Annotated in this window: 51 protein-coding genes (1 of these 51 cut by a window edge); 27 read left to right on the top strand and 24 right to left on the bottom strand. The window is 64.2% G+C overall.

Translation table 11 applies throughout. From position 1 onward, the window contains the following. Together ACYVHT_RS17690 and ACYVHT_RS17685 are read right to left on the bottom strand one after the other, a co-directional pair. On the bottom strand, nt 1-1,170 hold the 5' portion of the coding sequence (locus tag ACYVHT_RS17690) for a beta-L-arabinofuranosidase domain-containing protein (protein WP_460554921.1). The gene continues 864 nt to the left of window position 1, outside the view; only the first 1,170 of its 2,034 coding nucleotides appear in the window; it begins with the start codon at nt 1,168-1,170; the stop codon falls past the left edge of the window. Nucleotides 1,171-1,293: 123 nt separating this feature from the next. After that, entirely contained in the window at nt 1,294-2,319 is a 1,026-nt protein-coding gene (locus tag ACYVHT_RS17685) for a LacI family DNA-binding transcriptional regulator (protein WP_460554918.1), read from the bottom strand. 207 nt (nt 2,320-2,526) lie between these two features. Here ACYVHT_RS17685 and ACYVHT_RS17680 point away from each other — a divergent pair, with 207 nt between their 5' ends. From ACYVHT_RS17680 to ACYVHT_RS17670, 3 genes are all read left to right on the top strand, one after another. Further along, nucleotides 2,527-3,738, top strand: a complete 1,212-nt coding sequence (locus tag ACYVHT_RS17680; RefSeq protein WP_460554915.1) for an aldose epimerase family protein — start codon at nt 2,527-2,529, stop codon at nt 3,736-3,738. A gap of 97 nt (nt 3,739-3,835) precedes the next feature. After that, nucleotides 3,836-6,304, top strand: coding sequence for a glutaminase family protein (locus ACYVHT_RS17675; protein ID WP_460554912.1), 2,469 nt, complete (start codon nt 3,836-3,838; stop codon nt 6,302-6,304). Nucleotides 6,305-6,343: 39 nt separating this feature from the next. Then, a complete protein-coding gene (locus tag ACYVHT_RS17670; RefSeq protein ID WP_460554909.1) occupies nt 6,344-8,341 on the top strand; it encodes a sialate O-acetylesterase in 1,998 nt (665 codons plus the stop codon). A gap of 278 nt (nt 8,342-8,619) precedes the next feature. Here the strand turns inward: ACYVHT_RS17670 and ACYVHT_RS17665 are convergent, their stop codons facing one another. The 5 genes from ACYVHT_RS17665 to ACYVHT_RS17645 form a co-directional block, all read right to left on the bottom strand. Further along, a complete protein-coding gene (locus ACYVHT_RS17665) occupies nt 8,620-9,786 on the bottom strand; it encodes a sialidase family protein (RefSeq protein ID WP_460554905.1) in 1,167 nt (388 codons plus the stop codon). A gap of 30 nt (nt 9,787-9,816) precedes the next feature. Further along, nucleotides 9,817-10,866 (bottom strand): glycoside hydrolase family 43 protein, encoded by a 1,050-nt coding sequence (locus tag ACYVHT_RS17660; RefSeq protein ID WP_460554902.1) that lies wholly within the window; start codon nt 10,864-10,866, stop codon nt 9,817-9,819. 42 nt (nt 10,867-10,908) lie between these two features. Then, nucleotides 10,909-12,108: a right-handed parallel beta-helix repeat-containing protein gene (locus ACYVHT_RS17655; RefSeq protein WP_460554899.1), complete on the bottom strand. Its 1,200-nt coding sequence runs from the start codon at nt 12,106-12,108 to the stop codon at nt 10,909-10,911. A 119-nt stretch (nt 12,109-12,227) separates the two neighbouring features. Beyond that, nucleotides 12,228-13,751 (bottom strand): RagB/SusD family nutrient uptake outer membrane protein, encoded by a 1,524-nt coding sequence (locus tag ACYVHT_RS17650; RefSeq protein ID WP_460554896.1) that lies wholly within the window; start codon nt 13,749-13,751, stop codon nt 12,228-12,230. 39 nt (nt 13,752-13,790) lie between these two features. Continuing rightward, the gene (locus tag ACYVHT_RS17645) at nt 13,791-16,907 is read right to left on the bottom strand and encodes a SusC/RagA family TonB-linked outer membrane protein (protein ID WP_460554893.1); all 3,117 of its coding nucleotides are present in this window, start codon (nt 16,905-16,907) and stop codon (nt 13,791-13,793) included. Between the two features lie 207 nt (nt 16,908-17,114). Here ACYVHT_RS17645 and ACYVHT_RS17640 point away from each other — a divergent pair, with 207 nt between their 5' ends. Continuing rightward, a complete protein-coding gene (locus tag ACYVHT_RS17640) occupies nt 17,115-17,408 on the top strand; it encodes a hypothetical protein (protein ID WP_460554890.1) in 294 nt (97 codons plus the stop codon). Between the two features lie 220 nt (nt 17,409-17,628). Continuing rightward, the gene (locus ACYVHT_RS17635; RefSeq protein WP_460554887.1) at nt 17,629-18,693 is read left to right on the top strand and encodes a glycoside hydrolase family 43 protein; all 1,065 of its coding nucleotides are present in this window, start codon (nt 17,629-17,631) and stop codon (nt 18,691-18,693) included. 27 nt (nt 18,694-18,720) lie between these two features. On the opposite strand, the gene ACYVHT_RS17630 is transcribed toward ACYVHT_RS17635, so the two are convergent. Further along, nucleotides 18,721-19,497, bottom strand: a complete 777-nt coding sequence (locus ACYVHT_RS17630) for an acyl-CoA desaturase (protein WP_460554884.1) — start codon at nt 19,495-19,497, stop codon at nt 18,721-18,723. A gap of 211 nt (nt 19,498-19,708) precedes the next feature. Next, nucleotides 19,709-22,306: a hypothetical protein gene (locus tag ACYVHT_RS17625; protein WP_460554881.1), complete on the bottom strand. Its 2,598-nt coding sequence runs from the start codon at nt 22,304-22,306 to the stop codon at nt 19,709-19,711. A gap of 251 nt (nt 22,307-22,557) precedes the next feature. Between ACYVHT_RS17625 and ACYVHT_RS17620 the strand changes: the two genes are divergently transcribed. After that, nucleotides 22,558-23,115: a DinB family protein gene (locus ACYVHT_RS17620; RefSeq protein WP_460554878.1), complete on the top strand. Its 558-nt coding sequence runs from the start codon at nt 22,558-22,560 to the stop codon at nt 23,113-23,115. Nucleotides 23,116-23,210: 95 nt separating this feature from the next. Further along, a complete protein-coding gene (locus tag ACYVHT_RS17615; RefSeq protein WP_460554875.1) occupies nt 23,211-23,837 on the top strand; it encodes a 2'-5' RNA ligase family protein in 627 nt (208 codons plus the stop codon). Between the two features lie 52 nt (nt 23,838-23,889). On the opposite strand, the gene ACYVHT_RS17610 is transcribed toward ACYVHT_RS17615, so the two are convergent. The 3 genes from ACYVHT_RS17610 to ACYVHT_RS17600 form a co-directional block, all read right to left on the bottom strand. Beyond that, nucleotides 23,890-24,522 carry a DNA-3-methyladenine glycosylase family protein gene (locus ACYVHT_RS17610; RefSeq protein WP_460554872.1) on the bottom strand — a complete coding sequence of 211 codons (633 nt, stop codon included), beginning with the start codon at nt 24,520-24,522 and terminating at the stop codon, nt 23,890-23,892. Continuing rightward, the gene (locus ACYVHT_RS17605; protein ID WP_460554869.1) at nt 24,522-25,205 is read right to left on the bottom strand and encodes a metallophosphoesterase family protein; all 684 of its coding nucleotides are present in this window, start codon (nt 25,203-25,205) and stop codon (nt 24,522-24,524) included. Before ACYVHT_RS17605 ends, ACYVHT_RS17610 begins: the two co-directional genes overlap by 1 nt. Nucleotides 25,206-25,276: 71 nt before the next feature. Continuing rightward, nucleotides 25,277-26,314 carry a threonine aldolase family protein gene (locus tag ACYVHT_RS17600; protein WP_460554866.1) on the bottom strand — a complete coding sequence of 346 codons (1,038 nt, stop codon included), beginning with the start codon at nt 26,312-26,314 and terminating at the stop codon, nt 25,277-25,279. Nucleotides 26,315-26,459: 145 nt separating this feature from the next. Here ACYVHT_RS17600 and ACYVHT_RS17595 point away from each other — a divergent pair, with 145 nt between their 5' ends. Both ACYVHT_RS17595 and ACYVHT_RS17590 read left to right on the top strand, forming a co-directional pair. After that, nucleotides 26,460-26,627, top strand: a complete 168-nt coding sequence (locus tag ACYVHT_RS17595) for a hypothetical protein (RefSeq protein ID WP_460554863.1) — start codon at nt 26,460-26,462, stop codon at nt 26,625-26,627. 15 nt (nt 26,628-26,642) lie between these two features. Continuing rightward, nucleotides 26,643-26,978, top strand: coding sequence for a hypothetical protein (locus ACYVHT_RS17590; RefSeq protein ID WP_460554860.1), 336 nt, complete (start codon nt 26,643-26,645; stop codon nt 26,976-26,978). Between the two features lie 144 nt (nt 26,979-27,122). Here the strand turns inward: ACYVHT_RS17590 and ACYVHT_RS17585 are convergent, their stop codons facing one another. Further along, the gene (locus ACYVHT_RS17585) at nt 27,123-27,626 is read right to left on the bottom strand and encodes a metallophosphoesterase family protein (protein ID WP_460554857.1); all 504 of its coding nucleotides are present in this window, start codon (nt 27,624-27,626) and stop codon (nt 27,123-27,125) included. A gap of 136 nt (nt 27,627-27,762) precedes the next feature. Here ACYVHT_RS17585 and ACYVHT_RS17580 point away from each other — a divergent pair, with 136 nt between their 5' ends. Both ACYVHT_RS17580 and ACYVHT_RS17575 read left to right on the top strand, forming a co-directional pair. Then, on the top strand, nt 27,763-28,464 hold the full coding sequence (locus tag ACYVHT_RS17580; protein WP_460554854.1) for an NUDIX hydrolase: 702 nt from the start codon (nt 27,763-27,765) through the stop codon (nt 28,462-28,464). Nucleotides 28,465-28,567: 103 nt separating this feature from the next. Continuing rightward, nucleotides 28,568-28,957 (top strand): hypothetical protein, encoded by a 390-nt coding sequence (locus ACYVHT_RS17575; RefSeq protein WP_460554851.1) that lies wholly within the window; start codon nt 28,568-28,570, stop codon nt 28,955-28,957. Nucleotides 28,958-28,984: 27 nt separating this feature from the next. On the opposite strand, the gene coaD is transcribed toward ACYVHT_RS17575, so the two are convergent. The 3 genes from coaD to ACYVHT_RS17560 all read right to left on the bottom strand — a co-directional run bounded on the left by coaD (nt 28,985) and on the right by ACYVHT_RS17560 (nt 30,991). Beyond that, nucleotides 28,985-29,452, bottom strand: a complete 468-nt coding sequence (gene coaD, locus ACYVHT_RS17570; protein WP_460554848.1) for a pantetheine-phosphate adenylyltransferase — start codon at nt 29,450-29,452, stop codon at nt 28,985-28,987. Between the two features lie 100 nt (nt 29,453-29,552). Next, on the bottom strand, nt 29,553-30,383 hold the full coding sequence (locus ACYVHT_RS17565) for a DUF3822 family protein (protein ID WP_460554845.1): 831 nt from the start codon (nt 30,381-30,383) through the stop codon (nt 29,553-29,555). A gap of 104 nt (nt 30,384-30,487) precedes the next feature. Next, on the bottom strand, nt 30,488-30,991 hold the full coding sequence (locus ACYVHT_RS17560) for an NUDIX hydrolase (protein WP_460554842.1): 504 nt from the start codon (nt 30,989-30,991) through the stop codon (nt 30,488-30,490). A gap of 301 nt (nt 30,992-31,292) precedes the next feature. On the opposite strand from ACYVHT_RS17560, the gene ACYVHT_RS17555 reads away from it, so the two are divergent. The 4 genes from ACYVHT_RS17555 to ACYVHT_RS17540 all read left to right on the top strand — a co-directional run bounded on the left by ACYVHT_RS17555 (nt 31,293) and on the right by ACYVHT_RS17540 (nt 34,271). Beyond that, entirely contained in the window at nt 31,293-31,736 is a 444-nt protein-coding gene (locus tag ACYVHT_RS17555; protein WP_460554839.1) for a PaaI family thioesterase, read from the top strand. Between the two features lie 25 nt (nt 31,737-31,761). Further along, on the top strand, nt 31,762-32,142 hold the full coding sequence (locus tag ACYVHT_RS17550; RefSeq protein ID WP_460554836.1) for a hypothetical protein: 381 nt from the start codon (nt 31,762-31,764) through the stop codon (nt 32,140-32,142). Next, complete coding sequence (locus ACYVHT_RS17545) at nt 32,142-33,572, top strand: ATP-dependent DNA helicase (RefSeq protein WP_460554833.1); 1,431 nt, start codon at nt 32,142-32,144, stop codon at nt 33,570-33,572. Before ACYVHT_RS17550 ends, ACYVHT_RS17545 begins: the two co-directional genes overlap by 1 nt. A 168-nt stretch (nt 33,573-33,740) precedes the next feature. Further along, a complete protein-coding gene (locus ACYVHT_RS17540) occupies nt 33,741-34,271 on the top strand; it encodes a DUF1573 domain-containing protein (protein ID WP_460554830.1) in 531 nt (176 codons plus the stop codon). A 76-nt stretch (nt 34,272-34,347) separates the two neighbouring features. Here ACYVHT_RS17540 and ACYVHT_RS17535 read toward each other — a convergent pair whose 3' ends face one another. From ACYVHT_RS17535 to ACYVHT_RS17520, 4 genes are all read right to left on the bottom strand, one after another. After that, nucleotides 34,348-34,728 carry a DUF423 domain-containing protein gene (locus ACYVHT_RS17535; protein WP_460554827.1) on the bottom strand — a complete coding sequence of 127 codons (381 nt, stop codon included), beginning with the start codon at nt 34,726-34,728 and terminating at the stop codon, nt 34,348-34,350. A 79-nt stretch (nt 34,729-34,807) separates the two neighbouring features. After that, complete coding sequence (locus ACYVHT_RS17530; protein WP_460554824.1) at nt 34,808-36,019, bottom strand: aspartyl protease family protein; 1,212 nt, start codon at nt 36,017-36,019, stop codon at nt 34,808-34,810. Nucleotides 36,020-36,138: 119 nt separating this feature from the next. Next, nucleotides 36,139-37,209 carry an o-succinylbenzoate synthase gene (locus ACYVHT_RS17525; RefSeq protein ID WP_460554821.1) on the bottom strand — a complete coding sequence of 357 codons (1,071 nt, stop codon included), beginning with the start codon at nt 37,207-37,209 and terminating at the stop codon, nt 36,139-36,141. Between the two features lie 39 nt (nt 37,210-37,248). Further along, the gene (locus ACYVHT_RS17520; protein ID WP_460554818.1) at nt 37,249-37,521 is read right to left on the bottom strand and encodes a KGG domain-containing protein; all 273 of its coding nucleotides are present in this window, start codon (nt 37,519-37,521) and stop codon (nt 37,249-37,251) included. A gap of 280 nt (nt 37,522-37,801) precedes the next feature. Here ACYVHT_RS17520 and egtB point away from each other — a divergent pair, with 280 nt between their 5' ends. The 8 genes from egtB to ACYVHT_RS17480 all read left to right on the top strand — a co-directional run bounded on the left by egtB (nt 37,802) and on the right by ACYVHT_RS17480 (nt 45,364). Then, nucleotides 37,802-39,112 carry an ergothioneine biosynthesis protein EgtB gene (gene egtB, locus ACYVHT_RS17515; RefSeq protein ID WP_460554815.1) on the top strand — a complete coding sequence of 437 codons (1,311 nt, stop codon included), beginning with the start codon at nt 37,802-37,804 and terminating at the stop codon, nt 39,110-39,112. A 102-nt stretch (nt 39,113-39,214) separates the two neighbouring features. Then, the gene (gene egtD / locus ACYVHT_RS17510) at nt 39,215-40,168 is read left to right on the top strand and encodes an L-histidine N(alpha)-methyltransferase (RefSeq protein ID WP_460554812.1); all 954 of its coding nucleotides are present in this window, start codon (nt 39,215-39,217) and stop codon (nt 40,166-40,168) included. A gap of 165 nt (nt 40,169-40,333) precedes the next feature. Further along, nucleotides 40,334-41,434, top strand: a complete 1,101-nt coding sequence (locus ACYVHT_RS17505) for a pyridoxal phosphate-dependent aminotransferase (RefSeq protein ID WP_460554809.1) — start codon at nt 40,334-40,336, stop codon at nt 41,432-41,434. Between the two features lie 77 nt (nt 41,435-41,511). Further along, the gene (locus ACYVHT_RS17500; protein WP_460554806.1) at nt 41,512-42,879 is read left to right on the top strand and encodes an MATE family efflux transporter; all 1,368 of its coding nucleotides are present in this window, start codon (nt 41,512-41,514) and stop codon (nt 42,877-42,879) included. Nucleotides 42,880-42,996: 117 nt separating this feature from the next. Next, entirely contained in the window at nt 42,997-43,590 is a 594-nt protein-coding gene (locus tag ACYVHT_RS17495; RefSeq protein WP_460554803.1) for a DUF922 domain-containing protein, read from the top strand. Continuing rightward, nucleotides 43,590-43,946 (top strand): tRNA-binding protein, encoded by a 357-nt coding sequence (locus ACYVHT_RS17490; RefSeq protein ID WP_460554800.1) that lies wholly within the window; start codon nt 43,590-43,592, stop codon nt 43,944-43,946. Before ACYVHT_RS17495 ends, ACYVHT_RS17490 begins: the two co-directional genes overlap by 1 nt. 71 nt (nt 43,947-44,017) lie before the next feature. Further along, complete coding sequence (locus ACYVHT_RS17485; RefSeq protein WP_460554797.1) at nt 44,018-44,461, top strand: hypothetical protein; 444 nt, start codon at nt 44,018-44,020, stop codon at nt 44,459-44,461. A 108-nt stretch (nt 44,462-44,569) separates the two neighbouring features. After that, nucleotides 44,570-45,364, top strand: a complete 795-nt coding sequence (locus ACYVHT_RS17480; protein ID WP_460554794.1) for a hypothetical protein — start codon at nt 44,570-44,572, stop codon at nt 45,362-45,364. On the opposite strand, the gene ACYVHT_RS17475 is transcribed toward ACYVHT_RS17480, so the two are convergent. Next, nucleotides 45,306-47,810 (bottom strand): ABC transporter permease, encoded by a 2,505-nt coding sequence (locus ACYVHT_RS17475; RefSeq protein ID WP_460554998.1) that lies wholly within the window; start codon nt 47,808-47,810, stop codon nt 45,306-45,308. The genes ACYVHT_RS17480 and ACYVHT_RS17475 overlap by 59 nt on opposite strands. 210 nt (nt 47,811-48,020) lie before the next feature. Between ACYVHT_RS17475 and ACYVHT_RS17470 the strand changes: the two genes are divergently transcribed. Then, complete coding sequence (locus tag ACYVHT_RS17470) at nt 48,021-48,968, top strand: OmpA family protein (protein WP_460554791.1); 948 nt, start codon at nt 48,021-48,023, stop codon at nt 48,966-48,968. Between the two features lie 52 nt (nt 48,969-49,020). Here the strand turns inward: ACYVHT_RS17470 and ACYVHT_RS17465 are convergent, their stop codons facing one another. After that, the gene (locus tag ACYVHT_RS17465) at nt 49,021-49,722 is read right to left on the bottom strand and encodes an ABC transporter ATP-binding protein (protein ID WP_460554785.1); all 702 of its coding nucleotides are present in this window, start codon (nt 49,720-49,722) and stop codon (nt 49,021-49,023) included. A gap of 201 nt (nt 49,723-49,923) precedes the next feature. Between ACYVHT_RS17465 and ACYVHT_RS17460 the strand changes: the two genes are divergently transcribed. Then, nucleotides 49,924-50,619, top strand: a complete 696-nt coding sequence (locus tag ACYVHT_RS17460) for an arylesterase (RefSeq protein WP_460554995.1) — start codon at nt 49,924-49,926, stop codon at nt 50,617-50,619. 127 nt (nt 50,620-50,746) lie between these two features. On the opposite strand, the gene ACYVHT_RS17455 is transcribed toward ACYVHT_RS17460, so the two are convergent. Further along, nucleotides 50,747-50,974: a hypothetical protein gene (locus ACYVHT_RS17455; RefSeq protein WP_460554782.1), complete on the bottom strand. Its 228-nt coding sequence runs from the start codon at nt 50,972-50,974 to the stop codon at nt 50,747-50,749. A 152-nt stretch (nt 50,975-51,126) separates the two neighbouring features. Between ACYVHT_RS17455 and murI the strand changes: the two genes are divergently transcribed. Both murI and ACYVHT_RS17445 read left to right on the top strand, forming a co-directional pair. Then, nucleotides 51,127-51,975, top strand: a complete 849-nt coding sequence (gene murI, locus ACYVHT_RS17450) for a glutamate racemase (RefSeq protein ID WP_460554779.1) — start codon at nt 51,127-51,129, stop codon at nt 51,973-51,975. 149 nt (nt 51,976-52,124) lie between these two features. Then, on the top strand, nt 52,125-54,725 hold the full coding sequence (locus ACYVHT_RS17445) for an IPT/TIG domain-containing protein (RefSeq protein ID WP_460554776.1): 2,601 nt from the start codon (nt 52,125-52,127) through the stop codon (nt 54,723-54,725). Nucleotides 54,726-54,846: 121 nt separating this feature from the next. Here ACYVHT_RS17445 and ACYVHT_RS17440 read toward each other — a convergent pair. Next, a partial coding sequence (locus ACYVHT_RS17440) for a hypothetical protein (protein WP_460554773.1) occupies nt 54,847-55,552 on the bottom strand: 706 nt, incomplete at its 5' end.

Below are 55,552 nucleotides of genomic sequence, written 5' to 3'. Positions count from 1 at the left end.
CGAAAAGTTGAACACGCCGCGCTGCACCTGCACCTGGTTGGCCACCTGGAAATACTGGCGGTTTTCGAAATCGTCGGAGGTCTGGGTGGGCAGCGCGTTGTAGGCAATGCGCTCCAGCGCGTCGAGGTAGCCCGGCTCGCCCGTGATGGCGGCGGCCTGCTCCAGCGAAAACATGGTTTCGACCACCGCACACAGCTCGCTGCCTTGGGTGGGCAGGTTGCCGTGCAGGTCCTCATCGGCCGAAAACATGCCGTTGGGCAGGCCGTGCAGGGTCATAATATCCTTCCAGCCCGTGCGCAAGGCCCGGGGCAGCGCCGGCTGGTCGGGGTGGGCCTGGGCGTACACCACGGGCAGTTTCAGGCCCAGGCCCACGTTCACGCCGTGGCGGTCCATCCAGTGGGCGTCGGTTTGGTTGGCGGCGGCCTCCATCACCCAGTCGCGGTTGCCGAGCAGGGTGGTCCAGGGCGTGGTTTGCTGGTACAGCAGCTCGCCCAATTCACGCAAAAAGGGCTCGCCGGTCTGGCGATACAACCAATACACGACCAGGAGATTATCGCCGCCCCGCACGGTGCTCCACTCCGTCCACCGGCCCAGCGGGGCAGCTTTCAGATTAGCCAGCTGGTAGCGGAAATACCTGGTCAGGAAAGGGATAACACGGGCATCGCGCGTGGCCTGGTAGTGCTGCTGCATCACTTTGAGCATCACCATGCGCGGCCACCAGTCCTGGCCCTGCGCGCCCTGGATATCCAGCAAATGCCCCGCCTGCTGCTCCTCTTTGGTAAGCGGCCCGAAATAACCCGAGGGCCGCTGGTTGGTAATCGACCAGTCGATGTAGCGCCGCACCTTGGCTAGCAGCGGTTTATCGGCCAGCGCATACGCCAGTGGCACAGCGCCATCGAGCCAGTAGGGCGTGGCCTCCCAGTTGTCGCCGGTGCCGCCCAGCCAGCCGTTGCGTTCGCGCAGCTTGGGGAAGGTTTCGTCGAGGTGGCCGGTGGTGTGGTCGCGCATAATGCCCAGGTGCGTGCGCAGCCAGCCGGCCGGCCGGATGGCTCCCGGCGCCAGCTCCTCGTAGGCCAGCGGGGCCAGCGGCGCGGCCGACTGTGCCAGCACAGGGCTGCCGCCAGGCAGCAACGCAGCCAGCGACCAGCAGGCACGGGGCAACAGATTCATGGGCAAAAGCGCGGTGGGTGGGAATGGATGCCGCGAAGGTAGCAAATACATGCAAACGTTTGCGTGTATTGCCAAAAAAAAGACGCCAATCTATTTCCTTGCCTTCCCTGCTCCGGCCTCGGCCTACCCGATGCGCAGCGACGACGCGCGCACAAACAAATCGGGCTGCAGCACCATGTGCCGCGGCGCAAACTGCTGGTTCTGCTCCTGCATTATCTGCAGCAAAAGGTGCGTAGCCGACCGTCCCATCAGCTCGCAGTGCTGGTCGATGGAGGTGATTTTGGGCACCGTGAGGCGGGAGAATACCTCGTTGCTAAAGCCCACGAGGCCAATGTCTTCGGGTACGCGCAGGCCACGCTCCTGGAGCAGCTCCAGCGCGCCGGCGGCCGAAAAGTCGCTGCCCGAAAACACGGCATCGGGCGGCTGGGGCAGGGCCAGCAGCTTGCTCATTCCGGCGGTGCCGTCCTGCATTTTCATGTCGCCCACCACAATGAGCTGCTCCTCTACGGGCAGGCCGAACTCGCGCAGGGCATCCTCGTAGCCCTGGCGGCGCTGCTTGTAAATGTTCAGATGCTGGGGGCCGCTAAAGTGGGCAATGCGCCGGTAGCCTTGTTCCAGCAGGTGTTTGGTGGCGCGGTAGCCGCCGGCCCGGTCATCGAGCACCACGGCATTCACGTTGTAGCCTTCCAGAATGCGGTCGAAAAACACCAGCGGAATGTCGCGCTTACGTACTTTCTCGAAGTGCTTGAACTCGGTGGTGGTGCGCGACACCGACACCAGAATGCCTTCTACCTGGGCGTTCATCAGGGTTTCCAGGTTTTCGCGCTCGTGCGCAATGTCTTCGTTTGACTGGCAGATAAGCACGTGATAACCAGCTTTGCTGGCTGCGGCTTCAATACCCTTGACTACCTGCGAGAAGAAGTTGCCGTCGATGTGCGGCACCACCACGCCCAGCATGTTGCTGCGGCCCCGGCGCAGGCCCGAGGCCAGGCTATTGGGATGGTAGCCAAGCTCCTTGGCCAGCGCGGTTACCCGTTTCACGGTGGCTTCGCTGATGGCACTGTGCCCGCTCAGCGCCCGCGATACGGTCGAAACGGAGATGTTGAGCTCTCTGGCCAGGTCCGTGATGGAGGCGCGTTTTTTTGCCACGAGTAGGGGAGGAAGATGCCTGGAGCGACGCGGGAAGACGACGCTGCCTGCAAGGATTTGGTGCAACAGAGCGTGCAAATATTGCACGGATTTGATGGACTCCTGGTTGCCCGCAAATTAAATATTAATTATGCAAACGTTTGCGTAATTGATAGCATCCTTGTTACCTTGCGGCCGGCTTACATCCATTCATTTCCCCCTTTTCTTATGTCCCATCCGTTGCGTCGGCCGCAGCTGGCCGGAAGCATCGCCAGCTTGCTGCTGGTGGCTTCCGCGTGCAGCTCGCCATCCACTTCCGAAACCACCACCGCCCCGCCGCCGGCCGCGGCCGATTCTACTGCCATGCAGACCGCTGAACTTGCCAAACCCACGGCAGAATCTTTCGGAAAAACCAAAGAAGGAACTGAGATTCAACTGTTCACCCTGGAAAATGAGCATGGCCTGAAAGCCACCATCAGCACCTACGGCGGCACGCTGGTGAGCCTGCTGGTGCCGGATAAGACCGGCAAAATGGGCGACGTGGTGCTGGGTTTTGACGACCTGGCCGGTTACCTGGGCGAGCATCCCTACTTCGGCGGCACCATCGGGCGCTACGGCAACCGCATTGCCAAGGGCAAGTTCTCCATCGACGGCAAGGCCTACCAGGTGCCCACCAACAACGGCCCCAACTCGCTGCACGGCGGCACCATCGGCTTCAACCGCCGGGTGTGGACGGCCCAGCCCGGCACCTCGGCCGATGGCCCCACGCTGACGCTCACCTACCGCAGCCCCGATGGCGAGATGGGCTACCCCGGCACAGTGGACGCGAAGGTGGTGTACACCCTCACCAACTCCGATGCCCTGCGCCTCGACTACACCGCCACCACCGACAAGCCAACGGTGGTGAACCTCACCAACCACAGCTACTTCAACCTGAGCGCCGGCCAGGTGAAAGACATTCTGAGCCACGAGCTGACGCTGAACGCCGACCGGTTTACGCCCGTCGACAATACCCTGATTCCGACCGGGGTGCTGCAACCCGTGGCCGGCACGCCGATGGATTTCCGCCAGCCGCACACCATTGGTGAGCGCATCAGGCAGGTGCCGGGCGCGGCCCCCGGCGGCTACGACCACAACTGGGTGCTGGCCGATAAAATGCGCAGCAGCCTGGAGCTGGCCGCCACGGTATTCGAGCCTGCTTCGGGCCGCCTCATGACGGTGTACACCGACCAGCCGGGCTTGCAGTTCTACTCAGGCAACTTTCTGGACGGCAAGCAGAAAGGCAAAGGCGGCGTGACCTACACGCAACACTACGGCCTGGCCCTGGAAACCCAGCACTTCCCCGATTCGCCCAACGAGCCCACGTTTCCGAGCACAGTGCTGCGGCCCGGCGAAACCTTCCACTCCACCACCGAGTACCGGTTTGGGGTGCGCAAATAGGCAGGCGTAACGGCTGCTGATACCGATAATTTGTTTAGCCCGGCCGGTCCCGATATGTGTGGCTGGCCGGGCTTTTTTCTTGCTAAATCCTTTCCTCATGCTACTCCCAAAATTCCCACTCCTGCTGGCCCTCACCGGGCTGGGCCTGGGCGCGGCAGCGGCGCAGACGCTGCGGGCGCCGGCCTACCCGCTCATCACCCACAACCCGTATTTCAGCGTGTGGGCGTTTCAGGACGAGCTGACGGCCGCGCCCACCCGCCACTGGACCGGCGAGGCCCAGGCGCTCGAAGGCGTAATTCGGGTGGATGGCAAAGCCTACCAGTTTCTGGGCGATGCTGCGCCGGAGTACCGGGCCGTCATCCCCACAGCCCAGGAAACGCCTTATACCGCCCAATACACCTTTGCCAAACCGGCCGCTGGCTGGGAAAAACCAGCTTTCGCCGCCGCCAAGAGCTGGAAAACCGGCCCCGCGCCGTTTACCGATAACAAGACTTTGCACGGCACCACCTGGACGGGCGGCGAGGTCTGGGTGCGCCGCACCGTGACGGTGCCCGCGCTGCCTACCGGCAGGCTCACGCTGTTTCTGTGGCACGACGACGACGCGGAGGTGTATTTGAATGGCGTGCTGCTGCGCAAACAGCCGAGCTACAACGGCCGCTACGAGTATTTCGACCTGCCCGAAACTGCCCGCCAGGCCCTGCGCAAGGGCGAAAACGTGCTGGCCATGCACGGCAGCAGCCCGCAGGGCGGCGACCACCTCGACGCCGGCCTCTACGAAGCGCTGCCGCAGCTGCACCTCCCCAAAGCCCACCAAACGGCGGTGGCCGTCACGGCCACGCAAACCACGTATTCCTTCGAGGCCGGCTCGGTAAACTTTACGGCCTCCTTTTTCTCGCCGCTGCTGCTCGATGAGCTGGAAACCGTGGCCCGCCCCGTCAGCTACCTGACGGTGGGGGGCCTCACGGCCGATGGCCGGCCCCATGCCGTGCAGGTTATGCTTAGCGAAAGCGCCACACTGGCCACCAACACGCCCTACCAAAGCGTGAGCACGCAGGCCGGCGACGCGGCTGGCCTGCAATGGCAGGCCGTGGGCACCACCGCGCAGCCCGTGCTGGGCAAGTCCGGTGATAATGTGCGCATTGACTGGGGGCAGGCCTACCTGGCCGCGCCCGGCACCGCGCCGCTGGCCACCGGCAATCCGGCCGAGCTGAAGGCCGCCTTTGCCAAAACCGGCCACCTGCCGGCGGCCAGGCCGACGAGCGGCCCGGCGCAGCGCGTGGCCCTGGCCGCGGTGCTGGACCTCGGCAATGCAGCGCATGTGGTTGAGCAACACGTCCTGCTGGGCTACGACGAGCAATACGCCGTGCAGTATTTCGGCCAGAACCTGCGGCCCTGGTGGCGGCGCGATGCCGCCATGACCATGCCCAAAGCCCTGCAAGCCGCCGAAGCCGACTACGCCCGCCTGCGCCGGAAAGCCACGGAATTCGACGAGAAGCTGGTGGAGGATGCCTACAAAGCCGGCGGGAAAAAGTACGCTGATTTGTGCCAGCTGGCTTACCGCCAGGCCATTGCGGCGCACTCCATCGTGGCCGGGCCGAAGGGCGAGCTGTTCTTCTTCTCAAAGGAAAATTTCTCCAACGGCTCCATCGGCACCGTGGACATCACCTATCCCTCGGCTCCGCTTTTCCTGTTGTATAACAATGAGCTGGCGAAGGGCATGCTGCGCTTCATCTTCGATTACAGTGAGTCGGGGCGTTGGAAAAAGGACTTCCCGGCGCACGACGTGGGCACCTACCCGCTGGCCAACGGCCAGACCTACGGCGAGGACATGCCCGTGGAAGAAGCCGGCAATATGCTCATCGCAACCGCCGCCGCAGTGCGCATGGACGGCCAGCCCGATTTCGCCCGCGCGCACTGGGCCACGCTCACCAAATGGGTGGGCTTCCTGAAGCGCGACGGGTTCGACCCCGCCAACCAGCTCAGCACCGATGACTTTGCCGGGCACCTGGCCCGCAACACCAACCTCTCGGTGAAAGCCATTGTGGGCATGGCCTGCTACGGGCAGCTGGCCCGCCAGCTCGGCGATTCGAAAACCGCCGACGAGTACCAGACCCTGGCCCGCGACCTGGCCCGGCAATGGCAGCAGCTGGCCCAGGACGGCGACCACTACGCCCTGACGTTTGACAAGCCCGCCGGCTCGTGGAGCCAGAAATACAACCTGATTTGGGGCAAAGTGCTCGATTTGAATGTGTTTCCGCCCGAAGTGGCGCAGCAGGAGCTGGCCTTCTACCTCGGCCATCAGCAGCGCTACGGCCTGCCGCTCGACAGCCGCAAGACCTACACCAAATCGGACTGGATACTCTGGACGGCCACGCTCGCCACTAGCCAGGCCAGCTTCGAAGCCCTCGTCGCCCCCGTCTGGCAGTTTGCCAACGACACGCCCAGCCGCGTGCCGCTCACCGACTGGCACGAAACCACCGATGCCCGACAGGCCGGTTTCCAGGCCCGCTCGGTGGTGGGCGGCTACTTTATGAAGCTCCTGGATAAGAAGCTGAACAATCGATAGGCGGCTTGAATTCTGTTGAAGACTTAACTGTATCGACCAATGAAATTTGCTCATGTTGCGGGGGTAATCAGCGCAATGCTGTGCTCCGGGGGGGCGCAGGCCACCGTGCGCCTGCCGCGCTTTGTGGCCGACCACATGGTGCTGCAGCGCAGCCGCCCGGTGCCCATCTGGGGCTGGGCCGATGCCGGCGAAACCGTGGCCGTCACGTTTCGGGGCCAGACCTACCGGGCCACGCCCGCCGCTGGCACCGGGCGCTGGCAGCTGAGCCTGCCCGCCCAGGCGGCGGGCGGGCCGTACGAGCTGACCATCAAGGGTCGGAATACGATTGTGCTGCGCGACGTGCTGTTTGGCGATGTCTGGCTGGCCTCGGGGCAGTCGAATATGGAGTGGCCGGTGCGCGATGCGGCAAACGGGGCGCAGGAAACTGCCGCCGCCGACTTCCCCCAAATCCGGCTGCTGGGCGTGGATAACACGCCCGCCTTCACGCCGCAGGATGATATCCGCAGCGCGGCGGGCTGGCAGGTGTGCGGGCCGGGCACGGTGGGCGGCTTTTCGGCCGTGGCGTACTTCTTCGGGCGGAAGCTGTACCAGCAATACCACGTCCCCATTGGGCTGATTGCCAGCGAGTGGGGCGGCACGCCCGCCGAAGCCTGGACCAGCGCTGCCGGCCTGCGTCCGCTGGGCGACTTCGATGCCGCGCTCGCCCAGCTAGCGCCCCAAACCGGTAGCGCCGAGGCCGTGGCCACGTATTACGCCACCAAAGAGACGGCCTTTCAGCAAGCCCTCGACCTCCGCGACCAGGGCAGCCGCCGCAACTCCGGCGGCTGGTTTCTGCCAATGTACGACGACCACGCCTGGGCCACCATGCCGCTGCCCGGCAACTGGGAAAGCCAGCCCGAGCCCGCCCAGCTACGGGCGCTGGATGGCATCGTCTGGTTTCGGCGCGAGGTGCAGCTGAGCGACGCCGAAGCCCGGCAGCCCGCCCGCCTGCTCCTGGGGCAGGTTGACGATGCCGATTCGGTGTGGGTGAACGGCGTGCCCGTGGGCGGCGGCACCGGCTGGAACCAGTTCCGGCGCTACCCCGTGCCGGCCAGTGCCCTGCGCCCCGGCCGCAATGTGCTGGCGGTGCGGGTGGCTGACTACCAGGGCGGCGGCGGCATCATCGGCCCGCCCGACAGCCTGCGCCTCGATGTGGCCGGACGCCAACTGCCGCTGGCCGGCCCCTGGCCCTACCGCATTGGCTTCGACCAGCGCGGCCTGCCCGCCAATATGCGCGTGCCCCGCGATGCCCAGCACCAGCCTGCGCTGCTTTACAATGGCATGATTGCGCCGCTGGCAGGCTTGGGCCTGAAGGGCGTTATCTGGTATCAGGGGGAGGATAACTCGGGCTGGGCGGCCCAGTACCGGCGCTTGTTTCCGGCGCTTATTCAGGCCTGGCGCACGGCCTGGCAGCGGCCCGATTTGCCGTTCCTGTTTGTGCAGCTCGCCAATTTCCAGCCCGACCAGCCCGCCCCCGCCGACTACGAGTGGGCCGAGCTGCGCGAAGCCCAGGCCCGCGCGCTGGCCTTGCCCAAAACCGGCATGGTCGTGGCCATCGACATCGGCAACCGCGACGACATTCATCCCCGCAACAAGCAGGAAGTAGGCCGCCGCCTGGCGCTTGAGGCCGGGCGCGTGGCCTATGGCGACGCCAAAGTGGTGAGCCAGGGCCCCAGCCCCGGCAAGCCCGTGGTGGCCGGCGCTACGCTGCGCCTGCCGCTGCTGGCCCACGGCACCGGCCTCGTGCTGAAAGAGCCGGGCGGAACCACGCTGCGCGGTTTTGCCATCGCCGGAGCCGACCGTAAGTTTTACTGGGCCCGCGGCCACCTCGAAGGCAACACCCTGGTGCTGAGCAGCCCGCAGGTGCCCAAACCCGTGGCCGTGCGCTACGACTGGGGCAACAGCCCGTTTCCCAACCTCTACAACCGCGAGGGCCTGCCCGCCGCCCCCTTTCGCACCGATACCTGGCCGGGCCTGACGGAAGGCCGAAAGCGGTAACAGCGCTGAGGTAGTGATTCTACCTCACTCGGCTGTGCTGCAGCCCGGGTTACCTGAAAAGATAAGGCCGTCCCCCTGCGATACTACGCAGCAGGACGGCCTTATCGGGCTAAAAAATAGGGCGGAATGCGCCGCGTCGGACCTCACCGGGTTTATGTTCCCACCAGTTCACCTTGTTTGTCCGTCGCTGTAATGGCTGCATTCCGCCCGTTTTCGGTGCGCTGCCGCGGGGCGCTTGAGCCGCAGCAAACCGTCATAAATCAATCAGGCCAATGCCGCTAGCGGCTTTTGCGGCGTGAGTTGGCCTTCGCCGGCTCAGCCGTAGGCCTGGGCAGCGGCGCGGTCTGGTAAAAGGCCTGGCACTGGTTGTCCACGAAGTTGAGGGCGACTTCCAGCACCGTGAGGCCATCGGCCCCGGGCACCAGCTGCGAGCTGTAGTTGGGACAGGGGTTGTCCTTAGCTTCGGGCACGGGCACCGGGGCGGGCACTTCGGTCCAGGGGCCCTGGCCGTTGTGGTCGTTTATCATGTACACGCGGCCGTTGTTGGCTGCCACGGCGTTGTCGGTGTTGTTGAGCAGCATCTGGCCCACGGCCAGCAGGCGGCCCTGGGCCTGGCCGGCGGCCGGGGCCCACGCCACGGTGGGCGCGTGGGCAAAATGGTGGCCTTCCGTCGATTCGATGCGGGTGCCGGCGTCCGTTTTGTCGCCCCAGCGCAGGCCGTCGGGCGAGTGGCGCAGGTAGGCATCGCAGCCCTGGCCGCAGATTTCGTAGCTCATCACGAAGCTGCCATCGGGCACGCGGCGCACAATGGCCATGCCCGGCCGCCAGGCCCCGTCGGGCCGGCCCACGTCGATGGTTTCGAGGCCCCAGGTCAGGCCGCCGTCGGTGGAGATTTTGTGGGCGAGGGCCTGGTTGTAGCCCTCGGCCTTGTGCTCTTCGGTGGAATAATAAACGACCAGCTGGCCGTTGGCGGCAATGCTGAACTCCGCCTCCCACAGGCCGATAAAGCCCTTCACCGGCTCCGAGAAAAAGCTCCAGCTCCTGCCGCCATCGGTGCTGCGGTAGAGGCGAATGGAGCACGGCCCGCGCCCGCCCCGGTCGGTGCCCACCGAGGTGGCCCAGAAGAGGGCACCGGCCGGTGTGTCGCCCAGCTTCTGCGGCACTTCGTAGAGGCCGCTGCAGCAGCTGCCGGGCGGCGTGGTTTCGGCCACGTCCGACAGGTGCTGCCAGCTGCGGCCGTTGTCCGGGCTTTCGTAGATGGCGCCGGCCTTGCCAATGTCGAAGCTGGCCAGCAGCCGATTGGCGTTGCCGCCCTGACTCAGGCGGATGACGCGGGGGTAATACGTGGGCCGGTTCAGCTCAAGCCGGCTTTGGGCGTCGGCTGTGCCAGCCAGGGCCAGCAGCAGGGCTGCCGCGCCGCCCATACGTTGAAAAAAGTGTTTCATGGCTCAGAAAGAAAGAATGGAACAACCGGGCTACTCGCCGGCCGGCCTGGCTTGCGGCACATTGATGGGCACCGGCAGGCCGAAATTGGGCGTGTTGTCGACGTTCCAGGTAAACTTCTGGATGCGCGGGTTGCGGTTGTCGCCGCAGCCCTGGCCCACCAGGTTGTTGGCGTGGTACAGCAGCCAGTCTTCGGTGCCGTCCTTCGATTTGAAGAAGCCGTTGTGGCCCGGCCCGTAGGCCCCCGCCGCCGCGTTGGTGCTGAACACCGGCGTGGCCGACTTCGTCCAGTTGGCCGCCACCATCGGGTCGGCGGTGCTGCTCAGGGTCAACATCCCAAGGGCATAATCATCGGTAAAGCAGTGGCTGGCCGAGTAAATCAGCACCGTTTTGTTGCCGTGCTGAATGATTTCCGGGCCTTCATTCACCGGCACCGGCCCCGACCGCTCCCAGGCATACTGCGGGCTGCTGAGCTCCACGCGGGGGCCGGTGAGGGTCCAGGGGTTGCTCATCTCGGAGATGTAAATCCGCTGGATTTCTTCCACGTTGTCGCGGTGGCCCGACCACAGCAGGTAGCGCTTGCCGCCCTGTTCAAACACCGTCCCGTCGATGGCGAAGACATCGGCCGCCGCATTGAAAATGTGTCCTTTTTCCGTCCAGGTGCCGGTGGTGGGGTCGGCGCTGGCGTTTTCCAGTACCCACAGGCGCTGGCCGCCGCAGCAGCTGCCGGGCCCGGCCGTGACGTAGATGTACCACTTGCCGTCGAGGAAGTGCAGCTCCGGGGCCCACACGTCGCGCGAGTTGGCCGCGCCCGCCGCCGGCTGCCAGGCTATCACAATGGGGCCGGTGGCCAGCTCGCTCATTTTGGCCGTTTTGCGAATGCGCACATCACTGCCGCTGGTGCTCAGGAAGTAGTAAAAGCCGTCTTTCTGGTACACCCACGGGTCGGGGCCGGAGGCCAGCAGCGGGTTGGTGAACGTGGTAGAGGCCGGGTTGGTGGGCGTGGTAGTGCCCGTGGTTACTTCCTTCTTGCAAGTAGCCAGACTCAGTCCCAGCAACAGATATAGAAAGGTCTTACGCATGGTATGGTTGTGAAAGGCGTGAACAGGCTGATTGCTTGCGCGCTAGCGGGCAACAACCAGCTTGCGGGTAACCACCGCATCGGCGGTGGCAATGGTGACGACGTAAGCGCCGTTGGCCAGGGCGGGCATTCCCGACAGGGCTTGCGAGCCGCTGCCGCGCAGGGTTTCCTGCTGCACCAGCCGGCCCAGATGGTCGTGGATGGCCACGCGGGCTTCGGTGAGCTGCGGGCCCAGGTCGAGCTGCACCGCGCCGGCCGCCGGGTTGGGGTAGAGGGCCAGCGCACCCGAAGCGGCGGCCACCGTGGCCAGTGCCGGCCGGCCCGCGTAGATGATGGTTTGGGTGCCCAGCTTGTTGTTCAGCAGCTGGTTGTTGGTGAAGGTCATGTGGGTGTCGGCATACTGCGTGAAGCGCTCCAGAATGCCGTAGCCGTCGTTGTTGTTGAAGTGATTGTTGCTCACAATCACGCCATCGCAGCCGCCAATGTTGTTCTGAAACGTGAGGCCGCTCTTGTAGTGCGTGTAGTCCACGGTGTTGCTGTCGAAGCGGGTGCCGTTGGCTTGGTCCGTGCCGATGCCGCCCACGCCCCGGTTGGCGGTGTTGTTGAGGTGCACCCAGTTGTTGTACACGTAGCCGTTGTGGCTGCCCAGGTCCACGGTCAGGCCCTCGGCCCCGTTTTCGTAAATCTGGTTGTCGCGGATGGTGCCGTCGGAGTGGCCATTCTGCGAGATGCCCACCATGTAGTTGTAGTACACCGAGCAGCCAATCACCGTGTTGAGGGCGCACACCGGGTTGCCGGTGTTGTGCAGCAGAATGCCCGCGCCCACCGCCGTCGAGTTGCCGCAGTTGTGCACCTTGCTGTTCGACACGGTATTGTGCTGGCCGTAGATGATGATGCCGGCCTCGGGCAGATTGCCGCCGTCCAGCTCAATTAAGTCGATGGTGTTGTAGTTGCCGGTTATCTCAAAAGCGGCGGCGTTGTAGGAGTTCGGCGCTTTGCGCACCACCGCGCCCTGCTCGCCCCGAATGGTGATGCTGTTTTTGCCCAGCGGCAGCCGGATGGGCACGTTCACGTAGTGGCTGCCCGCGCGCAGGACGATGATATCGCCCGGCTGGGCCTGGTTAACCAGGGTTTGAAACGCCGAGTTGCTGCTGGGCGCGCTCTGGTAAAAAGTGGTGGCCCGCACGGGCCGGGCCAGGAGGGAAGCGCCCGCAAGGGCAAGGCCAGCAAAGAATGCTTTCATGAAAATGTGGGAATTTGGGAGAGTGGAGAGAAAAAAAGACCGTGGGCCATTGAGAAGCTGCCTTACCCAATTCCCCACGGTCTTAATAAGTTGTGGCATTCACAGCCACTCCCGGCAGCTTAGTAGCCCGGGTTCTGCTTCAGGTTGCGGTTGGCCGTCAGGTCGGTGCGCGTAATCGGCAGGTATTCCGACTTGCCAATCACGAAGTTGATGAAGTCCGGGTCGTGCGACGGCACTTTCAGCGCGTCGATGTTGGCCTGGGTGCTCAGCAGGCCCCAGCGGTTCAGGTCGAGCCAGCGGGTACCTTCGCCGGCCAGCTCGCACACCCGCTCGTGCATAATCTGGGTCCGCATCGAGGCTTGGGTGAAGGTGCCGGTCAGGGGCGGAATATTGACCGAAGGCCGGGTGCGAATCTGGTTGATGAGCGGCACAGCGGCCGAGGTCTGGCCCAGCTCGTTCAGGGCTTCGGCCTGCATCAGCAGCACGTCGGCGTAGCGAATCATGCGGAAGTTGATGCCCGAGAAGTAGTTCTCGAAGTTCTGGGTGCGGTCGTCTTCGTACTTATGCCAGAAGGTGTCGGTAAGCGGCACGTTGCGGGTCTGGTACGTTTGCCCGAACAGCAGCATGGGGTAGTGGAAGACGCTAATGTCGCGGCGCGTATCAAATTCGTGCCGGGTGGTGCTGCCGGCCACGTAGTTCAGCGATGAGTCTCTGAATTCCGTCAGCAGCCAGGGCCGGGCGCGGCCGTCGGTCCAGCCAATGCCGGGAGGGCCAAAGAACTGGGGCCGCTCGAAGCCTTCGCTGGCCCCGGCCACGTCCTGCCCGCCGCCCTGCAGGGCGCTCGAGAACTGCACCTCGAACACCGACTCGCTGTTGTTTTCGTTGGCAATGGTGAAGTTGTCGAGGTAGTTCGGCACCAGCGCGTAGCGGTTCGAGCTGATGATGGCCGTAAACAGCGCCGAGGCATCCGCCCAGCGGTGCTGCTGCATATACATCCGGCCCAGCAGGGCCTGCGCCGAGCCCTTGGTGGCGTGGCCTACCAGGCCGGTCACGGGCAGGTCGGGAATGGCGGCCAGCAGGTCGGCTATTACCTGGGCCTGGCCCTGGGCCACGGTGGCCTGCGGCACGTTGGTGGTGATGGTGGAGGGTTCCAGAATCATGCCCACGTTGCCAAAATGCGTCACGAGGTTGAAGTAGAACACCGCACGCAGGAAGTGGGCCTCAGCCAGCAGGCGCTTCTGCACGGCGGCATCCATCGAGATGGCCGGCACGTAGGCCAGCACCTGGTTGCAGCGGTAAACGCCGCGGTAGTGGTCTTCCCAAATCACGCGGGTGGGCTCCAGGTCGTAGTCGAACTGCACAAACCGGGTGAAGTTGGCCAGGTCCGTCCAGGGGCTCAGGCTGTAGCCCTCGTCCGAGCGAATGTCGTTGGCGAAGTGAATCCAGCGGGCGTAGGTGCCCGGAAACTGCAGCGCCGAGTAGGCCGCCGTCACGCCGGCTTCGGCATCGGCCTGGGTTTTCCAGAAGTTGCTGGTGGTGGGCTGGTTGGGGTTTATTTTTTCCAGCAGGTCCTTCTGGCAGCTGGTGGTGGTGAGAAGCAGGGCCCCGAACACGGTGGCCGCTGCGCGTTTATATAAATTCATGGCGTAAGACGAGAGACGAAGTGGGAATTTGAAGGGGCCTTAGAAGCCAAGCTGAATGCCGCCGATGTAGGTGCGCAGGTTGGGGAAGGCGCTGTAGTCGACCCCGCGCTGGAAGAAGTTGCCGTTCACGAATTCCGGGTCCGGGCCGCTGTATTTGGTGATGGTGAACAGGTTCTGGCCCGTCACGTACACCCGCAGGCTGCTGAAACCCTTCATTTTGCCCACTACCGAGGCCGGGATGGTGTAGCCCAGGGTAATGTTCTTCATGCGGGCATAGGAGCCGTCTTCGAGGAAGCGCGAGCTGCCCCGGGCGTTGGAGGCGGAGGCGGCTTGCAGGGCGCTGGTCGCACCGCCCGACTGCAGGGCACGGGGCGTGGTCGTCGAAGGATTCTCGGGCGTCCAGGGCGAGAAGTCTGCCCGGAAATTGCTCGGGTCGTCGGTGCGGTCCATGGTGGCGCGGGCCACGTTGAACACCTGGTTGCCGGTGGTCCCCTGAATCAGGAACGACAGGTCGAAGCCCTTGTAGCCGGCATTGGCATTGAAGCCAAACTGCAGCTTCGGAATGTCGGTATCGTAGTACACCCGGTCGTCGTCGTTGATTTGGCCGTCGCCGTTGGTGTCCTTGTAGCGCACGTCGCCGGGCTTGGCAAAGGGCTCAATCACCTTGCCGTCGGCATTTTTGTAGTTGTCTACCTCGCCCTGGGTCTGGAAAATGCCATCGAACGGAATCAGGTAAAACGCGCCCACCGGGTGGCCCACCGCCGTTTGCGTAGCACCGCTGCCGATTACCTGGCCCTCCTGCGAGAGCTTAAGCACCTGGTTCTTAACCGTCGAGAGGTTGGCCGACACCCCGTAGGTGAAATCCGCCTTGTTCTGCTGGTAAGCGGCCTGGAATTCAAAGCCTTTGTTCTGCAGCTCGCCAATGTTTTGCACGGGCGCCCCGCCGGAGTTGCCCAGCACCGCCGGTATCGTCGGGAACACCAGCGCATCCTTCGTGTTCGAAGTGTAGTAGTCGACCGAGAACGTCAGGCGGTTATCCAGGAAGCCAAAATCAAGGCCGTAGTTGGTCGTGTAGCGCGATTCCCACTTGATGCCCGTGCTGGGAATGGCCGTCTGAATCTGGCCGTTGTTCACGTCCTGGCCGTTGAAGGGGTAGTTCACGTTCTGGTTCACCACGCCTTGGTAGCGGTAGTCGCCAATGTTGTCGTTGCCGTTCACGCCGTAGCTCACCCGCGCTTTCAGGTTGCTGATGAACGGAGCGGCGCTTTTGAGGAATTCCTCCTCGCTGATGCGCCAGCCCACCGAGCCGGCCCCGAAGTTGCCGTAGCGGTTTTCGAGGGCGAAGCGGGAAGAATAGTCCCGGCGGAAGCTGCCGGTCAGCAGGTAGCGGTTCTTGTAATCGTAAACCACCTGGCCGAAATACGAGCGTTTGGAGTTCTCCGTAATGCCCCCGCTCACGCTGGTAGTGCCCGTGCCCGCCGAGATGACGTAGCCGTCCTGCGCGCCCGGCGCGTTATTCACAAAGCTGCGGGCCGTGGCCGACGCGTTGGTGTCTTTGCGGCGCTGCTCCGAATAGCCCAGCACCACGTTCACGTTGTGCTCGCCGAAGCGCTTGTTGAAGTTAAGCGTGTTTTCCGCCAGCAGGAAGGTGTTGTCGCCCCGGTTTTCAACCAGGAACGACGGGTCGGTCGGGGCGTTCTGCGAAATCCGGCCGAAGCGCCGGGCATCGCGGTCCACATAGTCCAGCGACTCCACGCCCAGGTTCAGCTTGTAGCTCAGGAAATCCAGGAAGGAATACTCCGCCGTCACGCTTCCCTGAATGCGGTTGTTGTACTGCGTGCGCGTTTCAATGGTTTGCGAGCCCACCGGGTTGGTGCCGAAGGTGTTGGCCGCGGGCGAGCCGTAGCCATAGCCAGCGGTATAGGGCGACTCGGCCGGGTTATACACCGGAATGGTGGGCAGCAGGCGCACGGCATCCTGAAAGGGCTGGCCGTTGGCCAGCGTGGCAAAGGCATGGGCCAGCTGCACCGATTCCGTCACCTTGAGGCGGCCGTAGGTAATGCCCGAGTTGAGGCGCAGGGTGTAGCGGCTGAAGTCCGTCCCAATCAGCGCGCCTTTTTGGTTGAATGCGCCGGCCGAAACCAGGAAATTGGTGCTGTACTTTTCCCCCGTCGAGCCCCCCGACAGGTTCACGTTGTAGTCCTGCACCGTGCCCGTCCGCAGAATCTCGCTCTGCCAGTCGGTATCGGCGTAGTTCTGCGGGTTGGCCACCGAGCCCGGCAGCGGCAGGCCGGCATTGGTGTAGGCCTGGCGCTCAATGGCAGCCCACTGGCTGGCATTGGTCAGCTTCCAGCGGCTCACCGTGTTCTGCACGCCGGCATAAGCCGTCACGCCAACGCTCGGCTTGCCCGATTTGCCCCGGCGCGTGGTGATGATGATAACGCCGTTGGCCCCGCGCGACCCGTAAATGGACGTCGACGAGGCATCTTTCAGCACCGTCAGCGATTCAATGTCGGTGGTGTTCAGGTCGCGGATGTTGTCCGTCCACAGCCCGTCCACCACGTACAGCGGCGAGCTGCCGCCGTTGATGCTGCCCAGGCCCCGAATGACGACGTTAGGCGCCTGGCCGGGGTTGCCGCTGTTATTGATTTGAACGCCCGTGGTACGTCCCTGAATGGCCTCGGTGATGCTGGCAACGGGCGCTTTGTGCGCGCCGGCCACGTCCACGCTGCTCACGGCGCTGCTCAGGTTCTGGCGGTCCTGGCTGGTATAGCCCATTACCACCACTTCGTTCAGCTGCTGGTTGTCCACCTTCATCGAGATGTTGATGGGCGCACCGGTCACGGCGGCTTCCTGCGTGGCATAGCCCACCGACGAGAACACCAGCGTCGAGCCCGCCGGAGCATCCAGGGTAAACTCGCCGTTGCTGTTGGTGGAAGTACCGTTCTGGGTACCCTTCACCAGAATGGTGACGCCGGGCAGGCCTTCGCCCTTTTCATCGGTCACGCGGCCCGTCACGGGGGCCGCCGGCCGGGCGCTGCTGTGGCTCCACACCGGACGCAGGGTGGAGGGCGCGGCGCTTGCGGCGGCTACGGGCAACCAGCAGGCCAGCACGGGCAACAACAAACGCCCCGAAGGGGGTAAAAACTTTTTCATTTGGGTGGGACTAAAAAGTGAAAAAAAAGCGGATAGTCAGCAAAAAAAGCCTCAATTCATGCAAACGTTTGCGTGAAAGGCGAAAAAAAAGCGCTGCATCCAAAGGACTACAGCAGGCTGGTAAGGAGGATGGCCGGTTGCCATCGATGAAGGAAATAGTCTTATTATCAGGGTGTTCCGGGTGTTGCCAGCTTATGCTCAGACGAGATGGAGGTTGCTGAATGGCGTAAAAGTAAAGTAAATTCACCAAAAAGCAACTTCGGCAAACGATTTCGCCAGCCTTTTTATCAGGCCCGGAGATTTTCAGTCAATGCTTGCCTGAACAGTATTCCAAGCGCGGTTCCAACCCCCAACGCCTCTTTTTGCAATGCCGGCCTCCTGCCCGCCAGACGGGCAGCGCCACAACCAGCTGAACCAGCCTGCATCGTGGCGCCAGCCAGCTACCATAGCCAATACCGGGCTTGCCAATTCCCTGAATGGTTTTTATCGATTGAAATATAACAACTTGCGTGCGAATAGTGGATGCGGGCCAGGCGCATAGGCTGCCTGGCCCGAATGCTGAAATTTGCAAACGTTTGCGTTTGCTCCGGATTTATGCCACTTTTAGTGTTTCAACTGTTCTCCATCGGAGCACATTTGCTCAATCCTTTCAGCAGACTGTTACACCGGGCTTGAGCGACGGCTGCCTGCAGCTGCGTTCCTCGGCTATTGCTTCTCACCTATGGCTTCTCGTCGTCAATTTCTGAAGGGCTCCGTGACGGGCCTGGCCCTGCTGTCTCTGCGGCCGGCCGCCGCCCGTGCTGCCCGCACCTACACCAATCCGGTGGTGGCCCGCAATTTCCCCGACCCGTTTGTGCTGCTCCACAAAGGGCAATACTTTGCCTTTGGCACCACCGGCCGGGGCCGCACGGCCGATGGCCGCGTGTTCACGCTGCTCACCTCCACCGACCTGGTGGACTGGAAGCCGCTGGGCGGAGCACTGACGCCGCCACCCGGCAGCGCGGAGTTCGACTTCTGGGCGCCCGAAGTGGTGCTGCACGATGGCACGTTCTATATGTATTACTCGCGGGGCGGCGGGGCCATTGGGGCCACCGTGGGGCACCAGCTGCACGTGGCCACCAGCACCCGGCCCGAGGGGCCGTACACCGAAGTAGCCGCCCTGCCCGTGGCCGACAGTCCGTTCACCATCGACGCCCACGCGTTTCGGGACACCGACGGACAGTGGTACCTGTTCTACGCCCGCGACTTCACCGATTCCGACGACGGCTACTATCCCGGCACCGGGCTGGTGGTTGACCGCCTCACCGGCATGACTAAGCTGGCCGGCCAGCCCCGCACGGTGCTGCGGGCCCGCCACAGCTGGACGGTGTTTGAGAAAAACCGCCTGATGCCGCTCTACGGCAACCGCACCTTTGCCCAGTGGCACACCCTGGAAGGGCCGTTTGTGCGCCGCCACGCGGGCAGGTACTACTGCTTTTTCAGCGGAGCCAATTTCCTGACCGACCGCTACGGCGTGGACTATTGCGCCGCCGACCACATCATGGGGCCCTACGTCGATTCGGGCTCTGATGCCGGGGCGCGGGTGCTGCACTCGGTGCCGGGCCATGTGCGCGGGCCCGGCCACCACTGCCACGTGATGAGCCCCGACGGCCGCACCGAATACCTGGTGTACCACGCCTGGAACGCGGCCATGACCGAGCGCCAGATGTGCATCGACCCGCTGGCCTGGACCGCGCAGGGCCCGCGCTGCCTCGGCCCGACGTACACCCCGCAAACGTTGGGATAGGGAAATTCAGGCAGCCTGGCCGGGGAGCTAAGCCGCTACGGCCGCTTTCGCGGCGGCGGTTTCCTGCGCGGCGGTTTTCAGCAGGCGCAATTTGATGATGCCGAGCTTGTCGAGCGACCAGATGACGGGGTAGGAGGGGTCGAGCTCCCATTTCCTGACGCCGAAATTGACGCGGCTGGGCAGCTTGTGGTGGTTGTTCTGAAACAACTCGCCGCCGGTCAGGAAGTCGAAAAACAGCGAGTTGCGGCTTTTATCGTGGTTGTCGAAGTTCTGGTAGCCGTACTTATGGCCGGCCCAGTTCACGATGGCCCCGTGCACGGCCCCCATCATCAGGTGAATGGGCAGCAGCAGGAACTGCCACCAGGCCGTGGCGAAGGTGATGTAGAACAGCGTGTAGGCCAGGCCCCAGGCCAGGCGCGAGTACCAGCGGTGGGCAAAATCTTCCAGCGCGGGCCACTCCGGGTAGTCGCCCTCGAAGCGCTGAGCGGCCACCGACGTGCCCTGGATGCACTCCTGGTAGGTATTGCGCGTCTTCCACATCATGGCGAAGGCGTTGGCGCTGTTGTGGGGCGAGTGCGGGTCGCGGTCAGTGTCGGAATAGGCGTGGTGCATGCGGTGCAGCAGCGCGTAGGCCCTCGGCGACATGAAGCTGCTGCCCTGCGCGGCGTAGGTCAGCACGAAAAACAGCCGCTCCGTGAGGGGCGCCATCGTGAACATGCGGTGCGCGGCGTAGCGGTGCTGGAAAAACGTCTGCGTGAAAAGCGACAGGTACCAGTGCGCGGTAAAAAAAAGAAGAATAGCCATCGAAGAACGAAGAATAAAGAAGGCAGTCCGCAGGTCGAGAAAAAGAAACCCGGAGACCTTTTTATGCTGGCTCAGCTGCTTCGGTTTGGCTATTGCTGGGGCAAGGTACGCAGGAGAAGGGTGGGAAGGATGGGGGTTGGGTACTGGGCCGTCTGTCAGCCTGAGCGCAGCGAAGGATAACAGACGCCCAATGCCTGCTATCCAGCTGCCCTTACTTCGGCAGGGGCGCTTCGTCGGCGCTTTCGCTGAGCTTCTGGGCTATTTTCTGGGGCACGCCCACATTGTTGAACAGCCCGCTCACCACGCCCTGCCGCCAGAGCGTGAACACCGAAAAGCGCGGCTCGCGGGTGCTGGTCATCTCGCCCGACACCAGCTTGCCGCGCTTGCGCGGGTTCTGGTCCCGGATGACGATGACGTTGGCCGCTTTCGAGAGGATGCGCTTGAAAAACGTCTTCTTGATTTCCTCGTCCTTGTAGCCCAGCAGCTCCATTTGCAGGCCCGTGTACTCGGTCCACATCGTGCCCGTCACGCGCTTGCGGTCGGCCTGCAGCGCGAAGCGAATGCGCTGCACCTCGCCCTTCTTGAACTCGACCAGCCGGGTGGGCACCGTCATGGGGTTGATGATGGCGAACTGGCCCGGCCCGAACGTGCCCCACACCCGGTGCCGGCCCCTGGGGTCGAGCACGTACATCGAAACCCGGGCATCGACGCGGCACTGGTCCTGCAGATAGGTGGTGGCCCGGCCGGTGAGGGGCGTGGCGGGCGTCATGCGCCGCCGGTCGTTGCTCAGGTTGAAAAAGCTGCCGTTGAAGCGCGTGATGCGCAGCTTGCCGATAATGGGCGTGAGCGGGCTGCGGTAGGTGGTGTAGAGGTTGCCGTTCACCAGGTCGAAGCGGCGCACGTCCACGGTCACTTTCAGCTTGCGCATCTCCTCGGGCGAGATTTTGGAGAGGTTCGGGTTGATGGGGCCGCGGCCATCCGAGGCAATGAGCACGCGGGGGCTCCGGGCCGTGGCCCGCGCCAGGCGGAAGTCGCCGTGGTTCACCAGGTTGGGGTAGTCGAGGCCCGCCAGCGTGAGCGCCGCCACCTTGATGGTAACGGCCGGGGCCTGGTAGCCCTTTTTCAGGTTCATTTCCACCGGCGAGTAGCGGGGCTTCAGCCGCATGTCCTCGAAGCGGAGCAGCTGAGCATCGGTATCGACCTTCACCCGCTCGCTGCTAGCAAAGTAAAACGGCGGGTCGAAGGGCGACGACAGCCGGCCCGACTGCCCCTGCCAGCCCAGAGCGTAGGCAATGCGGTCGGGCGCGTCGTCCGACGGCTGGTCGATGCGGATGCTGCGGCCCGTCAGGTTCAGTTGGCGGATGTGCGGCGAGTGCCGCCAGCGGCCAATGCGGATTTCGGCATTGCGCACGCGCAGCTGCGCCAGGTCGGAGCGGCGGGCCACGCTGCTCAGCAGCTTCCAGAAGGGCGGCGGCGGCTGGGCCGGCGGAATAAAGAGCACAATGGCATCGTTTACCGCCAGGGCTTTGGCCTGAAAACGGTGCTGGTGCTGGAGCTGCGCGGCATCGAACCCGCTGAGCGTCAGGCGGGGCAGCGTCACGTCGAAACGCGCGCCGCCGGGCTTGCCCTGGCCCGGCGCGGGTTGGCGTACGCGCAGGTTGTGCAGCTCGAAAGTTCCTGTCCGGGTCGATAGATGCAGGCTGCCCAGGGCCACCGAATGCGCCGCCAGCGTGGCCTGGCTGCGGCCTAGCGCCACCGTCCAGGCGTTGGCAAAAAACACGCTCTGCGCGTTCGGGGCATCGGCCGGGTTGTAATGAATGGCGGTAGAGGCTACTTCCAGCTGCCGGATAATCGGGTTTTCCGTCGTGCCTGCCACGTGCAGGTAGCCGCCATGCACTGCCAGATGGGCCAAATCGAAGCTCCGCAGCAAATGAGTGGTCGAATCGGAGCTGCCCGAAGAAGTCGGTTTTGCCGGCAGGGTCGCGGTCAGCTGCGGGGCTTGCACCAGCAGCGAATCGGCCCGGAACCGGTGCCGGTGCTGCAGGGCCGCCGCGTCCAGCCCGGTGAGCCGCAGCCGGGGGAGGGCGAGCGCCAGGCGCGGGGTTTGGGGCGAGGCGGCTTCGGAAGGCGTGACCTGGGCCGAATCGAGCTGCAGCTTGCGGTCGGCCGTCGAGAAATCCAGGCCGGCCAGCGCCAGCGCATGGCCGGCGGCCCGCGCCTGGCTGTGCTGCAGCTGCAGCCGCCAGCCCGCCGCGTAGGCCAGCCGCTGCGAATCGGCCGCGCCTTCGGGGCTGATGAGCAGGTCCCGGGCGCTAAGGTCGAGGCGTCGGACGCGGGCCGTGGTTTGGGTGCTGTCGGGCAGGTAATGCACCTGGGCGTGCTGCAGGCCGGCATAATTGATGGCAAGTCCCTTCAGCTTCAGCGGCAGCCGCTGGTGCAGGGGCTGGCCGGCGCGGCGGGTGGGGTTGGCGGCCAGCGCCAGCACATCGAGCCGAACGGAATCCAGCACCACGCTATCAACCGGCACCACGCCTTTGCGCAGCAGCGCCAGCAGGCCGATGCCGGTCACGTTCAGCTCGGCCGCGTCGAGGCGCAGGCGGGGCAGCGTGTCGGCCACCTGGGCGGCCGGGCGCAGGCGCAACCCGCGCAGCCGGATGGCGCGCTGCATCAGGCTGGTATTGAGCTGCGCGATTTGCAGCCGGTACTGGCCGTGGGTTTGCCGGCTGACCTGCTTTTCCAAAGCATTCAGCAGCCACGCATCCAGAAAATGCAGGGCCACCAGCACCGCCACTGCCAGCAGCCCGGCCATTCCCAGGAGCCACCACCCCCAGCGCCGGCCGCGTACAGGAGGTGAAGCAGGGGAGGGAGGGAAAGGAGGGTCGGTTTCTGACACGGCACGAAGGGCAAGAGTAGCGTAACGGCAAAGGCCCTGGCTATGGTTGTGCGGCCGGACCGGTATGTCGATGGAAAGCGCGGTTTTCCCGACCAGCCCGCCGCCCGAGGTGCGCCCTTCGGCCCCCGGTGCCGGCGTACTTTGGCCGCAGGCCCTACATTTGGGCCATGCATAAGCCTGTTTCTCCCGATGCCGTCGGCGCGGCGCTGCTGGCCTCGTTCCGCCACAGCTTTCAGCAGTACAAAGCCCTGGCCGACCGGGCGCTGGCCCAGCTAAGCGAGGCCGAATGGCTGCACCAGCCCGCGCCGGGCAGCAACAGCGCGGCCGTCATTGTGCAGCACCTGGTGGGCAACCTGCGCTCCCGCTTCACCGATTTTCTCACCACCGACGGCGAAAAGCCCGCCCGCCAGCGCGACCAGGAGTTTGCCGAGCCGCAGAACGCCGCCGGTATTCCACCCCTGAAACAGGCCTGGGCAGCTGCCTGGCCCATCTTGTTCGATTTGCTCGACGCGCTTCAGCCCGCCGACCTGCTGCGTCCCGTTACTATTCGGGGCGAGGCGCACACGGTGCTGGCGGCCATGCAACGGCAGGTGGCGCACTATGCGTACCATGTCGGCCAGCTGGTGCAGCTGGCCAAAATCATTCGGGGCGAAGATTTTCACTCCCTGAGCATTCCCCGCGGGCAGAGCGAGCAGTTCAACCAGCAAATGACCAGCGCCCGCTAGAAAAAAAACGCATGCAGCACGACGATAAATTACTAATCCTTCGGGACGTTGACGCGGTTATTCAGCAGGAAGTCGAAAAAGAACGTACCAGCCCTATGCTTGCTATCACCTCTTTGCTCAGCCCGCCGCACGTTTTGCGCATCAACGCCATCATCAAGCGGCTGGAAGAAAAGTTTGGCCTCGACGACGTGCAGGCCACCCTCGACCCGCACCTGACCTACCAGCTGGCCGGCGTGCGCAAGCTAAGCTCGCTGAAAGCCGTGCTGGCCGACGTGGCCGCCGCCACCGAGCCCTTCCCGGCCTTCACCACCGGGCTGGGCGTGTTTCCGGGCGAGCGGCCGGTTATCTACATTCCGGTGCTGCGCTCCGATGCCCTCAACGCCCTGCACCGCCGCATTCTGGCCGCCACGGCCCCGCTCTGCCTGCGCACCGACAAGTTCAGCGGCCCCGACTGCTGGCTGCCCCACATTTCGCTGGCCCTGCACGACACCACGCCCGACCTGCTGGGCCCCGTGCTCGCCCTGCTCAACCAGGAAACCTACAACCTCAAAATCACCATCGACAACCTCGCCATTCTGCGGCAGGAAGGCGAGTTGTTTGTGAAAGAGGAAGTATTTGAAATGGGCGGCAAGGCCTTGAAAAGCCACAAGGAAGCCGATGCGCAAAGCCGTGAGCTGGCAGAAATAAACCAGTCCTGCCCGGTTGAGGAAAGCGAAGGCTAGGGGGCAATTAAGCGTCATGCCGGGCGCTGCCGATGCAGGACGTTTTTTGTTTCTACACCGAAGGCGGCACCTGCGTCCCGTTGTCGAGGCTCTGCCACAGGTACTTGCAGGCCAGCGAGCGGTAGGGCCGCCAGCTCTCGGCAATGGCCGTCATGCGCTTTTGCAGGGCCCGGCCGGTTTCCTCCAAATGGTAGTGCCTGCGCATGGCATTCTGCACGCCTAAGTCGCCTTCGGCAAACACGTCGGGCTGGTCGAGGGCAAACATCTGCAGCATCTGCGCCGTCCAGCGGCCCACGCCTTTGATGGCCGTAAGGTGCTGCGTAAAAGCGTCTTCGGAAAGCCCGGTCAGGTGCTCATAGTCGAGCAGTCCCCGCTCATTATACTCCGCAATGGCTTTCAGGTAGCCTGCCTTCTGGCGCGACAGGCCGACGGCGCGCAACTCGTCCTCGCTCAGGGCCAGCACTTCGCGCGGCTCGGGGTAGCCTTCGGGCGGAAACAGGCTCTGAAAGCGCTTCCAGATGGCCGCCGCCGCCTTGGTCGAAATCTGCTGGCTGACAATGGCCCGCAGCAGCGCCAGGTACAGGTCTTCGTGGGGCCGGGGAGGAATTTCGCGTCCGTTGGCAATGAGGTGGCCCAGAATGGGGTCGGCGGCGGAAAGGTGCCGGATGGCGGCTTGGTTGAGCATCAGTGGGAAGGCGGAGGCGCGAAGGTAGCTTTTGACAATAAATCGGCGGGGTCCACCGGCAGCGTAATAAGGTCGAGCACCTCGCCGCGGGGCGTCAGGCGCAGGGCCGTGAGGCTGCCGCCAAAGCAGGCACCCGTGTCGATGTACCAGGTATTGGATTCGGCGTCGAAATACGGCTTTGCACTTGGGGTATGCCCCACCACCTGCAGCTGGGTATCGAGCCGCCGGAGCTTTCCCCGTGCCCACAGCAGCCCCTCGGCGCTCTCCGAGTCGAACGCATCGGGTGCCGGGCTGATGCCGGCGTGGCTCACCAGCACATGCTCGTTCTGCCACAGCAGCGGGCGCTTTTCCAGCCAGGGCAGGTGCTGCACCAGCAGCTGCTGGCGCAGCTTGTACTGGCTCACGGTGCTCCGGCCGCCCCAGGCCAGCCAGCCGGGGTAGGGGCCGCTGGGCGCAAAGTGGCGGAGCAGCCCATCCTCGTGGTTGCCCATCAGAAAAGTGGTCGAATCGGGATGCTCGTGGCTGAGCTGCCGGGCCAGCTCCACGGTGGCCGGCACGTGCGCGCCCCGGTCCACCAGGTCGCCCACCTGAATGAGGTGGTCCGTGGCCGGGTCCCAATGCGCCAGCAAGTCGTTGAAGGTGTGAAAGCACCCGTGCACATCGCCAATGATGAATAGATTCATTGCTGGAAGAACAACCAAAAGGCCGCAGAAAATCCACCGGCGCAAAGAACTTTCTGCCCGGCCGGCCGCCGCTACATGGCCCGCAGGGCCGCCTCCACGCGCTCCAGCATGGCATCGTCCACGTCGAGGTGGGTCACAAACCGAATCCACTGCGGCCCGAAGCTGCTGGCCCGAATGCCCTGCCGCTCCAGCGCCGCCAGAAAGTCGGCGGCGGGCTGGTGCTCGTGCAGCCGGAAAATCACGAGGTTGGTTTCCGGAGCCAACACCTCGGCCACGTAGGGCTGCTGGCGCAGCACGTGGGCCAGCCGGGCAGCGCGGCGGTGGTCGTCGGCCAGGCGGCCCACGTGGTGTTCCAGGGCGTAGATGCCGGCGGCGGCCAGGTAGCCGGCCTGCCGCCAGCCGCCGCCCATCACCTTGCGGATGCGCTTGCACTTCCGGATAAACTCGGCCGAGCCCAGCAGCACCGAGCCCACCGGCGCCCCCAGCCCTTTGCTCAGGCACACCGAAATCGAATCGAACAGCGACCCGTAATCTTCGCTGCGCTGCCCGGTGGCCACCAGCGCATTGAAAATGCGGGCCCCGTCCAGGTGCCGGGCCAGGCCGTGCCGCTTGGCCACCTCGCTGATGGCGGTCAAAGCGTCCAGCCCGTAGCAGCTGCCGCCGCCCCGGTTGTGGGTGTTTTCGAGGCACACGAGGCGGGTGGTGGGGTAATGCACGTTCTCGGGCCGGATGGCGGCCTCCACCTGCGCGGCCGTGAGACGGCCCCGCTCGCCCGCCGGCAGCGCCACCGATGCGCCCGAGTGAAACGCGATGCCGCCTACTTCCCAGAGGTACACGTGGGCCGTTTGCTCACAAATTACCTCACTCAGCGGCTCGGTGTGAGCCTTGATGGCAATCTGATTCGTCATGGTGCCGGAGGGGCAGAACAGGCCGGCTTCGAGGCCGAAGCGGGCGGCGGCCATGGCTTCGAGGCGGCGCACGGTGGGGTCTTCCTCGTACACGTCATCGCCGACGGGGGCGGCCTGCATGGCGGCCAGCATGGCCGACGTGGGCCGCGTCACGGTGTCGGAGCGAAGGTCAATCTGGGGCAGGGAGGCGGGAGCTGTCATACCGGGCAAAAGTAGCACCCCAACTTGCCGGCTGCGTGTGGCTTAGGCCGATGTTGGCCATAAATTGCCTAATGGACTTGCACTTCCCGTCGCAAATGCGTACTTTTGCCCTCCATTTTGTAAGCCCCTAGATTTTCCTCCGGCCATGTCCGTTACCCGTCTGAAGCGCAAGCACCGCAAAAACATTGCCCGTGCCAACAACAAGCAGAACATCATCAAAAACCTGCTCCGCACCCCCGTCCTCAAAAATGTGGACCTCGAAGAGCTGAAGTCGCGCTTCAGCACCACCGGCCCCGCTGCCGCCACCGAATAATTTCCCTTTTTCGTCATGTCCGTTACCCGTCTGAAGCGTAAGCACCGCAAGAATATTGCCCGTGCCAACAACAAGCAGAACATCATCAAAAACCTGCTTCGCACCCCCGTGCTGAAGAACGTGGATTTGGAGGAGCTGAAGTCGCGCTTCAGCACGGCCACGCCGGCTAAAGCCGAAACCAGCATTCCGGCTACGGTGAAAACCGCTGCCGATGGCAACGCCAAAGCAGTAGCAAGCGACGACAAAACCGCCGCCAACGCCGCCGCTTTCGATGATGCCGAAGCCGTAACCAAGCCCGTGAACGAAGACGGCCAGGAAGGCGAGCACCCCAAGCCCGAAATCGCGCTGTAGGGAGTTTCGCTGCTGCCAGCTACCCGTTCGGTGCTAAGCAAAACCAGCCTCGTTGATGTGATAAGCCCCGTTTCCTGTTTCGGCAGGTTGCGGGGCTTGTTGGTTTTGTCGCGGCAAGCAGAGCGCGTCGGGGGCCAAACGGCCCTAGCGGCCACGCTTGCCCAGCTCCACGGCCTGCAGCTCCACCACTTTTCCGGCCGCAATCCCAAACCGCAGCAGCGTCCGCATCTGATGGAAGCCGTGCTGGCCGGCCGCGCCGGGGTTCAGGTGCAGCAGGCCCAGCTTTGGGTCGGGCATCACCCGCAGAATGTGCGAGTGGCCGGTGACGAACAGCCCGGGCCGCGCTTCGGCCAGCAGTGGCCGGGCCGCCGGCGCGTAGTGCCCGGGGTAGCCGCCAATGTGGGTGATGAGCACGCGCAGTCCTTCAACCTCAAAGGCTTGCACCAGGGGCTGGGTCTGGCGCACGTCCGGGCCGTCGATATTGCCGTACACGCCCCGAAAGCGCGGCGCCAGGGCCTGCAATTCGTCCACCACACGGGCATCGCCGAAATCGCCGGCGTGCCATATTTCGTCGCAGCCGCGCAAATGGTGCGCTATTCGCTCGTCGAAGTAGCCGTGGGTGTCGGAAAGCAGGCCAATGCGTGTCATGGTGCAAAGATGGGGCCGGCCGCCAAATCGGTTCGGCCCCGTATCTTGCGCCCGGTGCCGACGCTGGTATTCACTTTTTTTACTGATGTCGGGGGCCGCTGCGGTCCAACGTCTTCTTCTCAACTCGCTTTTCCCGATGAATATTTTCATCAACGATATTCCGCTGGTCATCAAAAAGCTCAGCGAAAAAGTGTACAAGCACAAGTTCGACCTGATACTCAACCCCGACGACGAATTCACGTCGAAGGATTTGGTGGGCGACGTGCTGGTGCGTGATGCCGGCCCGCTGTTCATCGACCGCCTGCTGCGCCTGATGGAGGTGAAGAAGCTGAAAAAGCTGAAATCCCTGACCATGCTGGTGAAAAAGAAAAAATTCATCACCCTGCACTTCAAAGACCAGTTCAAAATCGCCAAAGCCGGCGGCGGACTCGTCACCAAAGGCGACCAGGTGCTCATGATTTACCGCCTCGGCAAGTGGGACCTGCCCAAGGGCAAGCTCAAGAGCGACGAGGACCAGGCCGCTGGTGCCCTGCGCGAAGTGGAAGAGGAAACCAACATTAAGCTGGAGCTGGGCGAGAAGCTGCCCAGCACCTGGCACAGCTATGCCTACAAAGGCAACAAGATGCTGAAAAAGACCAGCTGGTACCTCATGAAGTGCCTCGACGACAGCCTGATGAAGCCCCAGACGGAGGAGTACATCGAGGAAGTGCGCTGGATGTCGCCCCAGGAAGCCCTGGCCAAACTGGAGGACTCCTACGCTTCCATTGCGCTGGTGGTGCGCCATTACCTTACCACCATGGCCGGCAAGCCCAGCAAGGCTCCGGCCAGCGGCAAATAGCAGCAGATTGTCGGCTATGCGGCTAGCTGTACTCTTTTTAACGGGCATTGGTGCGGCCGGATTTTTAGGGAGCTGCTCCGGCGCGCACGAATCCAGGCACGACTTGGCCGCCACCAAAGCGGCCTCGCTCAACGATACCCCCCGGCTGAACGTGGCAGCCCTGCTTCAGCTTAGCATCGATGAGGTGGGCCACCGCGTGGGGCCTCCGCACCCGGTGCCGCCCGCCCTGCGCGACCCCACCCTGGTTGCGCAGGGCCCGCCGGGCGCCGTAGCCGATTCTACGGCCTTGTTTCTGTATCGTGGCCTGCGTCTGGTGGTGACCTATGACTACGGCACCCGGCAAGTAAAAGACCTGATGCTGATGGGCCGCAACGAAGACGAACTGATGAGCCAGGGCCAGCTGGAACTGGGCGCTACGCAATATCTGGTGCTGCCCGTTTTTCAGAAATACCGCCCTACCGAGCTGCTGGGCTTGCGCGTGCTGGCCAAATAACCGCCGCCAGCAATGGCCGCCGTGCGCTTACTGGGCGCGGGCCGGGAGCGGAAACGGCACAAACGCCTCCACGTTGCCGCCGAAGCGATGGATGTCGCGGATGATGGTGCTGCTGATGGCCCCCAGCGTGGGCGAGGTGAGCAAAAACACCGTTTCCAGGCCCGGATACACGTGCTGGTTGCCGTAGGCAATGGGCTTCTCGTACTCAAAATCGGGGCTGTTGCGCAGGCCGCGCAGCAGAAACTGCGCTCCGGTTTCGCGCGCAAATTCGGCCGTGAGCCCCGTGAAGGTGCGAACCGATACGCGGGGCTCGTCCTCAAACAAACCGCCAATCAACTCCTGCATCTGCTCCACCGGCAGGTAGCGCTGCTTGCCGCTGTTGGTGCCGATGGCCACGATGACGTGGTCGAAAAGCCGGATTCCGCGCTGCACAATATCCAGGTGGCCGTTGGTGAAAGGGTCGAAAGAGCCGGGGAAAAGCGCAGTGCGGGACATGAGAAAGGTTGATTTTTGAGGGCCAGGTTTTGAATGCAAAGGGCCGGGGTTTAGAAGTTCTTTTTAACTCAACATTCAGCACTCAAAACGCGGCATACCGTCAGGCGAAGTGCAGGCTGAACAAGTCGAAATAGCGGTACTCGTACACGTCGTTCAGGCGGTAGCTGTACTGCACGTTGCCGGGGCGCGGGCCGAAGCGCACGTTGCGCACGTAGGTGCGCAGCAGGCTGAACACGGCCGAATCGGGCATGAGCTCGCCCCACACGGTCACTTCGTCCTGCTCGGGGTCGAGGCCCAGCTCCTGCATCACCAGAATGGTGTAGTACACCACGTCTTCGGCGGTGGTGCAGGCAAACACGTTGCAATATTCCAGGTGCTGGCCCAGCACCACCAGCGTGAGCTCCTGCGGGCCGGGGTTGAGGTAGAGGCGGCGCGGCGCGGCGGCCCCACGCTGGCTCACAATGCCGGCCAGCAGGGCGCTGGTGTGGTGCAGGATGCGGCCAGTGGCCCCGTAGGTGGCCGCCAGCCAGTCGGCCAGGGCGGCATCGGCGGCAAACACGTTCACCAGCTCCAGGCCGGGGTGGGTGGTGTGGCGCACGGTTTCGGTGGGGGTGGGGGTGTGGTGCAGGCGCAGGGCGGCGGCCTCGTCGCCGGCCCGGAACAGGGGCGCGGGCAGCAGCGTGAAGGCCCGGCCCGTGACGGCCAGCCGCACCGCGTTCCAGCCCCGCTGGTTCAGGAAATCGTGCTGCCCGGCCAGGGCCGGTACGCCGCCGGCCGTGAGCTGGTAGTCTTCGAGGGCCACGAATTTGCGGCGCTCCACATCGGCCACGGCCAGGCACAGGCGGCCGGGGCCGGCCAGCAAATACAGGTTATAAGCGCCCGGGTTGGCCGGGTCGAAGGTTTCGTCGCGCAGGCGCAGCAGGGGAGGCAAGGCAGCCGAGGACGCAGAAGGAGCGGAAGCAGGCACGAATTGAAGCTAAACCGGCCCAGTGGCCGGCCCTAAAGATAATGCTTCGCGCCGCGAGGGAATTGCAATCAGGCAAAGTGAACCTGCGGCACGAACAGGTCATCGGCGCTGAGCACCATGCGCAGCACCGGATGCACCTGGGCCGGCGGCAGCTGCATGAGTTGCCGGGGCGTTTTCCAGTTCAGTTCCGTAAGCAGCTGCGCATCAGCGGCGTGTTCGGGGTCGTGGCCGAGCCGGGGCTGGACATTGTCGGCCGCTGTCACTTCAAAAAATAATTCCAGCGCCTGCAGCTTGTCGGTGCTGAACTCGTGCAAGTGCAGGAAGCGGCCCACTTCCACGGTCAGGCCGGTTTCTTCCCGAAACTCCCGCACCAGCGCCTCCCGGAGGCTTTCGCCAAACTGCCAGCCCCCGCCCGGCGGCGACCAGAACGGGGCCGCATCGGGCAGCAGCCCCCGGTGCGCGGCCAGCAACACGGCCCCCTCGCGCACCAGCAGCCCGCCCACGCGCACGCGCACCTTGCCGGAATAGGCTTGTAGTAAGGCATCGGAAGTAATCGGTTGAAGCTCGGGCATGGGGTTGGAGAAAAGAAAATAGCGTCGGTTTCCAGTGCGTAAGCCTAACGACTGATACCCGACAATGTTTTACTCGCCGCCGCTAAATGACGCGGGTAGTCCGGCGCTCGGTCAGCGGCAACGCATCAAGCCGGCATTTCGGGCCGGCCCGGCCACGGTTGAGGCAGTACCTTTGGCCGCGACAGCCGCCGGCGCTTCCCGGCCCAATGCGGGACCGGCCGGAGGGCGGCACCCCGGCAAAGCTCCTCCCGGCCCGGGCCCCGGACTGTTGTAAGTAACCGCCCCAAGCAATTCGATGCCCTTGAATCCGACCAATCAACCCCCTGTTGCTACCAGCCCCGCCGACCTCGAAGCCCGCATCCGGCGCAAGCTCACGGGCCAGCGCTTCATGCACCTTATCGGGGCCGACCTGACCCTCATTGCCCCCGGCCGCGTCGAGGCCGAGCTGGAGCTGGCCGATAAGCACCTGCAGCAGCGCGGCTTTGCCCACGGCGGCCTCATTGCCACGCTGGCCGATTTGGTGGCTGGCTTCGCGGCCGTGACGCTGGTGCCCGACGAGTTTGGCGTGGTCACGTCCGATTTGAAAATCTCCTACCTGCACCCCGGCGTGGGCCAGCGCCTCAAAGCCATTGGCTGGGTGCTGAAAGCCGGCCGCCGCCTGCACTTCTGCGAAGCCGAGGTGTGGTGCGATGAGCTGCTCATTGCCAAAGCCAGCGCCACGATGGCGGTGATTGAGCCGGCTTAGATTTGGGACTTCTTCGGAAATAAAAATGGAAAATGCAGGTGCTTTGCAGGCTGACCTAGAAGCTTGGCTACATGAGGTTTTGACGAGTGAAAAAGTGCCTGATGAAATCGTTGCTTATCGTTTTGGGCTGGGAGAGGTAGAGGAAGGATATATTCTTTACTTGGCTGGCTCGAAAGTCTACGACGAAGAGGATGACGAATGGGCCGCTTATCCGCCAGATTTTCTTGCGGTAAACCAATTGCTTGTTTCAGAAAATGAAGAGCGAGAGTGGTACTGGGTACTGCTGGAGGTAATTTATGCGCTGGGCAGAGCTTTAAGAAAAGAACCTGTGCAAAGCTCATTTTTAGGCGGCACTATTCCCGTTTATACTGGCTTTGAGAGTGGTGATTTATATCGAATAAAATAATGCTCTCTCTCCGCACCCCCTCCGTCCGCGACTACTTCCCCTACGAGCCCACCGACGACCAGGCCGTGCTCTTCACGCAGCTTGATGCGTTTCTGCGCGACCAGTTGCCGGGCCGCAAGGTGTTTGTGCTGCGCGGCTACGCGGGCACCGGCAAAACCACGGTGGTAAGCGCCTTGGTGCAGTGGCTGCACAAAATGCAACGCAAATACACCCTGATGGCCCCCACCGGCCGCGCCGCCAAGGTGATGGCTGGCTACGCGGGCGTGGCCGCCAGCACCATTCACAAGAAAATCTACCGCCAGACCTCCGGCGCGCCCGCCGAGCGCCTGAACTTTCAGCGCCAGCCCAACCGTGCCGAGCAAACGCTCTACATCGTGGACGAGGCCTCGATGATTTCGGACGAGAAAGCCTTCGGCGAAAATGGCTTGCTGGATGATTTAATGGGGTTTGCGTTTGAGAAAACGAGCAACAAGCTGCTGCTCATCGGCGATACGGCCCAGCTGCCGCCGGTGGGCCAGCTCCTGAGCCCGGCCCTCGACCCGGAGCTGCTGGCCCACCGCTTCCGCGCCGACGTGGGCCACGTGGAGCTGCGCCAGGTGATGCGCCAGGCCCAGCAGTCGGGCATATTGGTGAATGCCACCGAGCTGCGGGAAGAGCTGCGCGAGGAAACGCCCAACATCCAGCTGCATACCAAGGGCTTCCGCGACATTTTCAAGATGGGCGGCGACAAGCTGGAGGACGGCCTGCGCTGGGCCTACCGCAACTTCGGCCACGAGAATACCACCATCATCTGCCGCTCCAACCGCAACGCCAACCAGTACAACCAGCTCATCCGGCGGGCCTTGTTCGATGCCGAGGAGGAGATTGAGGGCGGCGACTACCTCATGGTGGTGCGCAACAACTATTTCTGGCTGCCGAAAGAGTCGGAAATCGGCTTTCTGGCCAACGGCGACTTTCTGGAAATCAGGAAAGTAATCCGGCGCGAGGAGGTGTACGGCTTCCATTTTGCCCAGGCCCTGGTGCGGCTGGTGGACTACCCCGACGAGCCCGAAATCGAAGTGAAGCTGCTGCTCGACACGCTGCACACCGAAAGCCCGGCCCTGCCCTCGGACCGCAACAATGCCCTGTACCTGGCCGTGAGCGAAGACTACGCCCACCTCAAAACCAAGGCCGAGCGCTACAAGGAAATGCGCAAAGACCCGTACCTGAACGCCTTGCAGGTGAAGTTTGCCTACGCCCTCACCTGCCACAAGGCCCAGGGCGGGCAGTGGCAGGCCGTGTTTATCGACCACGGCTTTCTGAAGCCCGACGAGCCGCTGGCCGGGGAGTTTGCGCGCTGGCTCTACACGGCCATCACGCGGGCTTCGGAGCGGCTGTTTTTGCTCAACTTTCAGCAGAAGCTGATAAGCGACCCGGTAGCCGAAGACTAAATGAGGCCGCCGACGCGGAATTTTACGCGTACCGGCTTCGTTTAGTGCAGACTTCACCGTTCCTTCAGCTATGGCGGGCTAGTTTGGTCAGAAATTTGTGAGTGTGCCCGAAAGCACTAAATTTGTTAAACCCCAACGCTCTTTAACGTTTCTTCTCTGTTGATTTTTATGAAAAAATCCCTGCTCCTCGCGCTGAGCCTGACCGCCGCCGCTTACACCGCCCAGGCTCAGACTCCGGCTACCAAAGCCGCCACCACGGCTGGTCCGGCCATCACTTTCGAAGAAGTGAAGTACGACTTCGGCTCTGTGGTTCAGGGTGGTACCGTTGACCACACCTTCAAGTTCAAGAACACCGGCACCGCGCCCCTCGTGATTTCGAACATCGGCGTGAGCTGCGGCTGCACCACGCCGGAGTGGACCAAAGACCCCGTAGCTCCCGGCAAAACCGGCACCATCTCGGCTCACTTCAACTCGACCGGCAAAATGGGCATGCAGAACAAAGTGCTGACCATTGAGTCGAACGCCACGGCTGGCAGCACCACCGTATCGCTGGTAGGCGAAGTGAAAGAAGCCGGCGCTACGGCCGCCGCCGCTCCCGCAATGGATGCCCCCGCTGCTTCGATGGTTCCGGCCAAGGCCGAAGGCAAAAAAGTGAAGGAAAAGGCTGACGGCGCTAAAATCAAAGCCAAAACCAAGTAGTCAGGCTTCGCCGATAAGGTAAACAAAAAGGCCGTTCGCATCAGCGAACGGCCTTTTTGTTTGCCGAAACGAAAGGTTAGCTGAGCTCGCGCACGGCCAGCAGCAGGCTAATCCAGCCGGCGATGAACAGCAGGCCGCCAATGGGAGCCACCGCGCCCAGCTTGGTAATGCCCGTGAAACACAGCGCGTAGAGCGAGCCGCAGAACACCACAATGCCGCCGGCCCACAGCCAGCCCGTGGTGCCCAGGGCCCGCAGCTCGGGCCGAACGGCCCACAGCACCCCGATGGCCAGCAGCGCCAGCGCGTGGTAGAACTGGTACCGCACGGCCGTCTCGAAAGTATCGAAGCGGCCGGCTTTCACCAGCATGTCGTGCAGGGCGTGGGCTCCGAAAGCCCCGATGGCAACCCCCAGCCCGCCAAAAACGGCGGCGAGCTGCATTAAAAGTCGAGCAGTCATAACAAGAAAATGAGTGGATGCGGGCCCGGCACCTACCGCGCTGCGCGGCGGCGAAGATACGGCCGAACCGGCCCGGCGCTCAGATTTGGCGCCTGAGGCGGATGGTGGCGCTGTGCAGGTCGCCATTGGGCCGGCGCAGCAGCAGCAGCAGCGTGCGGCCATCCTGCGAGTGCAGCATGTGGCTGAGCTGGGTGAGGGTAAATACACTGACCGGCAGAAAGTTAATGCTTATCAGCTCTTCGTCAATTTCGAGGCCGGCCGCCGCCGCCGGCGAGCCGGGCATGACGCGCAGCACCAGAAAGCGCCGAAAATCGGTGCCGGCTGCCAGCAGCTCCATGCCACTCATGTCGTGCTCGAAGGCATCACGGAAGTGCGTGTTGGGCCGCAGCAGCATGCGGTGGTGGGGGTAGTCGATAACGAGCAGGAAGCGTTTCAGCAGCTCGTAGCCCACATTGCCGTTGCGCGGCACATCGGCGCGCTGGTGCACATCGCCGGGGTTGGGGTAGGAAGTGAGCACCGACGGCAGCCGGAAGCGCCCCAGCTGCAGGCTGGGCACCCGGCCCAGGTAGCCCTGCACAATGCCTGTGAGGCCCCGGCCCAGGTCGGTGGGCAGGCGCTGGGGCGGCCCCACCAGGCGCGGGTCGGAGTCGAGCTCCAGCGACAGGGCATGGCTGGCTCCGGTATCGAGCACCAGCTTCAGGGGCAGGGTGAGCGAGTCGGAGAACTGCACCGGGGCCGTAAAGTAGGCCTTGCCGCGCTCCAGGTCTAGCGGAATGCTGGCCCACTGCCGGCCCCGGGGCGCGTGGTAGGTAGCCGAGTCGTGCAGCAGCAGATTGCCCTGCTCGGGCCGCAGCGTGACCACGAAGCTGCGAAACAGCTCAGACCCCAGAATGCCGTGAATGGGCACGCCCACGTAGCCCGAAAGGTTGAGCACATCGTCGGACAGCACCAGCCAAGACATGCGCGGCGCGATGATGCCGGGCATACTCACCTGCACGTTGTCGGTCTGGTAGGCCAGCAGGCCGGTGTCGGCGCCGCCGGCTCCCACCACCCGAAACTGCTCGCCGTGGCGCAGGCCCAGCGAGTCGGCCAGGGCAGGCGAGGTGATGATGGAGGTGGCCACGCCCGTATCGAGCAGGAAGTTGAACGGCCCGTAGCCATTGAGCCGGGCCGTAATCACCAGCAGGTTGCGCTGAAGCTGAATGGGAATGATGGCCCGGTGGCGATGCGCCGACTTAAACCGAAATACCGCCCGCGGGGCAATGCTTTGGGCGCACACAGGGCGGCTCATTTCCCCGCAAAAGCTTAGGAAAACCAGCAAACACACAAGGCGCAGAACAAGCATGTAAAAAGAGCACAACCCGTTTGGTAAATAACGCGAAAAGATGCGCCATTTTTACCGAAGCAGTGCTAGCCGGGCAGCTCCCACGCGCCGGCCGGGTCGTAGCGCAGCGCCCCACCGCCGATGTGCAGCGGCGCGGCCACGTTGTTGTGGTAGAGCTGGCCCGTGCCCAGGCCCTGCGGAAAGTGCTGCACCGCGTATTCGCCCGTGAGCTGGGCCACGGCATTCAGCCCCACGTTCGATTCCAGGGCCGAGGTCATCCACCAGCCGATGTTGCGGGCTTCGGCCAGGGCAATCCAGCGGCGGGTGGCCGCGTGGCCGCCCAGCAGGGTTGGTTTCAATACCACAAAAGCCGGTCGGATTTCATCGAGCAGCGCCGCTTGCCGGGCCGGGTCGCTCACGCCAATCAGCTCTTCGTCGAGGGCAATGGGCAGGGGCGAGGTGCGGCATAATGCTGCCAGCGCCGCCGGCTGCCCGGCCGCGATGGGCTGCTCGATGGAATGAATGTCGAACGCCGCCAGTTGCGCCAGCTTAGCCGGCGCGTCGGCCGGCGAAAAAGCCCCGTTGGCATCCACGCGCAGCGTGAGTTGCCCGGAACCGGCCACCGCCCGGATTTCGGCCAGCAGCTCCAGTTCGGTGGCAAAATCCAGCCCGCCGATTTTGAGCTTGAGGCAGGAATACCCGGCCGCCAGCTTCTGCCGAATCTGCTCACGCATGAAAGGTGCGTCGCCCATCCACACCAGCCCGTTGATGGGCAGCGCCTCCCGGCCCTGGCTGAACGCATTCGAGTAGAGCTGCCGCCGGCCGCCACCGGCCAGGTCCAGCGCCGCGGTTTCGAGGGCGAAGGTGAGGGCCGGCAGGCCCGGGCCCACAAATGCCGGGGCATCGGCCGCCGAAAAGGAAGCCCATGCCCCGGCATTGAAGCGCTGGCACAGCGCCGCCACCGCTTCGCCAAAGTGGGGGCCAAAGTCGGGGCTGAGGCCGGCGAGGGGGGCGGCTTCCCCCAGCCCGACGATGCCGGGCGTAGCCTCATCAGTCAGGTGCAGGTACCAGGCCACGTGTTCGGCCAGCGCACCGCGCGAGGTGCGGGCCGGGAAGTTGAAGCGCAGCGCCCGCTGCGAAAAAGAAAGACGAAGCATGACGCAAAGATGCGAACCGGGCTTCGCTCCGGGGCCGGGCTACTTGCTGTCGCTGGCCTTGCCCCGGCGGCTCACGAGGCCGCCCTTGCGGCCGGCATCGCGGGCTTCATCGGCCGAGAAGCGGTGGCCCCGGCCGCTGGCGTGCGAGGCTTTGCCGCCTTCGCTGGCAATGCGGCGCTGGGTTTCGGGGCTCATGGCGGCGAAGCCCCGGCGGCTTTTGGTGCCCACCCGGTTAGCAGGACGGGTAGCGGGTTTGGCAGGCGTGCCCACAGAAAGGGTAGGGGTAGCGGGCGTGGAAAGGGAAGTTGCCATTTGAAATTTGGAAAGAATGAATTGTGTGGTGCAATGGTAGTGTACAGTTTTCACACTCTTACCTTTTCAGCAGCAATAGGTTGTATTCAGGGCTGTAATTGCGCATAAATACCAATTACTACGGAAGAGCTTCTACGTATTTTCCGGCCCCGGCAACGCATTTGTGTCATAACAGCGGCCGTGTGCCCCTGCGGCAAAAAAAAGGCGCGGCCATAACCTCCGGCCTGCTAATGCAGTTAGTGTAGCAGCGCTCCATCTTTGCGTACTTAACGGATACAATATGGCTCAAGCTCTTCCTTCATCGGCCCCGGCCCGTGTTACCTCCTGGCTGGCCCGCTACCAGGCCGTGCGCGCCCAGAGCCAGGCCCTGTGCGCCCCCCTGCTGCCCGAAGACACCGTGGTGCAGCCCACCCTCGACGTGAGCCCGCCGAAGTGGCACCTGGCGCACACCACCTGGTTCTGGGAAACCTTTCTGCTGAAGGAATACGCGCCGGGCTACCAGCTTTTCCACCCGGAGTATGCCTACCTGTTCAACTCCTACTACAACTCGCTGGGCTCGCGGGTGAACCGGGCCGACCGGGGCACGCTTTCGCGCCCGGCCCTGGCCGATGTGCTGGCCTACCGCGCCCACGCCGACGCCGCCATGACGGCCCTGCTCGCTTCCGGCGACGACCTGCCGTCGGCTTTCTATGAGTTGCTGGAGCTGGGCCTGCAGCACGAGCAGCAGCACCAGGAGCTGCTCGTGACCGACATCAAATACATCCTCAGCACCAGCCCGCTGGCGCCCGAATACCTGCCCGGCGCCGCCCTCGATTCCGATGCCTCAGCCGCCCCCGTGCCCGCCACCTGGCTGCCGGTGCCGGGCGGCATCTACCGCGTGGGATTTCAGGAAAAAGGCTTTTGCTTTGATAATGAGCTGGCGGCGCACGACGTGCTGCTGGCGCCGTTCGAAATCCAGAACCGCCTGGTAACCAATGCCGACTACCTGGAGTTTATGGCCGCCGGCGGCTACCACGACTTCCGCTACTGGATGGGCGAGGGCTGGGACCTGGCGCAGGCCCAGGGCTGGGAGGCGCCGCTCTACTGGGTGCAGCGGGCGGGCCAGTGGTACCGCTTCACGCACCACGGGCTGCGGGCAGTGGTGCCCACGGCCCCGGTCACGCACATCAGCTTTTACGAGGCCGATGCTTACGCCAACTGGGCCGGCGCCCGCCTCCTCACCGAAGCCGAGTGGGAAACGGCCGCCCGGCACTTCGGGGCCACCCCGCGCGGAGGTACGTGGCTGGAAAGCACCTGCTTCGACCCGCAGCCCCTGCCCGCCGAGGCCAGCCCCGGCCAGTGCCACCAGCTGCTGGGCGACTGCTGGGAATGGACCTATTCGGCCTACCACGCCTATCCCGGCTACCACCGGGCGGCCGGCGCGCTGGGCGAATACAACGGCAAGTTTATGATGAACCAGCTGGTGCTGCGCGGCGGCTCCTGCGCCACGCCCAAAAGCCACATCCGCGTCAGCTACCGCAACTTTTTCCATGCCGATAAGCGCTGGCAGTTCACGGGCATCCGGCTGGCACGGGGCGCATCCGGCAATTAGCGGGTGCCCATTAACCTTTCTTTTTTCCCACCGACAAAGCACCGCCTGAGTCTGCCGCCCGTGGGCCCGCATATTTCACGGCTGTTAAATGGTAATTGCGAAATGATAAATGTACTGACCGAGCTGGCGCAGCACGTAGCCGACGGCCTGAAGCGCACCCCCAAAACGTTGTCGTCGATGTATTTCTACGACGACGTGGGCAGCCGCCTGTTCCAGCAAATCATGGATTTGCCGGAGTATTACCCCACGCGCACGGAGTTTGCCATTTTCCGGGAGCACGGGGCGGCCATTGCGGCGGCCCTGAGCCCGGCCGGTGGCGGCAGCTTTGCGCTGGTAGAGCTGGGGGCCGGCGATGGGGCCAAAACCAAGCTCCTGCTGCGCGAGCTGCTGGCGGCCGGCCCCGATTTTACCTATGCGCCCGTCGATATCTCGGCCGGGGCCATGACGGGGCTGGTGGCCACCCTGCAGCAGGAGTTGCCGGAGCTGCGGGTCACGCCCGTGGTGGAGGACTATGCCACCGCCCTCACCCAGCTGCCCACCTGGGCCGGCAGCAAGGCCGTGCTGTTTCTGGGCTCCAATATCGGCAACTTCGGGCCCGCCGAGCGGCTCGATTTCCTGCGGCAGCTGGCCGCGCCCCTCACCCCGGCCGACCGCCTGCTCATCGGCTTCGATTTGCAGAAAGACCCGCGCCGCATCCGCGCCGCCTACGACGACGCGCAGGGCGTCACGGCCGCGTTCAACCTCAACCTGCTCACCCGCCTCAACCGGGAGCTGGGCGCCGATTTCGACCTCGCCCACTGGCAGCATTACACCGACTACAGCCCCCTGAACGGGGCCGTGCGCTCGTTTCTGGTGAGCACCCGGGCCCAGCAGGTGCGCGTGGCTGCCCTGGAGGAAACCTTCGACTTTGCCGCCTGGGAAGTCATTCATACCGAAAATTCCTATAAGTTTACCATGCCCCAGATTGAAGCGCTGGCTACCGAAGCCGGGCTGCGGGTGGTGGACGTTTTTACCGACGCTAGTCACGATTTTGCTGACGTGGTGCTGGCCGTCTGACAACAAGTGCTGGTGAGTACTCCGGATTACGGCGGATTCTTTGCGGCAGACCTTATCCATGGCTTTATTTGCTGCCGCAAACAGAATTCGCAAGAGAAGGGCTCGTGCATTGGGCAAGTTGGTGGGCATTTGCTACCCGCTATTTAAAATTCATAATTCCCTCAAGTGGTCAGTTTAGCTTCCGGATACGGAAATTTTGCAGTGCCCGAAGTGGCCCTCGAAGCCGCCAAGGCAGTGCTGCGCGATGCCCAGGCGCAAGGCATTCCGCTGGCCGTGAGCCCGGCCGCCGGCCTGCCCGCCCTGCGCGAAGGCCAGGCGCGGCGCTACCGGCGGCGCGGCGCGGCCAACGTGACCGCCGAGCAGGTAATTATTACCAGTGGGGCCAAAGCCGGCCTGTTTGCCGTGCTCAGCGAGCTGCTGCAGCCCGGCGATGAGGTGCTGCTGCCCACGCCCAACTGGTTTGGCTTTTTCGACCTGGTGCGCCGGGCCGGCGGCGAGCTGCGCCTGCTGCCGCTGGCCGCCGCCGAGCACTACGCCCTCACGCCCGAAGCACTGCAGGCGGCTCTCACACCCGCGACGCGGCTGCTCATCATCAGCAACCCCAACAACCCCACGGGCCGCCTGTACAGCCGGGCCGAGCTGGCAGCCCTGCTGGCCGTGACGGCCGGTTTCCCCAACCTGTGGGTGCTCAGCGACGAGATTTACGAAGGCATCAGCTTCGGCCCCGAGCCGATGACCACGCTGCTGGCCGTGCCCGGCGCACACGAGCGGCACGTGGTGGTGAGCGGCTTCTCCAAGTCGTTGGCCCTCACGGGCTGGGGCGTGGGCTGCCTGGTGGCCCCGCCGGCCCTGGCGCGCGATTTGGCCGCCCGGCAGTTCAGCACCGGGGCGGCCGTGCCGGTGTCGAGCCAGGTGGCCGCGCTGGCCGCCACCGAGCAAGCCGAGGCCATTGGCGCGGCCCTCTGCCGGCAGCTGCGGCCTACGCGGCAGCGACTGCTGGCTGCTTTGGCGGCCCTGCCCGGCGCGGCACCCGTGGCCGCGCCGGAGGGCACGTACTACGTGTTTGCCGATTTCACCCGTTTCCTAAATCCCGGTTTGCCTCTGGCCGAAGCCTCGGCCGCGCTGGTGCGCCGCCTGGCCGAAGCCGGCGTGGAGGTAGTGGACGGCGCTACCTGCGGGGCCCCCGGCTTCGTGCGCCTGTCCTACGCCGTCGATGCGGCCGCTTTGCAGGAGGCTCTGGTCGCCATTGCGGCGGCCGTGGCCTAGCCAGCCCATTGCGGAGGGCGCATAAAAGCGCCAGCGAGGGTCGCCGTACTTTTGCCGGCCCTTTTTTACCTGACCTAATGCTACAAAATATCCGTCCGCACCTGCGCCCCACCTTGCTTTTGGCTTATCCGGTGGTGCTTTCGCAGCTGGGGCACATCATGGTGAGCTTCGTCGATTCGGTGCTGGTGGGGCGCACGGGCACCGTGCCGCTGGCTGCCGTGAGCCTGGGCGTGAACAGCACCAACGTCATCCTGATTCTGGGCATTGGCCTGAGCATGGGCAGCGTGCCGCTGGTGGCCGCCGCCGATGGCCGCCACGACCAGCCCGCCCTGGCCCGGCTATTGGTGTCGTCGGTGTGGCTGAGCGTGCTGGCCGGGCTGGCGCTGGCGGGCATCGGGCAGCTGGTGCCGCCGCTTATGCACTTCCTCGGCCAGTCGCCGGCGGTGGAGGCTATGGCCGCGCCCTGGGTGCGGGTCATCAGCTGGTCGTTTTTGCCGCTCATGGTGTTCCAAGGCTTCCGCGAATTTGCTGAGGGGCTGGGCCTCACGCGGCAGGCCATGTGGCTGTCGGTGCTGGCCAATGTGGTGAACGCCATGCTGTGCTACGCGCTGGTTTTTGGCCACTGGGGCGCGCCCGCCATGGGCCTGATGGGTTCGGCCTGGGCTACGCTCATTGCCCGCGTGCTCATGGCCGTGCTCATGGCGGCCTACGTGCTGCTGGCCCCGCGCCTGCACGCCTACCGCGCCGCCGTGCACCGCTGGCTGCCCGATGCCGCCACCCTGCTGCGCCTACTGAACGTGGGTGCCCCCATCGGCGTGCAGATGGCCTTCGAAGTCGGCGCTTTCGCCACAGCCGCCATCATGATTGGCTGGCTGGGGGCCGTGCCGCTGGCCGCGCATCAGGTAGCCATTAACCTGGCTTCTATCACCTACATGGCGGCCAGCGGCATTTCGGCGGCGGCCACCATTCGGGTGGGCAAGCTGCTGGGCGGCGGCAACCTGGCGGAGGCCCGGCAGGCCGGTTTCGCGGCCTACCTGCTGGGGTTTGCCTTCATGGGCACCATGGGGCTGCTCTTCATTGCTACGCGGCACGTTGCGCCGCTGCTCTACAGCCACGACCCGGCCGTGGTAGCGCAGGCGGCTACGCTACTGCTCATTGCGGCGCTGTTTCAGATTTCGGATGGCTTGCAGGTGATGGGCCTGGGCGCGCTGCGGGGCCTGGAGGACGTGAAAGTGCCCTCGGTGGTGGCGCTGCTGGCGTACTGGGCGGTGGCGCTGCCGCTGGGGTATTTCCTGGGCTTCGGGCTGCACCTGGGGGCCCCGGGCGTGTGGGCGGGGCTGCTGGTGGGGCTGAGCATTGTGGCCGGCGTGCTCATCATCCGCTTTCGGCGCGAAACGTCGCCGGCATTTGCGGCTACGCATCCGCTGCCCGCCAGGGCGCAGTAAGCGCGGCCGAATCTGCGGCCGTGCCTACTATTGTGGCCGAAGCGCAATTTTTGCGCCGGCGCCGCTGTTGCACCCTGCGCAAGCGGCTTTGCTTGCTCGCCTCTGTTTTACTGACTTATGCTTTCTTTTCTGACTTCGCTGGGCCTGCTGGCCGTGCTGCTGCAAGGCCCCGGCACTGCTCCGCGCCCGGCGTCTCCTGCCCAGGGCCCCGCTGCTAAGCCGGCCCCGGCCGCGCCCATTGCGTGGTCGGCCACGCGCCGTCTCACGGTGGCCGACTACCTGGGCCGGCCGCGCCCCGGCGACCCGCTGGCGGCAACGACTTCCAGCGACCTCAAAGCCAATGCGGCCTGCAAAGACTACGTATTTACCGGAACGGTCACGGCCACCTTCGACCCTAACACGTCGTGGTTTCGCGACCCCAACAAAGCCACTGAAACGCTGCTGCGCCACGAGCAGCTCCACTTCGACATCACCGAGCTCTACGCCCGCGTGATGCGCCAGAAGCTGGCCGCCTTCGCCACCAAAGCCGACTGCATGAAGCTGCAGCCGGCCTTCAACAACCTCACCAAGGGCGTGTACAACGAGTGGGACCGGGAGCAGAACCGCTACGATATGGAAACCAACCACGGCCTGAACGCCGCCCGCCAGGCGTTCTGGGAAAAGCAGGTGGCCTCCCGGCTGGAGCTGCTCAAGGCTTTCGCGGTACAATGATGAGCGCCGATGGAAAGCCGGATGCGCTCACCTGGGCCGAGTTTGAGCGCGTGGACCTGCGCGTGGGCACCATTGTGGAGGCGCGGCCTTTTCCGGAGGCGCGCCGGCCGGCGTACCAGCTGCTCATTGATTTCGGGCCGGAAATCGGGGTGAAAAAGTCCAGCGCCCAAATCACGCACCACTACACGCCCGAAGCGCTGGTGGGCCGGCAGGTGCTGGCCGTGGTCAATTTTCCGCCCAAGCAAATCGGGAAGTTCCGCTCCGAGGTGCTGGTAACCGGCCTGGCCGATGCCGACGGCCACATTGTGCTGGCCGCCGTGGCCGGGCCGGTACCCAACGGCCGCCGGCTTATCTGAGGCCGTGGCCGCATAAATCAACCGATGGCCGTTGTACCTTGGAAGCCTTTCGAAACCTTCAATTAAAAGGCATGGCTCCCCAGCTGTCCGATTCTTTTCCGCCCACGGATGCCGCGCCCGAGGACCTGACGGCCAACCACCAGCCGCTGGCCACCGCAACCGACCGGGCTCCCCGCTTCGACGGGGCCGTGGCCGCCACGGCCACCCGGCTGCTGCCCCTGCTGAAGCTGCTCGAAACCATTCAGCCACAGGTAGCCAACGACTCGATATTTCACACCAAGCGCGTGAAAATTCAGGAGGAGATGACGCGGGCGTATGGCGAGCTGCTGGCCGCAAAGCCGCGCCACAAAGCGCTGCTGCACGCCTTCAAAACCCTAAGCGAGCTGGTGCGGGAAGAAGCCCACGACCTCAGCAAAGACGAGCTGAAGCAGGCGGCTCGGGAGCTGGTGCTGGCCACACTGAAGAATGCCCCGCAGCTTATCAGCGCGGCGCATCAGGCCCGGCTGCTGTCATAGCCTTACCCTTCGGCGCGCAGTACCTCCAGCGGCGAGCGGTGCACGTCGTGTCAGCCATTAACTGGGCGGGTGATGCACTTCGCGCAGTCGTTCCCTACATTCGTATTTGTGGAAAAACTGCATTCATCCCGCTGCTGGCTGCTGGTAATGCTTTTGCTGCCACAACTGGCTTATGCCGACGCTTTAGGAGCCCTCGGCCTGGGGCAGGCCCTGGCCGATATGCTGGCGCTAGTAGCGTTGCTGTTTCTGGGTTTGATGGTGGTGGCCTACTGGCGCAAAGCGCCGATTATGCTGCTGGTACTGCTGGGGATAAGTGTTTTTTTAGGGCTATTTCCGACACGCGAATGGCTGGTGTTTGGTCGTTTTAATCCGTACGCTTACTTCTGTTTGCCTTTGGGGGCTTGGCTGCTCGGAGTAGTGCAGGCCCGTCGGGCAGCCGGGGAACTCGGGCAGCTGCTGTGGCTGGGGGTTGCCATTGTCGGGCTGCGCCAGTTACTCGGAGTGGGTGCCGAATGGAGTTTTGCGCAACTGGTAGCACCCGGCCAGTACCACTTGGGCATAGTCGGCACGGTTTTCTGGCTTTTGGAAATCGTGCTGGGGGTGGGTAGCTGGTGGCTGGTATTGCGCCAAATGCGTCTGGAAGGCAGCGGCCAGTGGTGGCAGCCTTGGTGGCGCGCGCCGGCTCTGGCAGCCGCCGTGGGCGCTGCCTGCACGAGCGTCTTTCTGTTCTTGCAGCTGTTGGACCTAGATTCGTCCAATACTTCCATCAGCTGGCTTGGGTTCGGCGTGCTGATAGTGTTAAACCTATTCGTAGGTTTCATCGCCGGCGTGCTGGCGCTGCGCCTTATCCCTCGGCCCGCAGCACCTCCAGCGGTGAGCGGCGCAGCACGTCGCGGCTATTGAAGAGGCCAATGGCCGCCGTGAGCGCCGTGACCAGCGCCGCCAGCCCCAGCAGTGGCAGCACTGCCGGCCCGAAGCTGGCCTCGAACACCCACACGGCCAGCGCCCAGGCCGCCAGCACCGCCAGCCCGATGCCGGCCAGCGCCGCCAGCAGGCCCAGCAGGCCGTACTCGACCAGCGTGATGCGCAGAATCTGGCTCCGACTGGCCCCCAGCGTGCGCAGCAGCACGCTCTCGCGCACGCGCTGGTAGCGGCTGATGACCACTGAACTGCTCAGTACCAACAAACCAGTGAGGATGCTGAAGCCAGCCATGAAGCGAATCACGAAGGAGATTTTGCCGATGATGTCGTCGAGCGTGGACAGGATGAGGCCCAGGTCGATGGCCGACACGTTGGGGAACTGCCGCACCAGCTGCTGCTCCACGGCGGCCAGCGCGGCCGTGTTGGGCGTGCGCGTGAGCACCACCTGAAACTGCGGGGCCTGCTCCAGTACCCCGGCCGGAAAAATTACCAGGAAGCTGGGCTGCACCCGGCTGCGGTCAATCTCGCGCGTGCCCCCGATGACGGTCCGCATGGGCGCGCCCTGTACGTTGAAATCCAGCGTGTCGCCGAGGTTAAGCTTGGCGCGTTCGAGGTAGCCTTTTTCCACGGAGATGCGCGGCAGGCCATCGGGGCCAACGTGGGGCAGGGTACCGGCGGTGAGCTTTTCCGAGGAATTCAGCGAGTCGCGGTACGTCACGCGGTACTCGCGGGTGAGGGCCCAGGCCGGAATGCCCCGCGCCGTGTCCTTTTTGATGACGGAAACCGACGTGCCGTTGATGGCCGTCAGGCGCATCGTCACGATGGGCACGCGCTGCAGCACCGGCAGCTTTTGCGCGGTCAGCAGCGCCTCCACGCCGGCCCGCTGCCCGGGCTGAATGTCGAACAGCACCAGGTTGGCCGACGACTTCTGGCCCGCTACCTGCACCCGGCTCAGCAGCAGGGCCTGGGTGAGAAAAAGCGTGGCCAGCAGAAAGGTGCCCAGCCCGATGGACGTGACCAGCGTGAGCGTCTGGTTCTGGGGGCGGTAGAGGTTGGCTAGGCCCTGCCGCCACACGTAGCCCCAGCCGCTGGGGAAAAAGCGCCGCACGGCCGCCATCAGCAGGCGGCCCAGGCCGGCCAGCGCGGCAAAGGCCGCCAGCAGCCCCGCCCCGAAGCCCAGCGTGAGCTTCCAGTCGCGTGTCTGGCCGTAGGCAAAAGCCAGAATGAACAGGCCGATGACGCTGATAACCAACCCGCGCAACGGGTCGGGCGTGGCCGTGTCGTCCTCAAAGGCCGTGCGCAGCACCCGCAGCGGCGACACCCGCCGGATGCTCAGCAGCGGGAGCAGCGCAAACAGCACCGCCATCAGCAGGCCCGTGACGAGGCCCGTGCCTACGGCTGCCCACGACACGCTGACGGTAATATCGACCGGCAGAAAGTCGCCCAGCACCCGGGGCAGCACCGTTTGCACAGCCGCCCCCAGGGCCGCGCCCAGCACCGCGCCCACCAGCCCGAGGCCGGCCGTCTGAATCAGATAAATGAGCAGCGCCTGCCGGCCGCTGGCCCCCAGGCAGCGCAATACCGCCACGGCAGCCAGCTTCTCGCGCACGTACAGGTTTACGGCGCTGGCCACGCCCACGCAGCCCAGCAGCAGCGCCACAAAGGCCACCAGGCTGAGGTAGCGGGTGAGGTCGGCGAAGGCGCGGCCGGTGCTTTTCTGGCGCTCGGCCACGGTATCGGTGTCAATGTCGGCCGCGTCGAGGCGGGCCTGCAGGGGGTTGAGCACGGCGGCCACATCGGTGCCCGGGGCAAACTGGTAGGCGCGGGTGTACTTCACCCGGCTGCCGCGCTGCACTAGGCCGGTGCGCCCCACCAGGGCTTCGGGAATGAATACCGTGGGCGCCACCGCCGTGGTAATGCCCGACTGCCCCGGCGTCTTCAGCACCCGCCCGATGATGGGCAGCGTGAGCTGCCCCACCTGCACCGAGTCGCCCACCTTCACCCCAAACTGCACCAGCAGCGCATCATCGACCAGCGCCCCCGCTTTGGCTCCGGCTTGCCCAAACCGAGTCGCCGCCGTCTTTGGCTCGGTTTCCCAATCGCCGTAGAAGAAACCGCCCGAGCGGGCCCGCACCTGCGCCAGCCGCGTGCCCCGGCCCGGCCGGAACTGCACCAGCGAGGCAAACGAAACTTCCTGCGTCCGGGCGGTGCCGAGGCTGCTCAACGTCGGTTCCAGCTTGGGCGCGAAGGGCTGGTTGGCGCTCAGCACCAAATCGGCCCCGAGCAGCTCCCGCGCCTGCTCGCTGATGCTACGGGCCAGGTTATCGCCGAAGGAATTGATGCCCACCAGCGCCGCAATGCCCAAAATAATGCTGGCCATAAATAGCAGCAGCCGTGCCCGGCTGCGGCGGCTGTCGCGCCACGCCATGCGGAATAGCCACGAGGTAGCAGGACGGGAGGCGGGGAGGGGGGGAGTGGGTGTCACGAAGGGAAAATAATAAGCGGAAGGCTACCAGTACAGAATTATAGACGGACAAGCGGCAGGTACATTTTACCACTTGGCGCTGCATCTTGCGGGATACAGTTTGTCGCTGTGCCAACGCTCAACTGTTATCTACGCCCTAACACCGTGCTGAGTATGCGAAAATCCAGAAAAAGCAGCTCTCTAAATGGCCTGTTGGCGCTGGCCCTGCTGCTGTGCGCGGTAAGCCTGCATGCCTGTCATACAGTTCAGGTTTCTATGCCTGCCAGTAGCACTGCGCCTACACCGATAGCTGCCTTAACAACAGAACGGGTAGCTATAGTGAGAGGAAGAGTATTCAGTACCCAGGACAGCACAACGGAAATTCCGGGCGTGGAATTGATTTTTGAGAAAGCATTTGCTGACTCTACAGAGCAGCGCTTGCGCACGGTAACGGAGCCCGACGGGTCATATCAGATGGAACTGAAGACTGGGCAGACCTACCAAGTGACCTTGAATAAAGATGGTCGCAAAGTGGGCGAAAAGCAGTATCTGGTTCCTGAGATGCCTATTAATTCGAGCGGTATCCGGAAGTATTTCTATGCTGACTATAAGATGGAGCGCACCGATGAATTCGATAACTTACCGCCCATGATTTTTTTCGACACAAATCAGGCTACACTCCGACCGGAATCCAAAACCCGATTAGACTACATCGCAGCAGTACTTAAAAACCACTCTGGCTTCGGAGTTTCCATTGAGGGGCATGCTGAACCGCGTGAAGTCCCCCGCAACCAACCCAACCGTATCCAGTATCAGGTGCAACTAGGGCAACGCCGCGCCCAAGCTGCCGATGACTACTTAGCCCAAAAAGGTGTCTCTGTCAAGCAGCGAATCACCACAAGCTATGGCGGAGAACGGCCGGCAGCACCCAACGATAATGCGGAAAATCGACAGCTTAACCGTCGGGTTGAATTGCAAAGTATTTCAGTCGAGGGCATCACTTCAAAGCGCAAGGCGGCTGGACATGGCCCGGCAGGTAATACAAAGCCCAATCTTCACCTTTCTGGTCAGAGGCATTCCTTCAATACTCGCAACGAGAAAAAGATGCCTGCTGAGCGTTAATGGCCAATTTGATAGATTGAATGCGGAATGGTGGGTACCAGCGCCCAAGATTTTAGTTCATCGTTTTTTCCGAAACTGACTCAGCCACACCATCCACCACCTTGCCGCCGCGCAGCCGCAGCGTCCGCTGGGTTTTGGCAGCCAGCTCCATGTCGTGCGTCACGAGGACCAGCGTGGTGCCGGCCTCACGGTTGAGGTCGAACAATAGGTTCACCACCCGCTCACTGGTGTCGGGGTCGAGGTTGCCGGTGGGCTCGTCGGCGAAGAGCAGGGCGGGGCGGTTGGCGAAGGCGCGGGCCAGGCTCACGCGCTGCTGCTCGCCGCCCGAGAGCTGGGCCGGGTAGTGGCCGGCGCGCCCGGCCAGGCCCACGCGGTCAAGCAGCTCCAGGGCCGTTTTGGAAGCGCCGCGCTGGCCGCGCAGCTCCAGCGGCACCAGCACGTTTTCGAGGGCCGTGAGGGTGGGCAGCAGCTGGAAGTTCTGGAAGATGAAGCCCACGTGCTCGTTGCGCACGGCGGCGCGCTGGTCCTCGCTGAGGTTATCCAATTGAATGCCGTTGAGCCACACGCTGCCCGAAGTGGCGCGGTCGAGGCCGGCGCAGAGGCCCAGCAGCGTGGTTTTGCCCGAGCCCGACGGCCCGACGATGGCAAAGGTGTCGCCGGCCTTCAAGTCGAAGCTGACGGCGTGGAGCACCGTGAGCGGCTGGCCGGCGCTGGGGTAGGTTTTGGTGAGGCTATCGACGCGGAGGATGGACATGGATGTGAGGTAGAGACGCATATTTGCGTCTTGTCGTTGAACAGAATCATGGATAAACGGGAGGGCGGCGCATACGATGAGGCGCAAGCATGCGCCTCTACCCTTCGCTTCACAACTACGCTTCCCTTCGTTCGTTACCAAAGACGCGAAAACCTTCCCGATGTTTTCCACCTTTACGCTTCCGTGCCCAAAACCTTGTTCATGCGCTTCGTTCCCTTCGCCCTCGCCGGCCTGCTGGCGCTGGCCCTCCCGGCCTGCAATTCCAACTCCTCCACCGAAACGGCCAAAGCGCCGGCTGCTGCGGCTACGCCGACGGCCACGGCCAAGCCTGGTACCGCTACCGGCAAAAAGCGCCTGCTGTTCTTCGGCAACAGCCTCACGGCCGGCTATGGCGTGGAGCCCGACCAGGCCTTTCCGGCCCTGATTGGGGACAAAATCGATTCGCTCAAGCTCGGCTACGAAGTAATAAATGCCGGCCTGAGCGGCGAAACCACCGCCGGCGGCCGCAGCCGCGTGGGCTGGATTCTGCGCCAGCCGGTGGACGTGTTTGTGCTGGAGCTGGGCGGCAACGACGGCCTGCGCGGCCTGCCCCTCACGGCCACCCGCGAAAACCTGCAGGGCATCATCGACACGGTGCGCCGCCGCAGCCCCGGCGCGCAAATCGTGCTGGCCGGCATGCAGATTCCGCCCAACATGGGCCAGGCCTACGCCAGCGAGTTCAAAGCCATTTACCAGGACATAGCCACTAAAAACCACCTCGTCCTCATTCCCTTCCTGCTCGAAGGCGTGGGCGGCCACCCCGACCTGAACCAGGCCGACGGCATTCATCCCACGCCCACCGGGCACCGCATGGTGGCCCGCACGGTGTGGGGCGTGCTGCAGCCGCTGCTGCAGTAGGGGATGGGGGCAGGAGGGTAGGAGGGTAGGAGGGTAGGAGGGTGTGAGGGCAGGAGTCAAGAAAAATTCATACCCTCTTACCCCCATACCCCCATACCCTCATACCCTCATACCCTCATAACCTTATTTATATCACCCGCAGGCCGTCGAGGTTCACTTCGTCGCGCAGCAGCTCGAGGTGGCGGTAGGCGCGGGGGCGGCCGGCATCGGTGCTGAGCTCGGGCAGGGGGGCGCGGGCGGCGTCGAGGGTGAGCTGGGTGAGCTTGCGCTCGCCGAGGTAGATGGCCACGGGACGGCCCAGACGGGCATCGTGCGCGGCCAAGGCAAGGTCGATTTCGGCCAGAATGGTGCTCATGGTTAAAAAAGTGAGCGTGATGGGAGCGGAAATATAGCGAGGGTTTTCAATAAGTAGGAACATTCGATGATGCAATAGAGGTAGTGGCTGATTGCGCCGCGCCGCGCCTGCATTTCACCAAACCAGCCCGCGTCGGCGGCTACCTTTGCCGCATGAATAGTGCTCCTGCTGCGCCCCTTGCGCCGGCCGCCCTGGCCACCCGCCCCATTGGCATGTTCGATTCCGGCATTGGCGGCCTCACGGTGGCGCGGGCCGTGGCCCGGCGGCTGCCCCACGAGCGCATCGTGTACTTCGGCGACACCGCCCACCTGCCCTACGGCGACAAGAGCGCGGCCGCCATTCAGGCCTATTCCGTCAAAATCTGCGACCTGCTGCTGCGCCAGCACTGCAAGCTGATTGTCATTGCCTGCAACTCGGCTTCGGCCGCTGCTTATGAGCTGGTGCGCGAATACGTGGGCTCGAAAGCTAAGGTGCTGAGCGTGATTGACCCCATCGTGGCGCACCTGGGCCGGGCCTACGCCGGCCGCCGGGTGGGCCTCATCGGCACGAAGCAGACGGTGAATTCCAACGTGTATAAGAAGAAGGTGGACGACCTCGACGCGGGCGTAGACCTGCACTCGCTGGCCACCCCGCTGCTGGTGCCCATGATTGAGGAAGGCTTTTTCAAAAATTCCATCTCCGACGACATCATTGCCAGCTACCTGGGCAGCGCCACCCTGGCCGACATCGAGGCCCTGGTGCTGGCCTGCACGCACTACCCGCTCATCAAAGAGCAGATTGCCGCCTACTACGCCGGCCGGGTCGACGTGCTGGATGCCTCCGACGTGGTGGCCGCCGACACCGAAGCCTACCTCGCGGCCCACGGGCTGCTGGCGCCGGCGGCTGCCACGTCCCCCGCGCACCATTTCTACGTATCCGACTTCACCCGCTCGTTTGAGGAAAGCACGCGCATCTTTTTTGAGCAGGAGGTGCACCTGGAGCATTATCCGCTCTGGGAATAGCCGGCAGGGACTTCTTCATCAGCTGTACATAAATCCGTAACTTTCCGGGCCCGTTTCGGGCCATTATCTTTGAAGGCCGTATCGGCCATTGTTCTTTTTTTAATTCATTTTCAACTTTTCATCTTCACTTTGCCCCAATTTAAACGACTATGAAACATTTCTTTACTTCACGCCTGAAGTCCTGCGTGGCGGCCATGGCCCTGCTGTGGCCGGCAGTGGCCTCGGCGGCTCCTTTCACCCCGGGCAATATTGTGGTGGCCCGCGTAGGCGATGGCACCGCTACCCTGGGCAGCACGGCCACCGCCGTTTTCCTGGTTGAGTACACGCCGGCCGGCACCGTGGTGCAGACCATTGCCCTGCCCACCACGGCTACCAGCCCCCAGCGCGCCCTCACGGCCAGCGGCACCTCCACTTCTGAGCTGGCCCTGACCCGCTCGGCCGATGGCCAATACCTGATTCTGACCGGCTACGATGCGGCCGTGGGCACCACCGGCATCACCGGCACGGCTTCCACCGCCACGCCGCGCGTCATCGGCCGCATTGCCGCCGATGGCACCTTCGATACCAGCACCGCCATCAGCGATGCCTTCACGGCCACGAGCATCCGCAGCGCGGCCTCGGCCGACGGCACTTCCTTCTACGCCCTGGGCGGCGTGAGCGGCGTGCGCTACGTGCCGTTTGCCAACCCGGCGGCTACGGCCACGGTGCAGCTCAATACGGCCCCGACCAACACCCGCGTGGCCGGCGTGTTCGGCGGCAACCTCTACATTACCTCGGGCTCGAGCCCCTACATCGGCGTGAACCAGATTGGTACGGGCCTGCCCACCACCACGGGCCAGGCGGCCACGCTGCTGCCGGGCCTGCCCGGCGCGGGCAGCCCCTACGGCTTCTACTTTGCCGACCTGAGCACGAGCGTGGCCGGCGTTGACGTGGTGTACGTGGCCGATGACGGCACCAGCACCAGCGGCATCCAGAAGTATAGCTTGGTGGCTGGCAGCTGGGTTTCGAACGGCACCATTGGTTCGGGCACGGCCCTGCGCGGCCTGACGGCGACCACCGCCAGCGGCACCGTGACGCTCTACGCCACCGTGGGTGCCAGCACTGCCGCCGGCGGCGGCAGCCTCTACACCCTGACGGATAACGCCGGCTACAACGCCGCTCCCTCAACCACCACGCTGCCCACGGCCATTGCCACGGCTGCTACCAACATTGCCTTCCGGGGCGTAGCCCTGGCCCCGGTGGCTGCTACCTCGGTGCAGGCCCCCACCATCACCAGCTTCACGCCCACCACGGGCGCGGCCGGCACTACGGTAACCATCACGGGTACCAATTTCACAGGCGCTACGGCCGTGACGCTGAATGGCGCGTCCATTACCGGCTTCACGGTGGTTAACGCTACTACCATCACCTTCACGGTGCCTGCTACGGCTAGCACCGGTGCTATCGGCGTGACCACGCCCGGCGGCACGGTGGCCAGCACGGGTACCTTCACGTTTATTCCGGCCGCTACCACGCCCACCATCACCAGCTTCACGCCCACCACGGGCGCGGCCGGCGTAACGGTGACCGTAACGGGCACCAACTTCACCGGTGCCACCACGCTGACCGTGGGTGGCATTGCCGTAACCGGCTTCACGGTGGTAAGCGCTACCAGCATCACCTTCGTGCTGCCCGCTACGGCCGTGACCGGCCCCATTGTGGTGACTACGCCCAGTGGCACGGCCACCAGCAGCACCAGCTTCACGGTGACGCCTACCGTGGCGGCCCCCACCATCACCAGCTTCACCCCGGCCCGCGCTATTGCAGGCGTGGGCTTCACGCTGAACGTGAGCGGCACCAACCTGGTAGCCGGCACCACCATTAGCTTCAACGGCGTGAACTACACCGGCACCATTGCCGGCACCAGCGGCTCGAGCTACAACGTGACCATTCCGTCGGCCGGCGTGCCGGCGGCGGGTACCTACAACATCACGGCTACCAATTCCGGGGGCACCTCGGCTCCGCTGTCGTTCCTCGTTGTGGCACCGGCAACCACGGTGGCTTACGAAGACTTTGAGCAGGGCTCGAAAGGGGCTTACGCTGTCGGCACTGTGACGCTGCGCAGCGGCGACTGGACCTTCACCGAAGCATTGACGGGCAACCAGTTCAACGACAAAGCCAACCAGGTGCAGTCGGCCCGCGTGCGCGGCGGCGGTTCCATTGCCATGAACTTCGACAAGACCACCGGCGCTGGCGTGGTTACGGTTAACGCGGCCCTGTACGGCTCCGACGCTACGGCTTCGTTCATTCTGGAGGTTTCCACCAATGGCGGCACCACCTACACCACGGTGGCCGGTGCTCCTGCTGCCCTCACCACCACGCTCACGCCCTACACCTTCACGGTGAACCGCGCGGGCAACGTACGCTTCCGCATCAGCAGCACCAATACGGTGGCGGCCACAAACCCCCGCATCAACATCGACGACATCAACATCACCGGCTATACCGGCACGGCTACTGCGGCTGCGCACGCCCTGCCCGGCCTCGCGCTGTACCCGAACCCCGCCACCGACCGCATCACGGTTGAGCTGCCGACGGCTGGTGCCGCCACGGTAGCCCTGCGCGACCTGACCGGCCGTGTGGTGCTGGCTCCGGCCGCCCTGGCGGCCGACAAGCAGCTGCGCCTGCCGGCCGCGCTGGCCGCCGGCGTGTACCTGCTCGAAGTGAGCCAGAACGGTGTTGTTGCCGTGCGTCGCATCGAGAAAAACTAAGCAGCTGGCCGGGCCGATGCTGGAATTTCAGTAGCCGGCCGGCCGTATGTTGCCCCCCCCCAAAAAAGCCCGCGCAGCTGCGCGGGCTTTTTTTGTTTTTCAGCCTTTGGAAGATGGCCGGCTACAGCTTTTCTTCCAGCCACAGGTAGCCGGCCGCCAGCAGAAACAGCCCGAAAAACCACTCGGCCGGCCAGGGCTCGGCTGCCTGAGCTGGCCCTGCCGAAGCCAGGGCCGACTTTGCAAGGGCCGCGTTGTGGGCGGCGGTGGCCTGCTGCCGCTCCCGCAGCTCCGGTCCCAGCCAGGCCGTATCCGGATAGACATAAAACGCGTGCGCCGTGCGGCCCGGCCCGCGCACCTGGTGCCAGCCCGCTGCCCCCGGCCAATAACTGCCGGTGCTCCATTCGGGCAGGCGAGCGTCTTGGCGCAGCGGAAGGCGGGCAGCGGGGCCGCCAACCAGTGGGGCTGCCGTGGGCACCTGCTCAGGGAATGCCCCCGCGAAGTGCAGCGTGAGCGGCTGGCCCAGCCGGGGCCAGCGGGTGCCGGTGCGCCACGCGGCAGCGGCTGGAGCCGGCGGCACGGCAGCCGCCAGGAGCCGGCTCCAGAAAGATGCGTACACCGATGCGTGGCCCTGCAAAACCCAGCGGAAGGTTTCGGGCACCACCGATACCACGGCAAAGCCCAGCCCAACGCGCCGGCTGGCAGCCGCTACCGCCTGCTGCGGGCCGGTGGCCAGCGCCCGCAATTCGGGCGCTGGCTGCAGGCTGGCAGGCAGCGGGGCGCGAGCTTCGCCGGGCAGGCCGGGCCATCGGAGCGGCTGGGGCAGCGCG

Source organism: Hymenobacter daeguensis, assembly GCF_054780555.1.
The sequence above is the reverse complement of the archived record's forward strand: the minus strand, read 5'-3'. Positions and strand labels throughout refer to the sequence as shown.

Excerpts from the sequence above, each read along its gene's own strand:
- ACYVHT_RS17470 (WP_460554791.1), top strand. The coding sequence starts at position 48,021 with ATGCGAAAATCCAGAAAAAGCAGCTCTCTAAATGGCCTGTTGGCGCTG.
- ACYVHT_RS17635 (WP_460554887.1), top strand. The coding sequence starts at position 17,629 with ATGGCTTCTCGTCGTCAATTTCTGAAGGGCTCCGTGACGGGCCTGGCC.
- ACYVHT_RS17495 (WP_460554803.1), top strand. The coding sequence starts at position 42,997 with ATGCTTTCTTTTCTGACTTCGCTGGGCCTGCTGGCCGTGCTGCTGCAA.
- ACYVHT_RS17610 (WP_460554872.1), bottom strand. The coding sequence starts at position 24,522 with ATGCTCAACCAAGCCGCCATCCGGCACCTTTCCGCCGCCGACCCCATT.
- ACYVHT_RS17585 (WP_460554857.1), bottom strand. The coding sequence starts at position 27,626 with ATGACACGCATTGGCCTGCTTTCCGACACCCACGGCTACTTCGACGAG.
- ACYVHT_RS17490 (WP_460554800.1), top strand. The coding sequence starts at position 43,590 with ATGAGCGCCGATGGAAAGCCGGATGCGCTCACCTGGGCCGAGTTTGAG.
- coaD (WP_460554848.1), bottom strand. The coding sequence starts at position 29,452 with ATGTCCCGCACTGCGCTTTTCCCCGGCTCTTTCGACCCTTTCACCAAC.
- egtB (WP_460554815.1), top strand. The coding sequence starts at position 37,802 with ATGGCTCAAGCTCTTCCTTCATCGGCCCCGGCCCGTGTTACCTCCTGG.
- ACYVHT_RS17475 (WP_460554998.1), bottom strand. The coding sequence starts at position 47,810 with ATGGCGTGGCGCGACAGCCGCCGCAGCCGGGCACGGCTGCTGCTATTT.
- egtD (WP_460554812.1), top strand. The coding sequence starts at position 39,215 with ATGATAAATGTACTGACCGAGCTGGCGCAGCACGTAGCCGACGGCCTG.
- ACYVHT_RS17520 (WP_460554818.1), bottom strand. The coding sequence starts at position 37,521 with ATGGCAACTTCCCTTTCCACGCCCGCTACCCCTACCCTTTCTGTGGGC.
- ACYVHT_RS17525 (WP_460554821.1), bottom strand. The coding sequence starts at position 37,209 with ATGCTTCGTCTTTCTTTTTCGCAGCGGGCGCTGCGCTTCAACTTCCCG.
- ACYVHT_RS17665 (WP_460554905.1), bottom strand. The coding sequence starts at position 9,786 with ATGAAACACTTTTTTCAACGTATGGGCGGCGCGGCAGCCCTGCTGCTG.
- ACYVHT_RS17675 (WP_460554912.1), top strand. The coding sequence starts at position 3,836 with ATGCTACTCCCAAAATTCCCACTCCTGCTGGCCCTCACCGGGCTGGGC.
- murI (WP_460554779.1), top strand. The coding sequence starts at position 51,127 with ATGAATAGTGCTCCTGCTGCGCCCCTTGCGCCGGCCGCCCTGGCCACC.
- ACYVHT_RS17460 (WP_460554995.1), top strand. The coding sequence starts at position 49,924 with ATGCGCTTCGTTCCCTTCGCCCTCGCCGGCCTGCTGGCGCTGGCCCTC.
- ACYVHT_RS17625 (WP_460554881.1), bottom strand. The coding sequence starts at position 22,306 with ATGGCCGGGCTGCTGGCAGTGGCGGTGCTGGTGGCCCTGCATTTTCTG.
- ACYVHT_RS17535 (WP_460554827.1), bottom strand. The coding sequence starts at position 34,728 with ATGACTGCTCGACTTTTAATGCAGCTCGCCGCCGTTTTTGGCGGGCTG.
- ACYVHT_RS17630 (WP_460554884.1), bottom strand. The coding sequence starts at position 19,497 with ATGGCTATTCTTCTTTTTTTTACCGCGCACTGGTACCTGTCGCTTTTC.
- ACYVHT_RS17545 (WP_460554833.1), top strand. The coding sequence starts at position 32,142 with ATGCTCTCTCTCCGCACCCCCTCCGTCCGCGACTACTTCCCCTACGAG.
- ACYVHT_RS17500 (WP_460554806.1), top strand. The coding sequence starts at position 41,512 with ATGCTACAAAATATCCGTCCGCACCTGCGCCCCACCTTGCTTTTGGCT.
- ACYVHT_RS17590 (WP_460554860.1), top strand. The coding sequence starts at position 26,643 with ATGTCCGTTACCCGTCTGAAGCGTAAGCACCGCAAGAATATTGCCCGT.
- ACYVHT_RS17465 (WP_460554785.1), bottom strand. The coding sequence starts at position 49,722 with ATGTCCATCCTCCGCGTCGATAGCCTCACCAAAACCTACCCCAGCGCC.
- ACYVHT_RS17600 (WP_460554866.1), bottom strand. The coding sequence starts at position 26,314 with ATGACAGCTCCCGCCTCCCTGCCCCAGATTGACCTTCGCTCCGACACC.
- ACYVHT_RS17550 (WP_460554836.1), top strand. The coding sequence starts at position 31,762 with ATGGAAAATGCAGGTGCTTTGCAGGCTGACCTAGAAGCTTGGCTACAT.
- ACYVHT_RS17650 (WP_460554896.1), bottom strand. The coding sequence starts at position 13,751 with ATGAATTTATATAAACGCGCAGCGGCCACCGTGTTCGGGGCCCTGCTT.
- ACYVHT_RS17560 (WP_460554842.1), bottom strand. The coding sequence starts at position 30,991 with ATGCCCGAGCTTCAACCGATTACTTCCGATGCCTTACTACAAGCCTAT.
- ACYVHT_RS17530 (WP_460554824.1), bottom strand. The coding sequence starts at position 36,019 with ATGAGCCGCCCTGTGTGCGCCCAAAGCATTGCCCCGCGGGCGGTATTT.
- ACYVHT_RS17485 (WP_460554797.1), top strand. The coding sequence starts at position 44,018 with ATGGCTCCCCAGCTGTCCGATTCTTTTCCGCCCACGGATGCCGCGCCC.
- ACYVHT_RS17645 (WP_460554893.1), bottom strand. The coding sequence starts at position 16,907 with ATGAAAAAGTTTTTACCCCCTTCGGGGCGTTTGTTGTTGCCCGTGCTG.
- ACYVHT_RS17445 (WP_460554776.1), top strand. The coding sequence starts at position 52,125 with ATGAAACATTTCTTTACTTCACGCCTGAAGTCCTGCGTGGCGGCCATG.
- ACYVHT_RS17615 (WP_460554875.1), top strand. The coding sequence starts at position 23,211 with ATGCTTGCTATCACCTCTTTGCTCAGCCCGCCGCACGTTTTGCGCATC.
- ACYVHT_RS17455 (WP_460554782.1), bottom strand. The coding sequence starts at position 50,974 with ATGAGCACCATTCTGGCCGAAATCGACCTTGCCTTGGCCGCGCACGAT.
- ACYVHT_RS17620 (WP_460554878.1), top strand. The coding sequence starts at position 22,558 with ATGCATAAGCCTGTTTCTCCCGATGCCGTCGGCGCGGCGCTGCTGGCC.
- ACYVHT_RS17605 (WP_460554869.1), bottom strand. The coding sequence starts at position 25,205 with ATGAATCTATTCATCATTGGCGATGTGCACGGGTGCTTTCACACCTTC.
- ACYVHT_RS17660 (WP_460554902.1), bottom strand. The coding sequence starts at position 10,866 with ATGCGTAAGACCTTTCTATATCTGTTGCTGGGACTGAGTCTGGCTACT.
- ACYVHT_RS17640 (WP_460554890.1), top strand. The coding sequence starts at position 17,115 with ATGGAGGTTGCTGAATGGCGTAAAAGTAAAGTAAATTCACCAAAAAGC.
- ACYVHT_RS17595 (WP_460554863.1), top strand. The coding sequence starts at position 26,460 with ATGTCCGTTACCCGTCTGAAGCGCAAGCACCGCAAAAACATTGCCCGT.
- ACYVHT_RS17680 (WP_460554915.1), top strand. The coding sequence starts at position 2,527 with ATGTCCCATCCGTTGCGTCGGCCGCAGCTGGCCGGAAGCATCGCCAGC.
- ACYVHT_RS17540 (WP_460554830.1), top strand. The coding sequence starts at position 33,741 with ATGAAAAAATCCCTGCTCCTCGCGCTGAGCCTGACCGCCGCCGCTTAC.
- ACYVHT_RS17655 (WP_460554899.1), bottom strand. The coding sequence starts at position 12,108 with ATGAAAGCATTCTTTGCTGGCCTTGCCCTTGCGGGCGCTTCCCTCCTG.
- ACYVHT_RS17580 (WP_460554854.1), top strand. The coding sequence starts at position 27,763 with ATGAATATTTTCATCAACGATATTCCGCTGGTCATCAAAAAGCTCAGC.
- ACYVHT_RS17670 (WP_460554909.1), top strand. The coding sequence starts at position 6,344 with ATGAAATTTGCTCATGTTGCGGGGGTAATCAGCGCAATGCTGTGCTCC.